Origin of the sequence: Streptomyces sp. CA-251247 (assembly GCF_050952975.1) — a bacterium.
In the GTDB taxonomy this organism is placed as follows: domain Bacteria; phylum Actinomycetota; class Actinomycetes; order Streptomycetales; family Streptomycetaceae; genus Streptomyces; species Streptomyces achmelvichensis.
The window spans coordinates 228,714-284,298 of record NZ_CP191861.1 but is presented as its reverse complement, the minus strand read 5'-3'; the positions used below and the strand labels follow the sequence as shown (position 1 = coordinate 284,298).

Annotated in this window: 50 protein-coding genes and 4 pseudogenes (2 of these 54 only partly in view); 19 read left to right on the top strand and 35 right to left on the bottom strand. The window is 67.9% G+C overall.

Annotation, left to right across the window (positions count from 1 at the left end; all coding sequences use genetic code 11):
• Positions 1-12 carry the 3' portion of a putative leader peptide gene (locus ACQPWZ_RS01250; protein ID WP_433570328.1) on the top strand. Its footprint begins 189 nt before the window's first position, so the window shows 12 of its 201 coding nt (coding positions 190-201); its start codon lies off the left edge, out of view; the stop codon is at positions 10-12.
• 202 nt (positions 13-214) lie between these two features.
• Positions 215-1,342, top strand: a complete 1,128-nt coding sequence (locus tag ACQPWZ_RS01245) for an LLM class flavin-dependent oxidoreductase (RefSeq protein ID WP_433570327.1) — start codon at positions 215-217, stop codon at positions 1,340-1,342.
• A 141-nt stretch (positions 1,343-1,483) separates the two neighbouring features.
• Here ACQPWZ_RS01245 and ACQPWZ_RS01240 read toward each other — a convergent pair whose 3' ends face one another.
• From ACQPWZ_RS01240 to ACQPWZ_RS01215, 6 genes and pseudogenes are all read right to left on the bottom strand, one after another.
• Entirely contained in the window at positions 1,484-2,470 is a 987-nt protein-coding gene (locus ACQPWZ_RS01240) for an ABC transporter substrate-binding protein (protein WP_433570326.1), read from the bottom strand.
• 41 nt (positions 2,471-2,511) lie between these two features.
• A complete protein-coding gene (locus tag ACQPWZ_RS01235; protein WP_433570325.1) occupies positions 2,512-3,276 on the bottom strand; it encodes an amino acid ABC transporter ATP-binding protein in 765 nt (254 codons plus the stop codon).
• Positions 3,273-4,322 (bottom strand): amino acid ABC transporter permease, encoded by a 1,050-nt coding sequence (locus ACQPWZ_RS01230; RefSeq protein WP_433570324.1) that lies wholly within the window; start codon positions 4,320-4,322, stop codon positions 3,273-3,275. The genes ACQPWZ_RS01235 and ACQPWZ_RS01230 overlap by 4 nt, the downstream gene beginning before the upstream one ends.
• Before the next feature lie 20 nt (positions 4,323-4,342).
• Positions 4,343-4,684: pseudogene (locus tag ACQPWZ_RS01225) on the bottom strand (transporter substrate-binding domain-containing protein); the annotation flags it as partial.
• Between the two features lie 35 nt (positions 4,685-4,719).
• Positions 4,720-5,334 carry a GNAT family N-acetyltransferase gene (locus tag ACQPWZ_RS01220; RefSeq protein ID WP_433570323.1) on the bottom strand — a complete coding sequence of 205 codons (615 nt, stop codon included), beginning with the start codon at positions 5,332-5,334 and terminating at the stop codon, positions 4,720-4,722.
• Positions 5,331-6,458, bottom strand: coding sequence for an LLM class flavin-dependent oxidoreductase (locus tag ACQPWZ_RS01215; RefSeq protein ID WP_433570322.1), 1,128 nt, complete (start codon positions 6,456-6,458; stop codon positions 5,331-5,333). The genes ACQPWZ_RS01220 and ACQPWZ_RS01215 overlap by 4 nt, the downstream gene beginning before the upstream one ends.
• Before the next feature lie 684 nt (positions 6,459-7,142).
• On the opposite strand from ACQPWZ_RS01215, the pseudogene ACQPWZ_RS01210 reads away from it, so the two are divergent.
• Positions 7,143-7,700 (top strand): annotated as a pseudogene (locus ACQPWZ_RS01210) (ABC transporter permease subunit); the annotation flags it as partial.
• 74 nt (positions 7,701-7,774) lie between these two features.
• On the opposite strand, the gene ACQPWZ_RS01205 reads toward ACQPWZ_RS01210, so the two are convergent.
• Positions 7,775-7,987, bottom strand: coding sequence for a helix-turn-helix transcriptional regulator (locus tag ACQPWZ_RS01205; RefSeq protein ID WP_313948443.1), 213 nt, complete (start codon positions 7,985-7,987; stop codon positions 7,775-7,777).
• On the bottom strand, positions 7,984-8,433 hold the full coding sequence (locus tag ACQPWZ_RS01200; protein ID WP_433570321.1) for a hypothetical protein: 450 nt from the start codon (positions 8,431-8,433) through the stop codon (positions 7,984-7,986). The genes ACQPWZ_RS01205 and ACQPWZ_RS01200 overlap by 4 nt, the downstream gene beginning before the upstream one ends.
• Positions 8,434-8,889: 456 nt before the next feature.
• Here ACQPWZ_RS01200 and ACQPWZ_RS01195 point away from each other — a divergent pair, with 456 nt between their 5' ends.
• Positions 8,890-10,092 (top strand): epoxide hydrolase family protein, encoded by a 1,203-nt coding sequence (locus ACQPWZ_RS01195; protein WP_433570320.1) that lies wholly within the window; start codon positions 8,890-8,892, stop codon positions 10,090-10,092.
• Between the two features lie 58 nt (positions 10,093-10,150).
• Here ACQPWZ_RS01195 and ACQPWZ_RS01190 read toward each other — a convergent pair whose 3' ends face one another.
• On the bottom strand, positions 10,151-12,934 hold the full coding sequence (locus ACQPWZ_RS01190; RefSeq protein WP_433570319.1) for a helix-turn-helix transcriptional regulator: 2,784 nt from the start codon (positions 12,932-12,934) through the stop codon (positions 10,151-10,153).
• A 339-nt stretch (positions 12,935-13,273) separates the two neighbouring features.
• Here ACQPWZ_RS01190 and ACQPWZ_RS01185 point away from each other — a divergent pair, with 339 nt between their 5' ends.
• From ACQPWZ_RS01185 to ACQPWZ_RS01175, 3 genes are all read left to right on the top strand, one after another.
• Positions 13,274-14,476: an epoxide hydrolase family protein gene (locus ACQPWZ_RS01185; RefSeq protein ID WP_340471212.1), complete on the top strand. Its 1,203-nt coding sequence runs from the start codon at positions 13,274-13,276 to the stop codon at positions 14,474-14,476.
• Positions 14,477-14,672: 196 nt separating this feature from the next.
• Positions 14,673-15,119, top strand: coding sequence for a peptide-methionine (R)-S-oxide reductase MsrB (msrB, locus tag ACQPWZ_RS01180; protein ID WP_340471211.1), 447 nt, complete (start codon positions 14,673-14,675; stop codon positions 15,117-15,119).
• 565 nt (positions 15,120-15,684) lie between these two features.
• Positions 15,685-16,344 carry a DUF5701 family protein gene (locus ACQPWZ_RS01175; RefSeq protein WP_433570318.1) on the top strand — a complete coding sequence of 220 codons (660 nt, stop codon included), beginning with the start codon at positions 15,685-15,687 and terminating at the stop codon, positions 16,342-16,344.
• Between the two features lie 57 nt (positions 16,345-16,401).
• Here the strand turns inward: ACQPWZ_RS01175 and ACQPWZ_RS01170 are convergent, their stop codons facing one another.
• From ACQPWZ_RS01170 to ACQPWZ_RS01125, 10 genes are all read right to left on the bottom strand, one after another.
• A complete protein-coding gene (locus ACQPWZ_RS01170) occupies positions 16,402-16,785 on the bottom strand; it encodes an SRPBCC family protein (RefSeq protein WP_433570317.1) in 384 nt (127 codons plus the stop codon).
• A gap of 133 nt (positions 16,786-16,918) precedes the next feature.
• Positions 16,919-17,317, bottom strand: coding sequence for a VOC family protein (locus ACQPWZ_RS01165; RefSeq protein ID WP_340471208.1), 399 nt, complete (start codon positions 17,315-17,317; stop codon positions 16,919-16,921).
• A gap of 91 nt (positions 17,318-17,408) precedes the next feature.
• Complete coding sequence (locus ACQPWZ_RS01160; RefSeq protein ID WP_340471207.1) at positions 17,409-17,924, bottom strand: molybdenum cofactor biosysynthesis protein; 516 nt, start codon at positions 17,922-17,924, stop codon at positions 17,409-17,411.
• A gap of 180 nt (positions 17,925-18,104) precedes the next feature.
• Positions 18,105-19,274, bottom strand: a complete 1,170-nt coding sequence (locus ACQPWZ_RS01155) for an aldose epimerase family protein (RefSeq protein ID WP_433570316.1) — start codon at positions 19,272-19,274, stop codon at positions 18,105-18,107.
• A gap of 38 nt (positions 19,275-19,312) precedes the next feature.
• Positions 19,313-20,572, bottom strand: coding sequence for a multiple monosaccharide ABC transporter permease (gene mmsB / locus ACQPWZ_RS01150; RefSeq protein WP_433570315.1), 1,260 nt, complete (start codon positions 20,570-20,572; stop codon positions 19,313-19,315).
• A 4-nt stretch (positions 20,573-20,576) separates the two neighbouring features.
• On the bottom strand, positions 20,577-22,118 hold the full coding sequence (gene mmsA, locus ACQPWZ_RS01145) for a multiple monosaccharide ABC transporter ATP-binding protein (RefSeq protein WP_433570314.1): 1,542 nt from the start codon (positions 22,116-22,118) through the stop codon (positions 20,577-20,579).
• Positions 22,119-22,217: 99 nt separating this feature from the next.
• Complete coding sequence (chvE, locus tag ACQPWZ_RS01140; RefSeq protein ID WP_433570313.1) at positions 22,218-23,321, bottom strand: multiple monosaccharide ABC transporter substrate-binding protein; 1,104 nt, start codon at positions 23,319-23,321, stop codon at positions 22,218-22,220.
• 2 nt (positions 23,322-23,323) lie between these two features.
• Positions 23,324-24,328 (bottom strand): hypothetical protein, encoded by a 1,005-nt coding sequence (locus ACQPWZ_RS01135; RefSeq protein WP_433570312.1) that lies wholly within the window; start codon positions 24,326-24,328, stop codon positions 23,324-23,326.
• A 137-nt stretch (positions 24,329-24,465) separates the two neighbouring features.
• Positions 24,466-25,542, bottom strand: a complete 1,077-nt coding sequence (locus ACQPWZ_RS01130) for a zinc-dependent alcohol dehydrogenase (protein ID WP_433570311.1) — start codon at positions 25,540-25,542, stop codon at positions 24,466-24,468.
• 8 nt (positions 25,543-25,550) lie between these two features.
• Positions 25,551-26,705, bottom strand: a complete 1,155-nt coding sequence (locus tag ACQPWZ_RS01125) for a mandelate racemase/muconate lactonizing enzyme family protein (RefSeq protein WP_383237956.1) — start codon at positions 26,703-26,705, stop codon at positions 25,551-25,553.
• Between the two features lie 241 nt (positions 26,706-26,946).
• On the opposite strand from ACQPWZ_RS01125, the gene ACQPWZ_RS01120 reads away from it, so the two are divergent.
• From ACQPWZ_RS01120 to ACQPWZ_RS01110, 3 genes are all read left to right on the top strand, one after another.
• Positions 26,947-27,723 carry an IclR family transcriptional regulator gene (locus tag ACQPWZ_RS01120; protein WP_433570310.1) on the top strand — a complete coding sequence of 259 codons (777 nt, stop codon included), beginning with the start codon at positions 26,947-26,949 and terminating at the stop codon, positions 27,721-27,723.
• A complete protein-coding gene (locus tag ACQPWZ_RS01115; protein ID WP_433570309.1) occupies positions 27,720-28,565 on the top strand; it encodes an SMP-30/gluconolactonase/LRE family protein in 846 nt (281 codons plus the stop codon). Before ACQPWZ_RS01120 ends, ACQPWZ_RS01115 begins: the two co-directional genes overlap by 4 nt.
• Before the next feature lie 172 nt (positions 28,566-28,737).
• A complete protein-coding gene (locus ACQPWZ_RS01110) occupies positions 28,738-29,439 on the top strand; it encodes a 2-phosphosulfolactate phosphatase (RefSeq protein WP_433570308.1) in 702 nt (233 codons plus the stop codon).
• Between the two features lie 269 nt (positions 29,440-29,708).
• On the opposite strand, the pseudogene ACQPWZ_RS01105 reads toward ACQPWZ_RS01110, so the two are convergent.
• Both ACQPWZ_RS01105 and ACQPWZ_RS01100 read right to left on the bottom strand, forming a co-directional pair.
• A pseudogene (locus ACQPWZ_RS01105) lies at positions 29,709-30,086 on the bottom strand (GntR family transcriptional regulator); the annotation flags it as partial.
• Complete coding sequence (locus ACQPWZ_RS01100; RefSeq protein WP_340471197.1) at positions 30,079-30,873, bottom strand: hypothetical protein; 795 nt, start codon at positions 30,871-30,873, stop codon at positions 30,079-30,081. The pseudogene ACQPWZ_RS01105 and the gene ACQPWZ_RS01100, both read right to left, overlap by 8 nt.
• A gap of 654 nt (positions 30,874-31,527) precedes the next feature.
• On the opposite strand from ACQPWZ_RS01100, the gene ACQPWZ_RS01095 reads away from it, so the two are divergent.
• Both ACQPWZ_RS01095 and ACQPWZ_RS01090 read left to right on the top strand, forming a co-directional pair.
• Positions 31,528-31,848 (top strand): GYD domain-containing protein, encoded by a 321-nt coding sequence (locus tag ACQPWZ_RS01095; RefSeq protein ID WP_383239806.1) that lies wholly within the window; start codon positions 31,528-31,530, stop codon positions 31,846-31,848.
• Between the two features lie 1,081 nt (positions 31,849-32,929).
• Entirely contained in the window at positions 32,930-33,418 is a 489-nt protein-coding gene (locus tag ACQPWZ_RS01090; protein ID WP_433570307.1) for a peroxiredoxin family protein, read from the top strand.
• Positions 33,419-33,517: 99 nt separating this feature from the next.
• Here ACQPWZ_RS01090 and ACQPWZ_RS01085 read toward each other — a convergent pair whose 3' ends face one another.
• On the bottom strand, positions 33,518-34,750 hold the full coding sequence (locus ACQPWZ_RS01085; protein WP_433570306.1) for a PP2C family protein-serine/threonine phosphatase: 1,233 nt from the start codon (positions 34,748-34,750) through the stop codon (positions 33,518-33,520).
• Between the two features lie 253 nt (positions 34,751-35,003).
• Between ACQPWZ_RS01085 and ACQPWZ_RS01080 the strand changes: the two genes are divergently transcribed.
• Positions 35,004-35,549 carry a pyridoxamine 5'-phosphate oxidase family protein gene (locus ACQPWZ_RS01080; protein WP_433570305.1) on the top strand — a complete coding sequence of 182 codons (546 nt, stop codon included), beginning with the start codon at positions 35,004-35,006 and terminating at the stop codon, positions 35,547-35,549.
• A 189-nt stretch (positions 35,550-35,738) separates the two neighbouring features.
• On the opposite strand, the gene ACQPWZ_RS01075 is transcribed toward ACQPWZ_RS01080, so the two are convergent.
• The 4 genes from ACQPWZ_RS01075 to ACQPWZ_RS01060 all read right to left on the bottom strand — a co-directional run bounded on the left by ACQPWZ_RS01075 (position 35,739) and on the right by ACQPWZ_RS01060 (position 39,001).
• Positions 35,739-36,434: a type 1 glutamine amidotransferase domain-containing protein gene (locus tag ACQPWZ_RS01075; protein WP_433570304.1), complete on the bottom strand. Its 696-nt coding sequence runs from the start codon at positions 36,432-36,434 to the stop codon at positions 35,739-35,741.
• Between the two features lie 123 nt (positions 36,435-36,557).
• Positions 36,558-37,040, bottom strand: a complete 483-nt coding sequence (locus ACQPWZ_RS01070) for a hypothetical protein (RefSeq protein WP_433570303.1) — start codon at positions 37,038-37,040, stop codon at positions 36,558-36,560.
• A 172-nt stretch (positions 37,041-37,212) separates the two neighbouring features.
• Positions 37,213-37,695 (bottom strand): VOC family protein, encoded by a 483-nt coding sequence (locus tag ACQPWZ_RS01065; RefSeq protein ID WP_433570302.1) that lies wholly within the window; start codon positions 37,693-37,695, stop codon positions 37,213-37,215.
• A gap of 307 nt (positions 37,696-38,002) precedes the next feature.
• Complete coding sequence (locus ACQPWZ_RS01060; protein ID WP_433573748.1) at positions 38,003-39,001, bottom strand: NADP-dependent oxidoreductase; 999 nt, start codon at positions 38,999-39,001, stop codon at positions 38,003-38,005.
• 126 nt (positions 39,002-39,127) lie between these two features.
• Here ACQPWZ_RS01060 and ACQPWZ_RS01055 point away from each other — a divergent pair, with 126 nt between their 5' ends.
• The gene (locus tag ACQPWZ_RS01055; RefSeq protein WP_433570301.1) at positions 39,128-39,685 is read left to right on the top strand and encodes a TetR/AcrR family transcriptional regulator; all 558 of its coding nucleotides are present in this window, start codon (positions 39,128-39,130) and stop codon (positions 39,683-39,685) included.
• A gap of 229 nt (positions 39,686-39,914) precedes the next feature.
• Here the strand turns inward: ACQPWZ_RS01055 and ACQPWZ_RS01050 are convergent, their stop codons facing one another.
• Entirely contained in the window at positions 39,915-40,598 is a 684-nt protein-coding gene (locus ACQPWZ_RS01050) for a TetR/AcrR family transcriptional regulator (RefSeq protein ID WP_433570300.1), read from the bottom strand.
• 186 nt (positions 40,599-40,784) lie between these two features.
• Here ACQPWZ_RS01050 and ACQPWZ_RS01045 point away from each other — a divergent pair, with 186 nt between their 5' ends.
• Both ACQPWZ_RS01045 and ACQPWZ_RS01040 read left to right on the top strand, forming a co-directional pair.
• Complete coding sequence (locus ACQPWZ_RS01045; RefSeq protein ID WP_433570299.1) at positions 40,785-41,903, top strand: serine hydrolase domain-containing protein; 1,119 nt, start codon at positions 40,785-40,787, stop codon at positions 41,901-41,903.
• Between the two features lie 107 nt (positions 41,904-42,010).
• Positions 42,011-42,561, top strand: a pseudogene (locus tag ACQPWZ_RS01040) (GNAT family N-acetyltransferase).
• 186 nt (positions 42,562-42,747) lie between these two features.
• Here ACQPWZ_RS01040 and ACQPWZ_RS01035 read toward each other — a convergent pair.
• The 4 genes from ACQPWZ_RS01035 to ACQPWZ_RS01020 all read right to left on the bottom strand — a co-directional run bounded on the left by ACQPWZ_RS01035 (position 42,748) and on the right by ACQPWZ_RS01020 (position 47,611).
• Positions 42,748-44,205 (bottom strand): GH1 family beta-glucosidase, encoded by a 1,458-nt coding sequence (locus tag ACQPWZ_RS01035; RefSeq protein ID WP_433570298.1) that lies wholly within the window; start codon positions 44,203-44,205, stop codon positions 42,748-42,750.
• 62 nt (positions 44,206-44,267) lie between these two features.
• Positions 44,268-45,185, bottom strand: coding sequence for a carbohydrate ABC transporter permease (locus ACQPWZ_RS01030; RefSeq protein WP_340471181.1), 918 nt, complete (start codon positions 45,183-45,185; stop codon positions 44,268-44,270).
• Positions 45,186-45,201: 16 nt separating this feature from the next.
• Positions 45,202-46,221, bottom strand: a complete 1,020-nt coding sequence (locus tag ACQPWZ_RS01025) for a carbohydrate ABC transporter permease (protein ID WP_433570297.1) — start codon at positions 46,219-46,221, stop codon at positions 45,202-45,204.
• 76 nt (positions 46,222-46,297) lie between these two features.
• On the bottom strand, positions 46,298-47,611 hold the full coding sequence (locus tag ACQPWZ_RS01020) for an ABC transporter substrate-binding protein (RefSeq protein WP_433570296.1): 1,314 nt from the start codon (positions 47,609-47,611) through the stop codon (positions 46,298-46,300).
• Between the two features lie 281 nt (positions 47,612-47,892).
• Between ACQPWZ_RS01020 and ACQPWZ_RS01015 the strand changes: the two genes are divergently transcribed.
• The gene (locus tag ACQPWZ_RS01015) at positions 47,893-48,909 is read left to right on the top strand and encodes a LacI family DNA-binding transcriptional regulator (protein WP_405567175.1); all 1,017 of its coding nucleotides are present in this window, start codon (positions 47,893-47,895) and stop codon (positions 48,907-48,909) included.
• A gap of 350 nt (positions 48,910-49,259) precedes the next feature.
• On the opposite strand, the gene ACQPWZ_RS01010 is transcribed toward ACQPWZ_RS01015, so the two are convergent.
• From ACQPWZ_RS01010 to ACQPWZ_RS01000, 3 genes are all read right to left on the bottom strand, one after another.
• Positions 49,260-49,955: a hypothetical protein gene (locus ACQPWZ_RS01010; protein WP_340471177.1), complete on the bottom strand. Its 696-nt coding sequence runs from the start codon at positions 49,953-49,955 to the stop codon at positions 49,260-49,262.
• 379 nt (positions 49,956-50,334) lie between these two features.
• The gene (locus tag ACQPWZ_RS01005; protein ID WP_433570295.1) at positions 50,335-50,937 is read right to left on the bottom strand and encodes an HD domain-containing protein; all 603 of its coding nucleotides are present in this window, start codon (positions 50,935-50,937) and stop codon (positions 50,335-50,337) included.
• 5 nt (positions 50,938-50,942) lie between these two features.
• Complete coding sequence (locus tag ACQPWZ_RS01000; RefSeq protein ID WP_433570294.1) at positions 50,943-51,887, bottom strand: NADP-dependent oxidoreductase; 945 nt, start codon at positions 51,885-51,887, stop codon at positions 50,943-50,945.
• A 229-nt stretch (positions 51,888-52,116) separates the two neighbouring features.
• Here ACQPWZ_RS01000 and ACQPWZ_RS00995 point away from each other — a divergent pair, with 229 nt between their 5' ends.
• Positions 52,117-52,866 (top strand): hypothetical protein, encoded by a 750-nt coding sequence (locus ACQPWZ_RS00995; RefSeq protein ID WP_433570293.1) that lies wholly within the window; start codon positions 52,117-52,119, stop codon positions 52,864-52,866.
• A 161-nt stretch (positions 52,867-53,027) separates the two neighbouring features.
• A complete protein-coding gene (locus ACQPWZ_RS00990; RefSeq protein WP_433570292.1) occupies positions 53,028-54,140 on the top strand; it encodes a serine hydrolase domain-containing protein in 1,113 nt (370 codons plus the stop codon).
• Between the two features lie 245 nt (positions 54,141-54,385).
• On the opposite strand, the gene ACQPWZ_RS00985 is transcribed toward ACQPWZ_RS00990, so the two are convergent.
• On the bottom strand, positions 54,386-55,585 hold the 3' portion of the coding sequence (locus ACQPWZ_RS00985) for a serine hydrolase (RefSeq protein WP_433570291.1). It continues 252 nt past the right edge of the window; the window shows 1,200 of its 1,452 coding nt (coding positions 253-1,452); its start codon lies off the right edge, out of view — the gene reads right to left on this strand; its stop codon occupies positions 54,386-54,388.

The window sequence follows — 55,585 nt, the reverse complement described above, 5'->3', positions numbered from 1 at the left end:
TGTTGTTGCTGACCTGTTCCCGCCCTTGAGCCGGACGGGCGCACCGACCAGGTGCGGGGCCGGCTGGACGCCGTGCTCGTCTCTCGACGGGACTTCCCCGACCCGCCGTTTCCCTGGGGTCCGGTCGTCGCCGGGCCCGAACTCGGCCCTGGGCCGGTATCCGTGTCCGCATCGGCACTCGCGCCCACCGACCGCTGAGGAGCAACACCCGACCATGGCCGGCATCCCTCTCGCAGTTCTCGACCTCGTCCCGATCTCGTCCGGCTCCACCGCCGCGGCAGCACTGCGCAACACCATCGATCTCGCCCAGCAGGCCGAGCGGTTCGGCTACGCCCGCTACTGGTTTGCCGAGCACCACCTCAACCCGGGCGTCGCCGGGACCTCGCCCGCCGTCGTCCTGGCCCTGACCGCTTCCGCGACCTCCACGATCAGGATCGGCTCCGGCGCCGTACAGCTCGGTCACCGCACCGCTCTTTCCACCGTCGAGGAGTTCGGACTGATCGACGCCCTTCACCCCGGGCGACTCGACCTGGGCCTCGGCCGCTCAGGCGGACGTCCCTCCGGGCAGACGGCAGGTCCTCGTACGACCACGATCCCCGTCCTCGACGGCCGCGCTCCCAACGGGCTGAAGATCCCGCCACGCTTCTCCTTCGAGCACCTGATCGGCTCACCCCGTTTCCTGCTTCAGCAGCAGCTCCTGCACCAGCCCGGCGCCCGCCCCCAGGACTACGGTGAGCAGGTCGACGACATACTCGCGCTCCTGCGCGGCGAGTACCGTTCCGCGGACGGGATCGAAGCACACGCGATCCCCGGCGAGGGCGCTGATGTGCAGGTGTGGATCCTCGGCAGCAGCGGCGGAGAGAGTGCCGACGTCGCAGGGCGCAACGGCTTGCGTTTCGCGGCCAATTACCACGTCAGCCCGGCCACTGTGCTGGAGGCGGCGGACGGCTACCGTGCCGCATTCCAGCCGTCGGACCACCTCGACAAACCCTTTGTCAGCGTCTCCGCCGACGTTGTCGTCGCCGAGGACGAGCAAACCGCTCGCGAACTGGCCACCGGCTATGGGCCGTGGGTTCGCAGCATCCGCACGGCCGAGGGTGCCATTCCCTATCCGACCCCGGAGCAGGCCCGTGCTCAGGCTTGGAGCGAAGCGGACCGGGCACTCGTCGCCGACCGTGTCGACACCCAGTTCGTCGGCTCCCCGGGACGCGTCGCCGACCGACTCGAACAGCTCCAGGAAGCCACCGGCGCCGACGAGCTGATCATCACCACCATCACCCACGACCACGCCGACCGGGTGCGTTCCTACCGACTCCTCGCGGAGGAGTGGCAACGCCGTTGAGCCGTACGGGGCTCGACGTGGCCGCTCTCGAGATCAGGAGGACCCAGAGAGCCTGAGCGGTGGCCCGAGCCGGTCGACGTCGTCGCGGCCGCCCTACCGGGCCAGAGTGCGGAGGCCCGCATGGCCTCCGCACCAACGGTCCTACTGGCCGGTCCTGGGCAGGCCGGGCGGGTTGATCTCCGACGTCGTCACGCCCTCGCTCGACAGGCCCCAGCGCTTCAGCACCGCGGCGTATGTGCCGTTGCCGATGACCTTGTTGAGTGCGGCGGCCAGTGGCTCGGCCAGGCCCCGGTCCTTCTTGGCCGTGGCCGCGATCAGGCCCTGGAGCGTGGCGCCGGCGCCGGAGTAGGTGCCGGCGATCTCGGTCTTGCCGGCCGACGAGACATGGTATGCGGCGGTCGGGTTGGGCCCGAGGAACAGCTCGATGCGCCCGGACTCGAGGGCGAGGTAGGTATCGGACGGCGCCTTGTAGTACTTGATGTCCACCGGCTCGAGGCCCGCCCGCTCCGCCTGCTTGCTCCAATCCACCAGAATCTTCTCCTGGTTGGTGCCGCTGTCCACGGCGACCGTCTTCCCCGCGACGTCCTTGTAGTCGGCGATCTTGAGTCCGCTGCCCTTCTTCGCCTCGAAGGCGAGATCGTCCTTGCGGTACGTGGCGAAGTCGTACTTCTCCTTGCGCTCCTCGGTGACCGTGACGTTGCTGAAGGCCACGTCGTACTTGGCGCTGTCCAGGCCGACGAAGATGTTCTCCCAGGAGACCGGGGTGTAGTCGGGCTTGAGACCGAGGACGTTCGAGACCAGATGGGCGATGTCGATCTCCACGCCGATACGGGTCTTGTCGTCGGTCGCGTAGAAGCCAAGTGGTGGCGAACTGTCGGCGGATCCGACGATCCTCAGCGTGCCTCTCTTGCGGATCTCCCCGGGCACCTGTGCCGCTATGGCGTCGACCTTGTCCGTGGTGACGCGCTTCTGGTCCGGGCTGTTGTTGATCTTCGTGGTGGTACTGCCCGACGCGTCGCCAGGGTTCGCGACGTCGGTCGTACCGCCGTCGGTGGGGTTGGCGCAGGCGCTGAGGACGAGTGCGGCGGCGAGTCCGATGACGGCCGCGGCGGAACGGCGAGTGGGCACGGGGTTCTCCTTGAGGGAAAGCGGGACGGGGTGGAGGTCGGTCAGAGGACCTTGGAGAGGAAGGTGCGGGTGCGCGCGTGCTGCGGGTCGTCCAGGACGGCCGCGGGCGGCCCCTGTTCCACAACGACTCCGCCGTCCATGAACACCACGGTGTCGGCGACCTCGCGGGCGAAGCCGATCTCATGGGACACGACGATCATGGTGGTGCCGGTGCGGGCCAGGTCCTTGATGACGTCGAGGACTTCGCCGACCAGCTCCGGGTCGAGCGCCGATGTGGGCTCGTCGAAGAGCAGCACCTTGGGTTCGAGGGCGAGCGCACGGGCGATGGCCACCCGCTGTTGCTGCCCTCCGGACAACTGCCGCGGGTAGGTCTCGGCCTTGTCGGACAGCCCGACCCGCTCCAGCAGACGGCCGGCGGTCTTCTCCGCTTCCCTGCGCGGGCGGCGCAGTGCGGAGACCGGGGCCTCCACGATGTTGTCCAGCACGGTGAGGTGGGGGAAGAGATGGAAGTTCTGGAAGACGAACCCGATGTGGGTGCGCTGCTGCAGAACGTCCTTCTCCTTGAGCTCGTGCAGCTTGCCGCCCGAGCGGCGGTAGCCGATGAGCTCACCGTCGATGCTGATCCAGCCGCGGTTGACCTTCTCCAGGTGGTTGATGGTGCGCAGCAGGGTGGACTTGCCCGAGCCGGAGGGCCCGAGGATCACGGTGACCTCGCCCGTGCGGACCAGCAGGTCGACGCCGCGCAGCACTTCCAGCGGTCCGAAGCTCTTGTGGACGCCGCGGACGTCGACCATCACGTCGCTCATGGGTTCTCCTTCGTGGTACGGAGCCCGGCGAGACCCGCCCGGCCCACGGGCACGCGTCCGTCACGCTGTGCGGCAGCCGCGCGCAGGTTCCGTACGAAGCGCCGGGCGCGCTGCAACGGGGTCGGCGGCGGGGTGCGGTTGGCACCGCGGGCGTAGCGGCGCTCCACGTAGTACTGGGCGACGGAGAGCACCGAGGTGAGGACCACGTACCAGGCCGTGGCGACCATCAGCAGGGGAATCACCCGTCCGTTGCGGCCGTAGACCACCTGCACCTGGTAGAAGAGCTCGCCGATGGCCATGACGTACACCACCGAGGTGCCCTTGAGCAGGCCGATGATCTCGTTGCCCGCCGTGGGCAGGATGGCGCGCATGGCCTGCGGCAGGACGATCCGCCGGATCTGACGCAGCCGGGGAATACCGAGCGAGGCGGCGGCCTCCAGCTGTCCGTGATCGACCGAGATGACGCCTCCGCGGACTATCTCGGCCGCGTACGCGGCCTGATGGAGCGACAGTCCGATCAGGGCGGCGCCGATCGTCCCGATCAGGCTGTTGCTGTCCACGGACCAGAAGACCGGGCCGAAGGGGATGCCGACGCCCAACTCCTCGTACAGGGCGCCCAGGTTGAACCAGAACACCAGCTGGACGATCATCGGGATGGACCGGAAGATCCAGACGTAGGTCCAGGCCACGGTCTGCAGTACCGGGCTGCGCGACAGCCGCATGAAGGCCAGCACGGTGCCGAGGACGAAGCCGAGCACCGTGGCGTAGGCGGTGAGCTGGAGGGTCACCAGCACTGCCTGGACGATGGTCTCGGACAGGACGTAGTCGCTGAAGACGCCCCACTCCCAGACCGGGTTGGTGACCAGGCCGTGCACGAACTGGGCGGTCAGTACGGTCACGGCGGCGGCCGCGGCCCACCGGGCGTAGTGGCGGGCGGATACGACCTTCAGCGAGGCCGGGTCGTCGGAGGCGGGCGGGGCTTGGTGGCCGGCGCCTGCGCCGGTGATGGCCGCGCCGGGGGGCGCGGGGTCGGTGGTGAGTCCCATCGTCGTTTCCTGCTCAACTCTCAGCGGTGCTCGGGCGGGTTGATCCGCGACGCATCGATCGCGGAGGCAGTGGTACCCCACTTCTGCAGGATCCGGGTGTAGGTGCCGTCCTTGATCAACTGGTTGACCGCGGCCTGGAAGGCGGGGGTGAGCGGGGAACCCTTCTTGAAGGCGAAGCCGACGTCGAGGCGGTGGTACTCGCCGAGGAAGGTGGTCCGCGCCTCGGGCTGCGCGGCCTGGTGGCGCAGGCCGTTGATGGTGGACATGACGACGTCGATCCGGCCCTGCTGGAGGGCGGTGGTGACGGCTCCGTTCTCGGAGAAGACCTTGACGTCGTAGGGCTTCTCGCCGGCCTTCGCGAGGGCCGTACGTCGCGCACGGGTGGTCCGGGGGAGGCTCACAGCTCGGAGGCCTTTCCGGTGCGCCGCTCGGCGGTGAGGGACTTCCCGGCGGCGGTGGGGGAGCTCCGGACAGCTGTGACCGGCTGCTCGCCCGCGCCGAGGCGCGTCGGGGCGACGGCGAGGTGCTTTTCGAAGGGGAGCGGGCCGATGGTCTCCGGGTCGGCCTGCGTGTCGAACAGCGGTGTGTAGCCGGCGGCCAGGTAGAGGCCGCGGGCCTCGGGCTGGCGTGGCCCGGTGGTCAGATGGATCCTCCGGTAGCCGCGGTCGCCCGCCTCGCGCTCCAACTCGGCGACGACTCTGCGGGCCAGGCCCCGTCGGCGGTGGGCCGAGTGTGTCCACACTCGCTTCAGCTCGGCCGTCGTCCCGTCGTAACGGCGGAAGGCGCCGCCCGCGACGGGCTCCCCCTGTTCCACGAGCAGGAGAAGGACGCCACCGTGCGCAGAGGTGAACTCCTCATCGGGGTAGCGGGCGAGTTCGGCGTGCGCATCACGGCCGTAGCGAGCCGTGTACTCGTCGCCGAGCTCGCGCAGCAGGGGTCTGACACGCGGGTCGGAGACCGGGACGCGGATGACCGTGAGCCCGGGGAGGGGCGTGTGGGCGGTGGAGCTCATTCACCCACCGCCGCGAGGGTCTGCGGGCCGCGTGCCGCACGCTCGGCGTCGCGTTTGGCGACCTCCTCGCGGACGAGGGGGATCACGTGTCGGCCGAAGTCGACGGCATCGCCCAGCAGGTCGTAGCCGCGGGCGGAGAGAATGTCGACGCCGAGGTCGTAGTAGTCGAGGAGCGCCTGGGCGACGGTTTCCGGGGTGCCGACCAGAGCGTTGGAGTTGCCCGCGCCGCCGGTCGCCGCGGCGGTCGGGGTCCACAGCGCACGGTCGTAGCGTTCACCCGCCTCGGCGATGGCGATCAGCCGCTGAGAGCCGGCGTTCTCCGGGGCTCGGCTGTGGTGGTGGCGTACGAGGCCGCTCTCGCGTCGCTGCCTGATCGCCTCGACGGTGCGATGGGCCTTCTCCCAGGCCAACTCCTCGGTCGGGGCGATGATCGGGCGGAACGCGACCTGGATGCGCGGCACTTCGGTGCGGCCCGCTGCCTTCGCGGCCGCCTTCACCGCCTCGATCTGCTCGGCGGTCTTCTCCAGCGGCTCACCCCACAGGCAGTAGATGTCGGCCTCGGCGCCTCCGGCCGCGTACGCGGCAGGTGAGGATCCGCCGAAGGAGACGTTCGGGTGCGGCTGCTGGACGGGGAAGACGTCGCTGACGAAGTCGTGGAAGCGGTAGTGCTCGCCCTCGTGGTCGAAGGGTTCGTGTGTGGTCCAGATCTTCTTGACGATGCGGATGTACTCGCGGGTGCGGGCGTAGCGCTCGTCCTTGGTGAGTGTGTCGCCCTCGCGGCCCTGCTCGTGGTCGTTGCCGCCGGTGATGAAATGGACCGCCAGCCTGCCCTCGCTGATCCGGTCGAGAGTGGCGAAGGTCTTGGCGGCGAAGGTGGGGTACGAGACGTTGGGCCGGTGGGCGAGCAGGATCTGGAGGCGGTCCAGTCTGCTCGCTATGTACGCGGCCGCGGGGGAGGGGTCCGGGGACCCGGAGCCGTAGGCGAACAGCACCCGGTCCCAGCCGTGGTCCTCGTGAGCGCGGGCCAGCCGGAGCGTGTACTCCTTGTCGAAGGCGGCGCCGGAGCGCGCGGTGGTTTCGGAGCCGTCGTTGGTGGCGGCTATGCCGAGGAATTCCACGGGCATGGAAGTGGCCTTTCGAAGGGGCGGCGATCGCGCGGGGGCGCACCCGAAGCCGAACGGTGCCGGGTGGCACCGCGCATGAGGGGTCGTCAGAGATGCGCGTGAGAGGTGTCTGGGGAACTGCCGCCGACAGCTACGGGCGTGACGATGCCGGCGTCGGCAGATGCAGGAGAGAAGGCAGCGCGTGTCCGGGCTCGCGGCACCATGTCCGGAAGCGGACCGACGTCCGCGCGGAGCAGTGAGGCGATGGAGCAACTCGGCCCGCGACGGGGGTCACCGAGGGAGGGAAGGGCCGGTCAGACAGCCCGCTGCCGAGTCAGCCGCAACACGCTGCGGACCACACCCGACCGAAGTCGATGTGGTCGCGCGAGACCAAGCGCTGCTGGGCGTTCATGCGACCAATTGAGCAGTACGGGATGCTCCCCGTCAAGGAGCGGACCGGATGCCGGACGCCCTCGGCCTCTGGTTTCACACGTGGTTGACACAGCAGCACCACCGGCACATACGATCGAAGGCGGATCGGCCCCGCCGTGTGCGGAAGCCGCTCCGGCCGCGTTGAGGGACGCGGCGAGCGTGACGACACCGGTCCCGGCCGCACCGAGCCAGGGCAGCGTCTGGGGCGCTGCTTTGCGTGTGCCGCCGGGTGGACACATCCACGCCCGCGATCCCTTCCAGGAGAGCCTCCTGATGGTCACGTCTTTCGATGTCACCGACCCCGCCACGGCACCCGATGCCGGTTCCGACTCTGGCGAGAAGAATCGGGAGGCGCCCGGCCCACCCGGGCCGGACCCGGGCACGGACGCCGGTCCGGACCTGCCGCCGATCGTGCCGCGCCGGCACGTAGGCCGCCTGCTCGCCGCCGCCGCGGCGCTGCTGGCCTTCCTTACGGTGCCGAGTTCCGTCATCCGCAACGACGCCTTCCAATGGGACGTCGTCCTGCGGTACTTCACCACGTCCGCCGTACTCGACGGCCTGCTGCTGACACTGTGGCTGACCGCCGCGGTGATGGTGCTCGGCTTTGCGCTCGGCACCGCACTGGCCGTGATGCGGCTCTCGGCCAACCCGGTGCTGCGTACGCCGAGTTGGGGGTATGTGTGGATCTTCCGGTCCACGCCTCTGCTGGTGCAGTTGCTGTTCTGGTTCAACGTCGGCGCTCTGTATCCGACGCTCGGGCTCGGCGTCCCGTACGGGCCGCAACTCGTCACCGAGCCCCGCGTCGGCCACGGCCGTTCGGCCGTCGTCGGTGCGGGACGTCGTGGGACCACGCGTAGCCGTCGCCGAAGTGGAGAGTCAGAGCCGCCCTCTGCCGTAACCGGCGGTCACGATGCGGCGTCCGTGGTTTCGTCGGGGAGGAAGAGATCCTCGATCGGTTCGCCGAATACGGCGGCGATCTTGAATGCGAGTGGCAAGCTCGGGTCGTAGCGGCCGGTTTCGATGGCGTAGATCGTTTGCCGGGAGACGTCGAGGCGGTCGGCGAGGTCGGTCTGGCTCCAACGGCGCGCCGCCCGCAGTTCCCTGAGTCGGTTCCTCATCGGGTCCGCGGGGTCTTGAACAGCAGGGCCGCGATCCAGATCAGGATGCTTCCGATGAAGCTGATCTGGATCAACTGCCGCAGGTCGCCCACCCCGACGGCCTGGAGCAGTCCGACGGCGTAGATTGCCATGGTCAGCACGCCGAACCCGATGGCCAGGGCTTCCAGTTGGCAGCGACGCTGGTACTCGTCGGCGCGGCGCAGGCCCCTGACCACGGCCCGGACGATCCACAGCCCCGGGGCGAGGTTCAGCAGCGACCAGAACACTTCCCATGAGCCCGCCGCACCGAAGAGCCCGAGCTCTGAGATCAGGCTGAGCAGCACAAGGGCGACGACCGCCGGCAACCAGTCGACGAACAGGGCGCGGGCGCGGACCGTGTCGCTTCGGCTATCGCGGTTCTCCGGCGATTTCTCCATGGGAAGAACGTAAAGGTAGCTTGTCGTCATGTCAACCTTCCTTGTCAAAAGGACAAGGTTGGTTGACGTTCTAGCGCCATCCCAGCCAAGACGTCACAAGGCGCGGTGCCACGTTCGCCCAGCGTTGCGGTGGTACTGAGGGGGAGCGGCCGGGAGCTGATCACCGAGGACGCGTCCACCGATCCCGGGATCACGGATGTGCCTGACAGGGGTGGGCACAGGTCCGACATGACGGGTGTCGAGAGGGGAACTAGTCTGTTGTCGTGGGGTGGTGTGGAGAATTCTGCCGAGTTCCTGCCCTCGGATCCTGGCCGCCCCCGAGCCTCGAATCCGCCCCTGAGGTGTGGCTGCATCGGGCGGTTTGGCCACGCTCCGGGGAAGAGGCGTTGTCCGGCGATCGTGAGACGCACCTCAGTGATCCCCGACGGGTTGGAACCACGAGGATGAACGAGTGCACCGCGTCGCACCACGGCAAGGAGCCCTCCCATGCCCGCAGGAATTGAACCGTTCACATTCGACTTCCCGGATGCGGAGCTGGAGGACCTCCGTGCACGTATCCAGGCGGCGCGCTGGCCGGACAGGGAGACGGTGGGCGATCAGTCGCAGGGCACACAACTCGCCACGATTCAGCAACTCGCGCGCTACTGGGCAGCCGACTACGACTGGCGCAACGTCGAGGCGAAGCTGAAGGCTCAGCCGCACTTCACGACCGAGATCGACGGGCTGGACATTCGCTTCATCCATGTCCGCTCGAAGCATGAGAATGCTCTGCCGCTCATCCTCACCCACGGATGGCCCGGCTCGATCATCCAGACACTGAACATCATCGGGCCTCTCACCGATCCCACGGCCCATGGCGGGGACGCGTCGGATGCCTTCCACCTGGTGCTTCCGTCGATACCCGGCTACGGGTTCTCGGGGAAGCCGACATCGACCGGTTGGGGGCCCGAGCGCATTGCGCGCGCCTGGGCAGTACTGATGGAACGCCTGGGGTACGCCCACTACACGGCGCAGGGAGGCGACTGGGGCGCGATCATCACGGACCTGATGGGTGCGCAGGCCCCTCCGGGACTGGCCGGCATACACACCAACTTGGCGGGCGCAGTCCCTTCCGACATCGACCGGGCTCTCGCGGCCGGCAAGCCGCTTCCGACCGGTATCCCGGATCCCTCAGCGGACGAGCAGCGAGCAATCGATCAGCTGATCTTCCTGTACTCGCATGCCTACTACGCCTACACCATGGCGACGCTCCCGCAGTCGCTGACCGCACTGGCAGACTCGCCCGTGGGGCTGGCGGCCTTCATGCTCGACCCCGGCGTGGAGCTGATCACCCGGGCCTACGGCGGAGAGTCCGACATCCTGACGCGGGACGATGTGCTGGACAACATCACGTTCTATTGGCTGACGAACACGGCCATCTCCGCAGCTCGTCTCTACGCGGAAAACACATCCCCTTTCCTCGCGGTCAAGGGCGTTGACCTCCCGGCTGCGGTGAGTGTCTTTCCCAACGAGCTCTACACGCCTCCGAAGAGCTGGGCGCAGCAGGCCTACCCCAACCTCGTCCACTACAACAAGCTCCCGAAAGGCGGGCACTTTCCGGCCTGGGAACAACCGGAACTCTTCGTCGGCGAGGTACGCACCGGCCTTCGTCCGCTTCGCGCGACGGCCGCAGGAACTGCTCGATCTTGAGGCTTTCGTCATGGCGAACAATGTGGGTCGAAGGTGACCGTGTTCTTCGTGCGGTAGCTCACATTCGCATGCCCTGGTTGAGAGGTGATGACGCTGAGAAGAGTTGGGCGCGTGAGGTGACGCCCAGCTTGGTGAAGAGGTTACCGATATGCCATTCGACCGTGCGTGGGCTGATGAACAGTTTACCGGCGATCTCGCTGTTGGTGTGCCCGGCTTTGACGAGTCGAGCGATTTGTGTCTCCTGACCGGTCAACGTGACCTCAGTGCCAACCGCCCGCTTGCGTGCGTGTTCTCCGGTCGACTTGAGTTCTCTGTGGGCGCGGTCGGCGAAACCGGCTGCTCCCATTCGACTGAAATTCTCGTAGGCGAAGCGGAGGTGTGTGCGACTTTCCTGGCGACGGTTTTCGCGACGCAACCACTCGCCGTAGAGCAAGTGAGCACGATCCAGGTGCACGGCGATCCGGCAGCGTCCGAGACGCTCGATCGCCTCCTGGTAGAGATCATCCGCAGCCTGGCCAGTGCTCAGCAGGGCGCGGGAACAGGCCTGCGCGCCCAGTGCCCACTCGGTGCCGCTGGCGTTCGTGCGGGCGGTGAGCTTTTCCAGCGCCTCTGCGGCGACCCCCGGCTGCCCGCTGCGGGCGGCAGCCTCGATCAGTTCGATCAGAGCCCACCCGAAGAATCCGAGGTCTTCGTACTGGCATGCGCTTGTCGCGGCTTCCAGCGCGGTGTCATATTGGCCAGTGCCGTTGTACAGCAAAGCTGTCGAGTATTTTGCCAGACCGAGAATGCGGCCCTCGCCTCGGTCATGCGCCTCTCGGATGCTGGAGTTGATGAGCTCCAGCATGGTGGACTCCTGTGCCCTCCAGGCGCCGAGCACAAGCAACGTGTACAACATGGGTGGGCTGTTCGTCGCCTCCGAGATTGTTTTCGCCTCGTCGATCTCGGATTCCGCAAGACCGAATTCTCCGGCATGCACATGGAAGCAAGCCTGGTAGTTCAGAGCCATGGGGAGAACGGAAAGAGCTCCCGCATCGCGGGCGATTTCGACGGAGCTGTCCGCCATCTCGCACCACGCGCCGTCGTCCCACAGTTCCGGGGCGAAAGGCTCGGGCGTCAAAGGGCAACCCAGCCACAGCCAGCGACTACCCTCCAGCACGCCCTCCTTCTGCTCCTGCTGGACGATGCGCAGCGCATGCCAGAGAGCGTCGACGCTGGCGGAGAAGCCATCAATGATCAGAGAGGCAATGCTGTCCAGGAGGACATCAACTGTCCGCACCTTCTGCGGCGTCAGTTCAGCGCGGGCCGCCGCGGCAACTTCATGATGCGTGGGCTGCTCGGTGAGCCGGCCGGCGAAGACCGCTGCGCCGGCGGCTTCCAGCAGAGTGTCACGAGCAAGGTCGGGGTCGAGGGGCGCCAGGCGGTGTGCGGCGTCGAGAAGCAGACGGGGGGCGTCGCTGCCCCGGATCTGGGAGAACACCAGGCTCGCTCGCAACCGCTCGAGGCGAGCGCGCTGCAGGGCGTCCAGAGGACCGGCCTCGGCGATCGCCAGCATGTCGTACGCCTGGTTGGGCCCGCCCGCGTCGATCCCGGCCTGTGCGGCGGCCAGCGCGCGAGTGACGCGCCGTCCGGGGTCGGATGTCATTTCGGTTGATCGCCGAAGGAACGAGGCTGCTGCCGCAGCACCTCCCCTGCCTTGAGCCCGGCCGGCCGACTCTTCCAAGTCGGTGGCAATGCTTTCGTCCGGCCACGCGGCGGCGCGCGCTCGATGCCACGCCCTGCGGTCCGGGTCATGGGCGTCCGTGGCCTGTGCCAGAGCCCGATGGGCCGTCCTGCGATCCTGTGCGGACATCCTTTGGTAAATGGCCGAGCGGACCAAGGGATGGCGGAAACGCACCCTGGTCCGGAAGTCGACCAGCTCGGCGGCGTCCGCCGGCGCTGCGGCGTCGACCGGTATGTTCTGCAAGCCGATCGCGCGAAACAACAGGCACACGTCTCCGGTGGGCTCCGCGGCGGCGGTCTGCAGAAGGCGCTGGCTGTCCTCTGGAAGTGATCGGAACTGCTGGTGAAACGCGTTCTCGAGGTAGCTTGTCAGCGGGCGGCTGCCGGGAAGCCAGAAGCCTCCCGCCAGCTCAGCGGGCGCCAGAGCGTGCGGGAGGTACAGCAAGGCCATGGGGTTGCCGCGAGCCTCGGCAACGATCCGGTCCCGTACCAGGGGGTCGAGGCGCACGCTCACGGCAGCGGCGAGCAAGGCGCGAGCATCGGGTTCGCTCAGCCCCTTGACCACCATCTCCGGCAGACCGGCCAGATCGCGGTCGGAAGGCGCTCGAAGAGCGAAGATCAAAGCTACGGGCTCTGCTTTCAAGCGCCTGGCGACGAAGGACAGCACTTCTATGGAACCCTCGTCGATCCATTGAGCATCATCGATGAGACACACCAGCGGGTGGTCCTCAGTGATGCTGGCGAGGAGACCGAGCACGGCCAGTCCGACCAGGAACCGACTAGGGGCCTTGCCCTCCCGCAGTCCGAAGGCGACAGACAGGGCCTCGCTCTGTGGGTCAGGCAGCTCGTGCAGTCTCCCCAGCATGGGCGCACACACCAGCTGGAGGGTGGCGAACGGAAGTTCCATCTCTGATTCGATGCCGGCGACGTCGATCGTCCGGAACCCCACGGCCCGGCCGGCCGCGTACTCCAGCAGGGCGGTCTTGCCGATGCCGGCCTCACCGCGAAGAACCAGCACTGCACTGTTTCCGGCCCGAGCTGTATCCAGTACCTGATCCAGCGCGGTGAGCTGGTCGATCCGACCCCACAGCCCGCCCTGTGATCGGGCGGCGAACTTGGTCATAGGAAGCGATCTTCCCGATCGGTTGGCGCGTTCCTGAGCGCTGCTCGCCTGAGGCTTTGCGGCGCCTTCAGTCGCGATAACGCAACGCAAGACCACCAAATTTACCATGTTTGTTCGGTTTTGCTCATGCCGGGGCGGCCCGGAGCCCGGACCGCGTTCCGTGATGAGCGGCTCTCTGCCAAGGGTCGATGCGGTGTGCACGGCAGCCCGCGTAGAGCCCGTACTCACCCCGGGCAAACCCCGGGGTGATGCCCGTGCGTCCCCGGGGGCGATGAGCACACGCCCCGGGTGAGACTCGGGACCTCATCGAGTAAGTACCTCTGACGGGAGGAATTCCCCATGTCTGTCACTTCTGAAAGGACGGCGGTCCGGCCGTTCACGGTGGATTTTCCGGAGGCGGACGTCGCTGACCTGCGCAAGCGCATCGCAGCCACACGCTGGCCCGAGAAGGAGACTGTCACCGATCAGTCGCAGGGCCCTCAGCTCGCGACTGTTCAGGAAATCGTCCGCTACTGGGGCGAGGACTACGACTTCGGCAGGGTCAAGGCGAAGGTGGGTGCCTATCCGAATTTCGTCACCGAGATCGACGGCCTGGACATTCACTTCATTCATGTGCGTTCGTCGCATGAGGGTGCTCTGCCGATCCTCATTACGCACGGGTGGCCCGGATCGGTCGTCGAACAGCTGAAGATCATCGAGCCGCTCACGGACCCGACAGCGCACGGTGGCAGTGCGTCGGATGCCTTCGACGTGGTGATTCCGTCGATGCCGGGATACGGCTTCTCCGGCAAGCCGACCGCCAAGGGCTGGGGGCCGGACCGTATCGCACGCGCCTGGGCCGAGCTGATGAAGCGGCTCGGCTACACACGGTATGTGGCGCAGGGCGGCGACTGGGGTGCCGTCGTCACCGACGTCATGGCTCTGCAGGCGCCTGAGGGATTGGTCGGCATCCACACCAACATGCCGGGCGTAGTCCCCCCTGCGATCGACCAGGCGCTCGCCACCAGCCAGCCGCTGCCGCCCGACCTCCCGGAGCTCACGGAGGAGGAGCAGCGCGCAGTCGGCCAGCTGACCTTTGTGTATGCGCACGTCTTCTACGCGTACATCATGGCTTCACGTCCCCAGGTTCTGACCGGCCTCGCGGATTCTCCCTCGTTCCTGGCTGCCTTCATGGCCGACCACGACCGAGACAGCCTGGCGATGATCACCCGCTCATTCGCCGGTGAGCCTGAAGGCCTGACGCGAGACGACTTCCTCGACAACGTCACGCTCTTCTGGCTGACGAACACCGGGGTCTCGTCGGGCCGTCTCTACGCGGAGAACACGTTCCCCTTCTTCGGCGCGAAGGGAATCACCCTTCCGGTCGCCGTGAGCGTCTTCCCCGAGGAGCTGTACCAGTCCCCTCGCACCTGGGCAGAGCAGGCCTACCCGAACCTCATCCACTACAACCGGCTTCCCAAGGGCGGACACTTCGCGGCCTGGGAACAGCCGGAGCTGTTCGTGAACGAGCTGCGCACCGGGCTCCGGTCACTTCGCAGCTGACGGCCTACGCGCTCAAGGCGGGCACTGCGGCCGAGTAGATCGCATCCGATCCACTCGGCCGCACACGTCACGGGAATCAACTGCCGGGCATTGGCCGAAGGCCCGACGAACAGCGGCGCGTTGCCGAATACGCCATCGCAAGCGCCCGACCGGAGCCTCGAACGTCGACTCCGGTCTTTGTGAGGGATGGAGATTCATGTCGTACGACATCCAGAAGACGGACGAGCAGTGGCGCGCGGAGTTGAAGCCTGAGGAGTACAGGGTCCTGCGCCGCGCGCACACCGAGACGCCCTTCACGGGCGAGTACACCGACACCAAGACGGAGGGCGTCTACTCGTGCCGCGCCTGCGGTGCCGAACTCTTCACCTCCAAGGAGAAGTTCGACTCCCGGTGCGGCTGGCCCTCCTTCTTCGACCCGAAGGATTCCGACGCCGTCGAGCTGGCCGAGGACCGGTCGTACGGCATGGTGCAGACCGAGGTCCGGTGCGCCCGCTGCGGATCTCACCTTGGGCATGTGTTCGAGGGGGAGGGGTTTCCGACCCCGACCGACCAGCGGTACTGCATCAACAGCATCTCTCTGCGCCTGAAGCCCGATGGTGCTGATGTGGGGCCCCTCGCGGACCCCGCCGAACGGAGCGGCTGACGACCTTTCACCCACCTGAGGCGTCAGAACCTGGCCCAACTCTGCACTCATTGAGCTCGAAGATCGCGGGAGTATGACTGGCTTCGGCTGACACGATGAGGCAGCCTCTGACAGGCGAATGACCGGCAAACGCTCAATCGGGCACCACGGCCCGACGGTAGCCAACCCGCGAGTAGACCCGGAGACCGATCGTCGAGTCAGATGTTCTCAACGGCGATGCCGCAGCTCGGCGGCGGCGGCGGAGCCGCACGCAGAACTCTGCACAACAGGTACGCGACGCGAGCCATTTGGGATTCAGGGTCAGCACGACGGCGCCAGGCCGAGGGTGCGTCGTGGAGCACCTGGCTGACTCGGTGCCCCCGGGAGGGCACCGAGGCTGACGACGAGGGAGAACCGTCGGTGAACCAGCGGCATGTCCCCCATGAGGCGACGGCCATCCACGCTTACGGGCACACGGCGTCGGGTGAGGACTTCATCGTGGCACCGGCACCGCGGCGGGAACACTCCGGAGGGCCCCCTCGTTTACGTCAGGCCACTGCTGCGAACCGTGAACCGAGGGACTGTCTTGCCCGATACCTCGTCCGTCATCACCGTGCCTCCTCTCCCGTCGCTTGCCGCCCAGGCGGAACGGCTGATCGAGCTTGGGGTGCACGAGCTCGCGGGGATACCCGCCGACGAGATGCGCACGTTCGCCGAGGACGCCGGCAGCCGAGACGGCGATGCACTGCTCGCCGTCCACCCGGACCACGCGCCCACCTCCGCCCTTGCACCGCTGCTCCGCCGCGACGGCAAGCCCGGCTTCGTCGTCACCGACATGCCCGACGTCGACCGCTTCACCCCCTGCACCGTCGAGCTGCCCGGCGCTTCTCTCTACCTCGTCACGGGCCTCGACCGCGGCGACCACATGGCCAACTGGAGCCCCGAGGAGGCACTGCCCGCCCTCACCAAGGACGACCGCACCCCGCTGCTGCTCACCGAAGGCATCCACTGGGTGCTCCAGCAACCGGCGGTGCTCGAGCGCAACCGCTGCTTCATGACCATCGGCTCCCGGCTGCGCAAGCCCAACGGCGCCCTGGATGCCCGCACTCCGGCGATCTGGATCAGCAACGGCACGGGGCGAGACGGCCGCGAGCGGCGCAACGCCCCGAAGGTCGGCTGGTGCTGGTGGGGCAACCGTCACACCTGGCTGGGCTTCGCCTCCGCTACGGGCCGCAGGGTCCAGTAGTACGTGCTGACGCAGCTGTGCGCCTGCCTTGCAGCCCGGACCGCGCTGCATTGCGGATCAAGGCCGGACCAGATGGCGCAGCGCACGCTTGGCCAACGGCGCGTAGACCGCGACGACGAAGAGGGGGCCTTCGATGTGCAGCTCTGTTGTGGTCGCCGAGCCCTCGCACGGGCGCACCGCGTGCCACAACTGCATGCGGACCGGCCCAGTCTGTACCCGCCAGCTCCACGTGCGATCTTCGTGGTCGACGGCCGTTACCACGAACCGCACTGCCGGCCCCGCCCAGGGAAGCAACCGGCCCCGCATTCCGGCGCGCAGTTCTGGTTCTGTGTCAACGGACCGGATCTGCGGCGCCCAGGTCGGCCACAGAGCCGGCTGGACGTAGCGCTGCCATACGGTGTCCGGTGGTGCGGCCCCCCGCGCCCGCAAAGTGAGCTTCACCCGTCCAAGGTGCCTGTGAGCCGGAGCGTGCGCCACTGGAGCAGCCGCAACCTCACAGAGCCCGAGCCCGCAGCGGGATCGCGGGAAGCTCGGCTCCTGTGGTGATAGCCCGCCAGGAAAGGCTCACGGTCCGTTACGAGGCCGCTGTGCTCGTGGCCAATGCCGCCCGCTCGGATTCGGCCAGCAGGATGCAGAACTCATTGCCTTCCGGGTCGGCGAGAACGACCCAGCCCCAGCCGTCGGGCTTGCGGCGATCGGCGACCAGCGAGGCGCCCAGCTTCAACAGCCGTTCAACCTCTGCGTCCCGTGAGGTGTCCGGGCGCAGGCACAGATGGAGTCTGTTCTTGGCCGACTTCGGCTCCGGAACCTCGTTGAAGTGCAAGGCGGGACCCCCGGGCAGCATGATCTCCGTCTCGTCGTGACCCGGTTCGTCCTCGGGGTCCAAGGGGTGTCCGGTCACATCGCTCCAGAACCGCGCCAGCCGGTAGGCGTTCGCACAGTCGATCGCTACGTTCGTCACCATGGAAGGCATGCGCGCGATCATGTCGGATCGGTGCCCCGTCCGCCATCGGATTTCGTGGCGCCTCGATGCCGGACGCCGCCGCCCTCGCATCTTCTGAGGATCAGCCAGGACTTTCCTGCGAGTCCATGACCTGTGTCGTGAATGCTGCGGCTCCCAGCGTGAGAACGCCATCGGACAGCGGTGTGCAGCGCACGCCGCCCTTACCTCTCAGTGCCCGCTGGGCGCCGTCTCCGATGGTGGCATTCATCCAGGCACACGGCCGCGCCGCGCTGTTGACTGCCAGCAGGACCGGGCCGCTGCCGCTGTCCAATGAGACCGTCGAACCCACATAGGCGTCGATGTCCACCCCTCGGAGGAGCACGTTCCGACGCGTCTGCCGAAGGTCGACCGTCGCATTGATATCTGTCGGAAGATTCTCCACTGCCATGAGGGTGACAGCGGCGCGGCGGTGCGCCGGATGACCGAAGTACCGGTCGCCGACGATCCCCAGATTCCGTCGTACGGTGACAGCCTCGACCAGATCGTCTTCGTGTGCCGCAGCCGGGCCGTCGGCCGGCCGTCCCATATAGCGATGGGTCGGTGACAACAGAAGCTGAACCACTTCCACCATGGTCATGCGGTTCACTTTACGGTGGGTCGAAGACCCCGGCACGAACTGCCGCTTCTACGTGACACTCTCCGCGGCCGGGTCCTGATCGGCCGGAACAACTGTCGGGGAGAGCCCCCGCCCGGGGAGAGCCCTCGCCCGGTGGCGGGCGAGGGCGGCGACCGCGGAACCGACAGCGGTGGCTGACGGTCAGCGCGCAGAGAATCTGTGCACCGTCGTGGAGCGGTAGGTGTCGCCGGGCCGCAGGACCGTGGACGGGAAGGACGGCTGGTTGGGGGAGTCCGGGAAGTGCTGGGTCTCCAGACACAGGGCGTCGCCCTGGCGGTGGATGGTGCCGCCCGAGCCGACCAGTGTTCCGTCCAGGAAGTTGCCGGAGTAGAACTGCAGGCCGGGCTCGGTCGTCGCGATGTCCAGGACACGGCCCGAGGCCGGGTCGCGCAGCGTGGCGATCTGCTGGGGCGCGTTCGTGCTGCCCTTGTCCAGAACCCAGTTGTGGTCGTAGCCCTGGCCGTACAGCAGCTGCTGGTGCGCTGCCCGGATGTCCTCACCGACGGTCTTGGGCCGGCGGTAGTCGAAGGGCGTGCCCGCGACCCTCGCCAGTTCGCCGGTGGGGATGAGCCCGGAGTCGACCGGCGTGTACCGGGAGGCGCCGATGCTCAGCTCGTGGTCGTAGACCGATCCGCCGTCCTCTCCCGCCAGGTTCCAGTAGACGTGGCTGGTGAGGTTGACGACCGTGGTCTTGTCGGTGGTGGCCGCGTAGTCGACGCGCCAATCGCCCCGCCGGGTCAGGGTGTACGTCGCCTTGACCCTGAGGGTTCCGGGGTAGCCCATCTCTCCGTCGACGCTGGTGTAGTGGAGAATTAGGCCGATGTCGGAGCCGGAGGTGAAGCTCTCGACGTCCCATACGCGCTTGTCGAAGCCCTTGGACCCGCCGTGCAGGCTGTTCTCGCCGTCGTTGACGGACACCTGGTACGCCTTGCCGTCCAGGGTGAACTTTCCCCTGGCGATGCGGTTGCCGTAACGGCCGATGAGTGCGCCGAAGTACGGGCTGGAGGCGACGTACTCCTCGAGGGAATCGAAGCCCAGCGAGACGTTCTTGTACCGGCCGTGCCGGTCGGGTATCTCCAGGGACTGCACGATGCCGCCGTACGACAGCACTTTCAGCCGGGTGCCGCCGTTGGCCAGTGACCAGCGGTAGACCTTTGTACCGTCGGCGAGCTTGCCGAACAGCTCCCTCTCGGGCTGTCCGCCCTCCGAACCGTGGGGGTGGGCGTGTGCGGTTGTGGTTGTGGTGCCGATCGTGGTCGCGGCGAGTCCCGCGGCGGCCGCTGCCATCACCGTGCGTCTACTCGTCTTCATCTGCGGCTCCGGTAAGGGTTGGATACTTCCTGGGAGTTCTACGAACCGACCTTGCGCTTGTTCCACACGTCGAAGCCGACCGCCGCGAGCAGGACCAGGCCCTTGATGACCTGCTGCCAGTCCGTGCCGACGCCGACGAGGTTCATGCCGTTGTTGAGCACACCGAGGACCAGGCCGCCGATGATCGCGCCCAGGACGGTGCCGACGCCGCCGCTCATGGAGGCGCCGCCGATGAACGCGGCGGCGATCGCCTCGAGCTCGAAGTTGGTGCCGGCCTTGGGGGAGGCGGCATTGAAGCGGGCCGCGAAGATCAGGCCGGCGAGGGCGGCCAGCATGCCCATGTTCAGGAAGACCAGGAAGGTGACCTTCTTGTCCCTGACGCCGGAGAGCTTGGCCGCGGGCAGGTTTCCGCCGATCGCGTAGACATGGCGTCCGACGACGGCGTTGCGCATCACGTAGCCGAAGCCGACGACCAGGACGGCCAGGATCAGCAGCACCACGGGCGCGCCCTTGTAGCTGGCGAGCATCAGGGTCACCGTCAGCGCGGCGGCGACCAGGGCGATCAGCTTGAGCGCGAACAGTTTCGCGGGCGGCACATCCAGCGCGAACTCCTGCTGCCGCCTTCGGTCGCGCACTTCTTGAATGATGACGAACGTGATCAGGACGAAGCCGAGCAGCAGGGTGAGATTGTGGTAGTTGCTGTCCGGGCCGACCTCCGGCAGGAAGCCGTTGGCGATGGTCTGCAGTCCCTTGGGGAAGGGGCCGAGGGTCTGGCCCTTGAGGACGATCTCGGTGACGCCGCGGAAAAGCAGCATCCCTGCCAACGTGACGATGAAGGAGGGTATCCCCAGATACGCGATGAAGAAGCCCTGCATCGCGCCCGCGGCCGCCCCGAGGACCAGGCACAGGACGACCGCGATCGGCCAGGCGACGTGGTGCTGCACCATCAGTACGGCCGCGACCGCGCCCACGCAGGCGGTGAGCGAGCCGACCGACAGGTCGATGTGGCCCGAGATGATGACGAGCATCATGCCGATCGCGAGGATCAGGATGTAGCTGTTCTGCAGCACCAGGTTGGAGACATTGCGCGGCAGCAGCAGGTCGCCGCCCGTCCACACCGTGAACAGCGCCACGATCAGGCCGAGCGCGATCAGCATGCCGTACTGCCGCATATTGCGGCGCAGCCCTTCGAGGACCAGACCGAGCAGGCCGCCGCCTGCCGTATTGCCGCGATTCTTGCCGTCACCGGACGGGAGCGGGGCGTCCGCCGGCGACTCGGCCGTCAGATTCGTACTCATCCTGCTACCTCTTGTCCTTCGTCATCCGACGCATCAGCAATTCCTGCGTGGCCTCCGCCCGCGGCAGCTCACCGGTCAGCCGGCCGGCGGACATCGTGTAGATGCGGTCGCACATGCCGAGCAGTTCGGGGAGTTCCGAGGAGATGAAGACGACGGCTTTGCCCTGGGCGGCGAGCTTGTCGATCACCGTGTAGATCTCGTATTTGGCGCCCACGTCGATGCCGCGGGTGGGCTCATCGAGGATCAGTACGTCCGGACCCGCGAAGATCCATTTGCTGAGGACGACCTTTTGCTGATTGCCGCCCGACAGCTTTCCGACCGACTCGGCGACCGTCGGCGCCTTGATGTTCATGCTCTTGCGGTAGCCCTCGGCGACCTGCCGCTCCGCGTGCTCGTCGACGATGCCGCGGCGCGCGACCTTGCCGAGCGCGCTGAGCGAGATGTTGCGGGCGATCGTGTCGATGAGGTTGAGCCCGTAGTGCTTGCGGTCCTCGGTGACATAGGCGATCCCGTGCCGGACCGCCTCGGAGACGGTCTTGGTGCGGATCTCTCTGCCGTCCTTGAGGACCGTGCCGCCCGCGTAGCGCCCGTACGTGCGGCCGAAGACGCTCATCGCGAGTTCGGTGCGGCCCGCCCCCATGAGGCCGGCGATTCCTACGATCTCGCCGCGGCGCACATTCAGCGTGACGTTGTCGACGACCTTGCGGTGCCGGTCGATCGGGTGATGCACCGTCCAGCCTCGGATCTCCAGGGCCGGTGACGCGCCCTGCTCGGGCTGGTGCGGGGTACGTTCGGGGAAGCGGTGGTCGAGGTCGCGGCCGACCATGCCGCTGATGATCCGCTCCTCGGTGGTCTCCGTCGCCTTCACGTCCAGCGTCTCGATGGAGCGTCCGTCGCGGATGATGGTCACGGAGTCGGCGACCCGTGCGATCTCGTTCAGCTTGTGCGAGATGATGATCGAGGCGATGCCGTGGTTCTTCAACTCCAGGATGAGATCGAGGAGTTTGCCGCTGTCCTCGTCGTTCAGCGCCGCCGTCGGCTCATCGAGGATCAGCAGTTTCACCCTCTTGGAGAGCGCCTTCGCGATCTCCACGAGCTGCTGCTTGCCCACGCCGATGTCGGCGACCCGGGTCTGTGGGTTCTCGTCGAGGCCGACCCGGCGCAGCAGTTCGGAGGCGTGCCGCAGTGTCTCCTCCCAGCTGATCACGCCGTGGGTGGCGTGCTCGTTGCCGAGGAAGATGTTCTCCGCGATGGAGAGATAGGGCACCAGTGCGAGTTCCTGGTGGATGATGACGATGCCGCGTTGCTCGCTCGCCCTGATGTCCTTGAACCGGCACGGCTCGCCCTGAAAGAGGATGTCTCCTTCGTAGGTGCCGTGCGGATGGACGCCGGAGAGGACTTTCACGAGGGTCGACTTGCCGGCGCCGTTCTCCCCGCAGATGGCATGGACCTCGCCCGGGCGGACGGTCAGGGTGACGTCCGAGAGCGCCCTGACTCCGGGAAAGGTCTTGATGATCGAGCGCATTTCCAGGACGGGTCCCGCCATGGTCGTGCCTTTCGCTGTCGCTGATGGGGGTGTCGCTGATGGGGGCTCTCCCCGGCTCGGGCACGAAGTCCGGAGCGCGGGGAAGGCCGGCTGCGGCGGCTACTTGAGGTCGCTCTCCTTGTAGTAGCCGGTGTCGATCAGCTCCTTGGTGTAGTTCTTCTTGTCGACGCTGACCGGGTTGAGCAGATAGGCGGGGACGACCTTCGCGCCGTTGTTGTACGACGTGGTGTCGTTGGTCTCGGGCTTGTCGCCCTTGAGTGCGGCGTCGACCATGCCGGTGGCGACCTTGGCGAGCTGGCGCAGGTCCTTGTAGACGGTCTGCCGCTGCTCGCCCGCGATGATCGACTTCACGGAGGCGACCTCGGCGTCCTGGCCGGTGACGACCGGCCACGGCTTGGTCTTGGTGCCGTAGCTGTCGCCGCGGAGCGCGGAGAGAATACCGATGGAGATGCCGTCGTACGGCGAGAGCACCGCGTCCACGCGCTGGGAGCCGCCGTACGAGGAGGTCAGCAGGTCGTCCATGCGCCGCTGGGCCGTGCCGCCGTCCCAGCGCAGAGTGGTGACCTGGTTGAGCTTGGTCTGCCGGGACTGGACGACGAGCTGCTTCTTGTCGATGTAGGGCTGCAGTACCTTCATCGCGCCGCTGAAGAAGTACCGTGTGTTGTTGTCGTCGTTGGAGCCGGCGAACAACTCGATGTTGAACGGGCCCTTTTCGCCCTTGTCCAGGCCGAGTTGCTCGATGATGTACGTGCCCTGCAGCCTGCCGACCTTCTCGTTGTCGAAGGACGCGTAGTAGTCGACGTGCTCCGAGTTGAGAATCAGGCGGTCGTAGGAGATCACGGGGATCTTGGCGTCGGCGGCCTGCTGGAGCACGTTGTCCAGGGACTTGTTGTCGATGGCCGCGATGACCAGGGCGTCCACGCCCTGCGTGATCATGTTCTCGATCTGTGAGACCTGCTGGTCCGGGTCGTCCTCGCCGAAGACCAGCTTCGTCTTGTATCCCTTGGCCTTGAGGTCCTTGATGACGTTGTTGCCGTCGGAGATCCAGCGCTCGGACGACTTGGTCGGCATCGCGATGCCGATCGTGGCGTCCTTGGGGTCCTTCTTCTCCTCGCTGCCGCCCGAGCTGTCCTGGCCGCAGGCGGTGAGCGAGAGGCTGAGGGCGAAGCAGGCTGCGGTGGTTGCCGCGGTACGTATACGCATGATCAGGAGTCCTTCTCGGTCGCGTCGCCTGGAACGTTGTCAACGGGGGTGGTCGTGCTGAAGCGGTTCAGCGTGCCGTGCAGGCGGGAGCCGAGCGGTGACATGCCACCGTCCGCTCCGTGCCGGGCCAGCAGATCGAGGGCAAGGCGGCCACGGCGGACGCGCTCGCGGGCGGTGTCGAGCGTGAGGTCGCGCAGATGTGCCCCGTAGGGGTAGATCCCGGACGTCTTCGACAGACCGAACTTCAGATACAGCGGTGCGCCGCGCCGGATCAGCTCGGCGATCTCGTACATCCGCACATAGCCGCCCAGGTCGTCCGGCGCCTCGACGTACAGGTCCATGGGTGCGGCGGAAACTCGGCGGATCTCGGTGAGGTGGGCGAGCGTGAGGTCGGAGGGGACGTTGAGCGAGTCCGCGCCGAGCCGCTCGTACACGGCGTACGAGGCGGGGTTGACGGGTCCGATCAGTGCGGAGACCTTGAGCGTGGTGTCGCGCGGAATGACGCCCGCAAGGCGTGCCCGGTGCAGCGTCCAGAGCACGCCCTCGTCCGCCACGAGCAGGCAGGTGACGCCCAACTCCGTTGCGCGTACGGCGTCTTCGACACAGCCGGCGAGGGCGTCGTGCCCGCGGGCGCGCAGCCCGGCGCCGCGTGAGTCGGTGCGGACGGAGGCGCCGGTGTCCCAAGTGCCGCGGGGGCCGGTGAACAGGCAGAGCTCGATGTTGCGCTCGCCGGTCCCCTCGACCATCTCGGTGATCTCACTGTCGGACAGCATCCAGACGCCGCTGCCCTGGCTGATCCGGTGGATCGGGACGTCGAGGCGTGAACTTTCCTTGAGGACGACGGACAGTGCCTCGGGGCCTTCCACCGAGGGGATCTCGGTACGCCAGGTGCCGCCGTCGGGGAAGGAGTGGGCAGAGGTGTCGGCCGGGTCCAGGGCGGGCACGGCGTGGCCGATGTCGGCCAGGGCGTCGGCGCCTGGGCGACGGGGTGAGGACGGGGCGTTCACGGGGCTCCCATGTTCGAGATATCGGACGACGTTCGAGTTGATGGGCGTGCGGCGGCAAGGGGCGAGTCAGGCGGCTGCGTACCGCCGTACGGTCCGGGGTCGGTTCTTCGAGGGGCACCCGTTCGGGTGGCGCGAACTCAGGGGCGGAGCAGCACCTTCCCGGTCTTCGGGTCGGAGCCGCCGACCAGTGCGATGGCCTCGTCGAACCGCTCCAGCGGGAACTCGTGGGTGATCAGTGGTGCGGGATCGAGCAGTCCGAGGCCGAAGGCCCGTACCGCGTCGGACCAGGCGGACGAGGAGGCCCCGAAGACGCTGCGGATCTCCAGTTGGCTCAGCGAGAGATGTACCGGGTCGATACCGGTGGCTCCCGGAGCGAACATCCCGGTGAGCACCACCCGGCCGCCCCGGCGTGCGAGGAGGCAGGACGAAGCGGCCGTGGTGGGCGCCCCCGCGGTCTCGACCACCAGGTCGAAGCGGCCCTGCGCCGCGGCCTCGGCAGCACCCGGCGGCAGGCTCTCGGTCGCCCCGAACTGCCGTGCCTGCTCGCCGCGTTCGGTCCGTGGATCGATCACCGTCAACTCGGCGGGCGAGCAGGCGGCAAGGAGCTGGACCGCGAGCAGCCCGAGGGTACCCGCGCCGACGACGGCGATCCGCTCGCCAGGGGCCGGGCGCCCGGCCCGCACCGCCGCGGCGATCACCGCTGCGGGCTCGAGGAGGGCTGCGGCCCGTAGATCGGCGTCGTCGTCGAGCAGGTGCAGCAGGCGGGCGGGCACGGTGCACCAGTCGGCGAACGCGCCCGGTTCGGTGAATCCGGTCTCGGCGTACCCGCCGGTGCACAGGCTCGTTTCTCCGCACCGGCAGCGCGCGCAGACCCCACATGCCCGGAACCCTTCGGCCACCGTCTTGCGGCCGACGAGTGTGGGGTTGACGCCCTCGCCGACCGCCTCGACGGTCCCGGACCACTCGTGCCCGGGGATCACGGGATAGCTGACATAGGCGGCGTCACGGTGCCCGTCGTAGACCTCGCGGTCGCTCATACAGACGCCCGCGGCGGCGACCCGAACCAGGACCTCGCCGGGTCCGGGCACCGGCAACTCGCCCTGTATCAGACAGTGTTCACCTGGCCGCTCAATGACCAGGGAACGGTTGACCCCGTCAGGGGAGCGGTCGGTCCCGCGGTCGCCCCCGGCGGGCAGGGGGCTCGTTTCGCTCATGGCGCGGCTCACCGGGGCGCCCTCTGCTCCCAGCCTTCGGCCCACAGGTCGAAGCGGGCCTTCTGCTGCGGGAACTCGGCCGCCGCGTCCACATCCAGCTCGACACCGAGCCCAGGCGCGTGCGAGACCTCGAAGCTGCCGGTCGCCGGGTCGACCTGGGGTGCCCCCTTGACCACCTTCTTGATCTCCGCGTCCGCGAAGTCGTTGAAGTGTTCCAGGATCTTGAAGTTCGGTGTGCAGGCCGCCAGTTGGAGCGAGGCCGCGGTGAGTACCGAGCCGCCGACGTTGTGCGGGGCGACCAGCATGTAGTGCGTCTCGGCGGTCGCCGCCAGCTTGCGAGTCTCCAGGATGCCGCCGATGTGCCCGAGGTCCGGCTGGATGATGTCGGCGGCCTGGGATTCGAAGAGCTCCCGGAACTCGATCCGGTCATGGATCCGTTCACCGGTCGCGACCGGGATGTCCACCTTCGCGGCGACCTTCTCCAGGGCCTTCAGGTTCTCCGGCGGGACCGGCTCCTCGAGCCAGGCCGGCTTGAACGGCGCCAGCTCGCGGGCGAGCCGCACCGCCGTCGAGGGGCTGAACCGCCCGTGCATCTCCAGCATCAGCTCGGCGTCGGGCCCGATGGCGTCGCGTACCGCCTCGATCAGCGACACGGCGTACAGGCTCTGCTCGTGGTCCAGCTCGAAGTGCCCGGTCCCGAACGGGTCGATCTTCAGCGCACGGTAGCCGCGCGCCACGACCTCCTGGGCCGCCTTGTGGTAGGCCTCCGGGGTGCGCTCGGTCGTGTACCAGCCGTTGGCGTACGCCTTGACCCTGTCGGTCACCTGACCGCCGAGCAGCTGCCAGACCGGTACGCCGAGGGCCTTGCCCTTGATGTCCCAGCACGCCATCTCGACAACCGCGATCCCGGACATGACGATCTCGCCGGCGCGGCCGTAGTCGCCGTACTTCATGCGACGCACGAGATCTTCCACGGCGAACGGGTCCGAACCGGCGATGTGGTTCGCCTCCGCCTCGCGGAGATAGCCGATCAGTGCGTCCGTCCGGCCGAGCATGCGGGTCTCGCCGACCCCGGTGAGGCCCTCGTCGGTGTGCACGAGAACGTAGGTGAGATTGCGCCAGGGCGTCCCGACGACATGAGTACTGATTCCCGTGATGCGCACGGCAGTTGCCCCTCGAGTCCGGATCTCGGTTGTTCGAAATTTCGTCACACGTTCGAAATGTTGGCGTGACCGTAGACAAGCCCTCGCGGCAGTGTCAATGGACTGCGCAAGGGACATGCCCGCAGGATCATCGGCGAGCGAACAGGCATGACCATTGCCCGGCGAACGGAGCTGTGCCTAACCTGTGTTCGGAATACCGAGCAGTGGCCGAAGTTTCGAACAGCAGGGATGGGTGAGGGACATGGGACGTCTTGTCCCCGCGGTGACCAGGGCGCTGGACGTACTCGAACTGTTCCTGGACGGCGACGGAACGCTCACCTCGCCCGACATCACCCGCAAGCTCCAGCTGCCCCGCACCACGGTGCACGAGCTGGTCACGACGTTGGTGGCCCGCTCCTATCTGGTTGTCGTGCCCGGGCAGCCGGGCCGTTACCGCCTCGGGGTGCGCAGCTACCAGCTGGGCAGCCGGTACGCGGAACAGCTCGACCTCGCCGCCGAAGGCCGGCGGGTGGCCAGTGAGGTCGCGGGGACCTGCGACGAGACGGTCCATGTGGCGATCCTCGAGAATCTGGACGTCATCTACATCGCCAAGGTCGACTCGACCCACGCCGTCCGCATGGTCTCGGCCGCGGGACGCAGGCTCCCGGCACACTGCACCTCCGTCGGCAAGATGCTCCTCGCCGCGCTCCCGACCGACGAGCTGAATCTCCGGATCGATGAAGCGGGCGAACTGGCCGCGATGACCCACAACAGCATCACCGATCCCGATGAACTGCGCGCCGTCCTCGCCGAGACCCGCCGTCGCGGCATCGCCGTCGAACACCGGGAGTCGAATCCGGACGTGAGCTGCGTGGCCGCCCCCGTGCGCGACAGCTCTGGCCGCACTGTCGCCGCCCTCTCCATCTCGGTCCCCATGATCCGCTGGTCTCAGGAGCGTGAAGCCGACCTTGCCGAGCTGGCGGTCAAGGGAGCGGAGGACCTGTCCACGAGCCTCGGCTATCGGGTCGGCCCCCGGTGACGACTGTCGAGGTCGCGGTCAGGGAATCGGCAGCACTGGGCGAGGGCCCCACCTGGGACCCGGCGACCGGGCGGCTGATCTGGGTGGACATCCTGGGCTCGCGCATCCACACGTACGAGCCGGGCAGCAACTGCCGCACGGTGCTGGCCACCGAACAGCACGTGGGCGCGGCCAAGCCGTGCAAGGACGATGGCCTCGTGGTCAACCTCCGCGACGGTGTGGCGCTGTACGGCGCCGACGGCGCGTTCTCCTGGCTCGTGCGCGACCCCGTACCCGGTCGCCGCGGCAACGATGCGGCCGTCGCACCGGACGGCTCCCTGTGGGCCGGCACCATGCGCTATGACGAGCGGACCGGCGGTGGCAACCTCTGCCGCGTCACCCCCGACGGCACCACCACCGAGCTCTTCTCCGCCGTGTCTGTCAGCAACGGCACCGGCTGGAGTCCCGACGGGAGCCTCGTCTACTACATCGACAGCCCCACTCGTCGCATCGACGTCTGCCGGTTGGACGGGCAACTCCCCGTCGACCGACGCCCCTTGGCCACCATCGAGGAAGGCGCCGGTTTCCCGGACGGCCTGACCGTCGACGCCGACGGCTGCGTGTGGGTCGCCCTGTGGGACGGCGCCCAACTGCGCCGCTACACCCCGGCCGGCGACCTCGACCGCACCCTCGACCTCCCCGTCCGCCGCCCCACGGCCTGCACCTTCGGCGGCCCGAGCCTGCGCGACCTCTACATCACCACGGCTCGCACCGGCCTGGCCCGGCCGCACCCACTGTCGGGCTCGCTCCTGGTGCTGCCGGACGCCGGCGAGGGGCTGCCCGGAGTCGCCTTCGGGAGCTGACCGGCCGCGCCGCGCCATCCTGCCGTCCGACCTGAGTAGCTGGAGGCTGAGGCTGGGGCGCTCCTGCTCCGTCACTCGGTGTTGTCGGTCCGTCTCTTCGGCCTTTGTGCGTCGATATGGCGTGCATCATTCTCCTGGTGTTCCAGGTCGGTCATGCGCGATCATGATCGGAATGGACGCTCGTTTCCTTGGCATCGCTGATCTGGTTGAAGTCCCGTCCGTGGCGGTCGTGGTCGACGTCATGCGTGCTTTCACCGTGGCTGCCTGGGCTTTTGGCCAGGGGGCGGAAAGGATCGTTCTCGCAGAGTCGCTGGACGAGGCCCTGGCGCTGAAGGCTCATCACCCGGATTGGGCTGCGCTCAAAGACGGTCCGTCCGAGCCGGGGTTCGACATGGTCAACTCACCGGGGCTGCTGCAGTCCGTTGACCTTGGTGGACGGACTGTTGTGCAGAAGACCACGGCGGGGACGGTCGGTGCCCTCGCGGTCAAGGAGGCGTCGCTGGTGTTGTGTGCCAGTTTCGTGGTGGCGGAGGCAACGGCTCGGGTCTTGCGAGCGCGAGGGAGTGACGGTGTCACGTTCGTGGTCACCGGCGAGGATGGGCAGGCCGACGAGGATCTGGCGTGTGCTCAATACATCGCTGGGAGGGCCACCGAGGCCGGGACGGATGCTGCTGCGTTCCTCCGCCGCGCCGGCGCGTCGCGCGCCGCTGCTGAGCTGGCGGAGGGTGTGCGTCAAGGAGTCCACCCTGATGACGTCGCGCTCTGCCTTGAGCTCGATCGGTTCCCCTTTGCCATGAGGGCGGCCCTGGAGGACTCGCTCATGGTTCTCCGTCCGTGCGCCGTGCCTTCGCTGACCGACGAGGTTTCGATCTGATCGCCGGCGGGAGGGACTCTCGCCATGCGAGCGCCGGCAACCGGCCGGGGGTTCGGCCGGGGGCGCGTCACTCGCTGATCAGGACGATCTTCGCCGGATCGTGCTGCGCGAGCGGGACCGTCCTGGCGCGCATCGACCGATCGGCCTCACGCAGTGTCATTTCTGACTGTTACGTCTGCTGCTCTGCGTATGCCTGTGAGGTGTGCCGACGCCTTGGCCGTCTTGGGGCCGCCCCCTTCGTTGTCGGCGGTGGCTGAAGAGGAGGCGGGCTCGGGGTCCAGGGCGTCGCGGACGGCGGTCAGGATGTCCTCGGTGTCGGCACCGAGCGCTCGGGCGGCGGAGCTGAAGTCCCGGGCAAGGGTGACGAGTTGGTCGGCATCGTGTGCGTGCGGCCCGGACGGGAGCGCTGCGACCCGGGTGCCCGCGCCACGGCGGGTGCGGATCAGCCTGGCGGCTTCCAGCTCTCGGTAGGCGCGGGCCACGGTGCCCGGTGCCAGGCCGAGGTCGGTGGCGAGCTGACGCACGGTCGGCAGGCGTTCGCCCTCGGCCAGCCGGCCGGTGCGGATCAGCGCGGCCAGTTGGGCGCGGACCTGCTCGTAGGGCGGTACCTGGCTGGTGGTGTCGACGCGGACGGCGGGGTCACTCATCCTCGAAAGTCCCATCGTCGGCTGTGTTGTCTTCGACCGCCCGGGGTGCCACGACGGTGACGAGGGACCAGTAGAAGGTGAACAGGCCCAGCATGCCCAGGGGACAGATCACTGCGATGGTGGCGACGCCCAGCGGGCCGGCGCAAGCCTTCTCCGTGAGTGCGACGAAGATCATCAGCACGACGAGCAGCACCTGGCTCGACACCAGCAGTCCCCAGGCTCCGGTGATCGCCCACGCGCGGTCGCGGCGCTGCTGGTCGTCGCCCGGGCCGTGGGCGATACGGCGCAAGGCCCAGACGCAGACGGGGGTTCCGACCGCGAGGGCGGCGATCATCGGGCCGCTGTAGTACAAGCCGGGCCAGGGACCGAGGGATGCGGGCATCCCTTCGCAGGTGACGGTGAGGACACGCCCCGCTCTGCCAATGCGGTCGGGGCCGGAGGAGGCCGTGACCGCACCGATGACCAGCAGGGTGACGAGGGTTGCCGCCTGGAGAAGAAGCAAGGGCGCCATGCGGGGCGGCACTTGGTGCCGGACCAGGCGCGGGGCGAGACTCGCGGTACGTACCGCTTCCTGGGGACGCAGGGTCAGGGCGTCGCCGAGCAGGACACCGCCCACCGCGCACAGGCCGAAAGCGGTGACGGCGAACACGAGAGGCATCGTGATGTCGCCGCTCTCCATCGTGACCAACTGCTGTGCGATCACGATACCGATGGCCAGACCGGACCAGCGGGCGTAGTGCTCGGCGTGGTCGAGGAGTTGGGACTGGAGCGGGACAGTGTCGAGCATATGGAGATCCCCCCAGATCGTTTTGTATCAAGCGGTGGGTACAAGATGCCCTGGTCGCCATCTTGTGTCAAACCATCGATACAAAGCGACGCGTAGGGAAACGGCCCCTGGCGCAAGGGAGTTCCTCCGCAGCGGCCCGCAGCAGTACCAGCTCGACAGCATCCCCATGCGTAGCAGCGCCAGGATCCGCCTGATCGCGGCCGACGCTGCTCCCATCGCCGTGCATCGGGTGCGGGACGTCGAGGCTTTCCGGCCGTGGGGACCGGCCCAGCCGGCCGACTTCTTCACGCAACGGGTTCAGCCCGTACGGCGTCGCGTACTCCTCGATCTTCCTCGACGGGAGCCGGCGGGACGGGCTGCTGTGGGAGCGGATGCTCGGCGACTGGGACTGTGGGGGGTGGTGAGTGCACCGGCGAGCGTGGCAGTGCCCAGGGCGCACGAGGGAATCCGGCCGCTTCGGTCTCCCTGACCTGGACCGTGACTCGCGGACGTTGCCCTCGATGACGGCGATATCGCGAAGCGCTCGGTCGACCACCTTGGCCATGCGAGGAGCTCGGGTTCCAACGAGTGAATCCACCCGTACTGCGATAGCGGCAGACGTCATGGCGGGAAGGCCATTGCACACCTCACAAGCGACGGGCAGGAAGCATCCCCATGCCGAAGTTTCTCATCCAGGCCACGTACACGCCCGAAGGCGCCCAGGGGGTGCTCGATGAGGGCGCGAGCGGCCGGCGCGCCGCCGTCGACCAGGTCGTCACCGAACTCGGCGGGCAGGTCGAAGCCATGTACTTCGCCTTCGGGGACGACGACATCGTGCTCATCGTCGACTTCCCGGACCCGGTCTCCATGGCCGCAGTCAGCCTCACCGTCAAGGCCAGCGGAGCCCTCCATACCCGGGCCATCCCTCTGCTCACCCTCGACGAGATCGATGAGGCCGCCCGGCGGCAGGTCGCCTTTCGCGCCCCTGGTGCGTGAACCCTGGGGATTGCCGATCGGGATGGGTAGCCCAGCACCCCGAGGTCTCCACCACGCCGGTCGGGGCTGCGGTTTGATCGATCCGGCGACGTCGAAGCCTTCGCACCTGAGGGGGCAGACGCCGTCGGCACATCGACGTCGGACGGGTGGGGCAGGGAAGTCGTGGCACGCGAGGGCGATCCAGCGGGCCGTCGGCTCCGAATAACCTATGTGGAGGAATCCCGAACGTCGTCTTCCGCCCCGGTGGGATGCGGTCACCGTGCCTTCTCGCTGCGGCCGACGCGATGAGGGGAATCTCTGACCGGTGGCCGGCCGGCAAACGCTCACTCGGGCATCACGGCCCGACGGTATCCAACCCGCGAGTAGACCCGGGCTCAGTCCTCGACTCAGACTTCCCCCAGGAGAACCGCAGCTTCGTGGCGTGAGCCGTGCCTCAGCCGTGCGGGACTGTGTACCAGGTACGCGCTGAACGCTGTACGACACCGGTTCGGACACCCTGTTCAACCAGGCAACAGGGTGTCCGAACCGGTGTTCTGCTGATCATCAGCAGGCCGCTGATGGGGAGTGGGGACCGCAGAAAGCGCCCTGGGAGCCGGCTGCTTCCTGCGGTCCCTTGCCCGGGCACCTTTCCCGTTGAGATACCCGGCACCGTGGCGGGGGGCTGCCTCCACCGTCACGGCCCGGCCGCAGGACGTGCCGCTCGCACATCCCGCCACCACACAAGGTTCGGAGCAGCGGCGTTCAAGGATTGCCATCCGACCGAACATCACCCCGTCGGCGTAGCCGCAAGCCGTACGGCTTGCCGGCACCTCCCTGGGCGGCCTGCGGCTACCGCGCCGCATCGGCGGGCCCACCGCTGATGATCTCCAGTCGGCCGAGCGACGCACCCATCCGCTCGCCGTCCGGCTCCGAATGGTCCCTGTGAGGACGACCAGGACGACCATCGACCGAGGTGGACCCGCCACCTTGCACGCCCTGCTGTCCGGTCGCGCGGATCCTGCGTCATCCCAAGCCCCCCACGAACAGAACCCCGAGGGGTGGTTGCAGCAATGGCTACCGATATGCGAGGGAGTGGACCATCGTGTCTCCCGCAATAGGCGATCCTGTCGAGACCTTCACCCTGCCGGGCGGCGTCCTCGTAGGAGACGCATTCCTGCGGCAGGACTTTTCCCTGTCGTGTCAGCGAGAGCAGCCGCTCGTCCTGGCCTTCTACCCCGCGGACGACAGCGGTGTGTCCGCGAGGCAGCTGTGTTCCTACTCCAGCGGACTCGAGGAATTCATCGACTGCGGGGCGCAGGTGTGGGCGCTCAGTCCACAGAGCGTCGACAGCCACGAGGAGTTCGCCAGGAAACACGGCCTGAGGATGCCACTGCTGTCCGACAGCGACCGCACTGTGGCCCGGACGTTCGGCATCGCTGCCCCGTGGATCGGACTTCGACGGTCTGTCTTCCTCATCGAGCCCGACGCCACCCTCGGCTGGAAACACGTCTCCTTGCTCGGAACGTCTTTTCAGGAGAGGCGCACGATCACACGGCACCTCACGGAACTGAACGATGCCTGGGCGGCGTGATCATGTGCTCGACCACGCTCAATGCCGGTCCTGGCCGCGGCCGCGCGTACAACTGCAGAGGCGAGCCGGCCGAGCATCCGAGGGTCCGCTGGATCCCGGTCACAGGCGGACGACGATCAAGGCGGTGTCGTCGGTGAGGCCGGCCGGAGGGATCAGGTCGGTCAAGAGGGCGTCGCTGAGCCTCTCGGGGTCGGCGATGCGGTGACGGGCGAGGGAGTCGGCAAGGCGCTGGAGGCCGGTGCCGATGTCTTCTCGGCGGCGTTCGATGAGGCCGTCGGTGTAGAGGACGAGGACGGAGCCGTCGGCGAACGTGGTCTGGGCCTGGGGTCTGGGGACGTGCTCGGGGCGGGCACCGAGAGGGGGGTCGGTGGCTTGGTCGAGGAAGGTGACGGTGCCCTGGGGGTCGCATACTGCTGGTGGGGGATGGCCGGCGCTGCTGTACGTGAGGGTGCGGCGGGTCCAGTCGATGTAGACGGACGCGGCGGTCGTGGATTCCGCGCCGTCGACGTACCGGGCGTACAGGCCGAGGACCTCCAGGGCTTCGGCCGGTCCACCGGCGACGCGGGAAGCGGCGGACAGGGCGCTGCGTAGCTGGCCCATGACTCCGGCGGCTCGAAGGCCGTGGCCGACGACGTCTCCGACGGCGACGGCCGTGCGGCTTCTCTCGGGCAGGTCGACGAGGTCGTACCAGTCGCCGCACACATTGAGGGCCCCTGTGGCCGGCTGGTAGCGCACGGCCGCTCGGTGGTGGCCGAGGGGGCGCGGCGCGGGCAGCATCGCCTGCTGGAGGTGGAGGGCGACCTCGCGTTCGCGGGCGTGGGCCTGGCGCAGGCGTTTGTTGAGTTCCTGCAGCTCCCGGGCGCGGGTGTAGAGCTCGGCCTCGAGGACTTGGGTGTGGCCCCCGCCCTCGCGGTTGCCACGGGCTTTGATGAGTTCGGTGACCTCCTCGACGCGGTGCACGATCAGTGTCACGGTGCCGTCCGGCGCGAGGACGGGGACGTTGACGGGACTCCAGTACCGCTCCTGCCACACGCCGGGCTGTTCGGAGTCCGCCACGTCGTAGCGCTGCAGGGCCATGGTGTCGCGCTCCCCGGTGGCAGCTACGCTTCGCAGCGAGGCATGCAGGTTGCGCACACCTGTTGCGCCGGGGTCGCCGGGGTTGTCGGGGAAGACATCGAATACGTAGCGGCCGATGAGCTGGTCACGGGTGCGGCCGGACATGGAGAGGTACGCCTCGTTGACGTCTGCGTACACCAGCTCCGGCGTCAGCAGTGCGACCGCGCCCGGCAGGGCCTGGAAAACGGCCTGGAAGTCGATGACGGGTCCGTTCACGATCCACCTGCCCGCACGCCCGGCCAACCTGTCAGATCTTGGCTTTCCACGATGCCACGCCCTGCGTGCTGCGGAGCGCTGGGATGCGCCGGCGTGGTCCGTTTGGCCCCTTGCCGGACCTGGTCGGACCGGCCCGGACAGCGGCGCCGCTCAACAGGGTCCTCGCGCCCAGTGATCTCTGCCGGAAGCCGGGCCGAGCGCCGCGCGGCAGGGCTGCGTACCTTCGTAAGCAGGACGAGGGAAGGAGTTCCGCATGACGCAGAAGCAGCCGAAGACCGAGCTCGACGCCCGCTACAGCTCCGCGCTCAACCCGCGCCCCGGTACGGAGAACGTCACGGCGACCGATTGGGGCGAGGCCCAGCGCCGGCTGCAGGATGCCGAAGTCTTCTGGATCACCACGGTCCGGCCGGACGGCCGGTTGCACGTCACGCCGCTGATCGCCGCCTGGCACGACGGTGCGCTGTATTTCAGCGTCGGGCCGGGCGAGCAGAAGGCGAAGAACCTGGCCGGCAATGACCACTGCGCACTCACCACAGGGCACAACTCATTCTCCGAAGGCCTCGACGTCGTGATCGAGGGCCCGGCGGAGCGGGTGACGGAGCCGGCGCGGCGAGACGAGGTCATCGCCGCGTTCGAGGCGCAGTACGGGGACCGCATCACCTCGCCGGAGGGGATCTTCTACGGCTTCGGCGACAGCATCCGCACGGGCCACGACCTGCTGTTTGCGGTGACGCCCGGCACGGCGTACAGCTTCGGGCACGACGGTCAGGTGTTCAGCCACACCCGCTACACGTTCTAGGCGGGCCCGCACACAAGGCCGCCGCCGCGCGGTGGTGTCACCCGGGCGTGCGACTGTCGCGGCTGCCTCGCATCCGCTGCCAACTGCGGGGCAAGCCCTGGAGTTTGCTACAAGCGGCGGGGGCGCCACGCGTCATGGGGCCGATCGCCCGTCGGGGAGGTGCTCGACGTGCAGATCCAGCCGGTGTCTTCAGGCGAGGATCTTCAGCATTCGCTCCGCCAGAACTCCTGCGGAGTGGGGGTTCTGCCCGGTGACCAGGTTGCGGTCCTCCACCATGTACGGCTCCCAGATCGGTCCACGGCTGTACTCGACGCCGACCTTTTCCTTCAGCTCCGTCTCCAGCAGCCAAGGCGCCCTGGAAGCCAGTCCGACGGCCTCTTCCTCTTCATTGGTGAAGCCCGTGACCTTGTAGCCCTTGAAGGGCGACACACCGTGGATCCTGGTGGACAGCAGTGCGGCGGGAGCGTGGCACACGATGAAGAGCGGATTGCCCGAGGCGAGCTGCGCTGTCAGCAGCCGTCCGGCGTCCGCGTCGAAGGCGAGGTCCGACATCGGGCCATGACCGCCCGGCAGATAGACCGCGTCGTAGTCCTCGAGGCGTACGTCCGACAGCTTGATCGGCCGACGCATCACCTCGGCGTCGCGAATGATGGCCTCCAGGTCCAGGGCTCCCTGCTCACCGCCTGCCATCGACGGGCGCAGGCTCATCATGTCGACGTTCGGCGTCGTTCCGCCCGGTGTCGCAACCACGACCTCGTGGCCGGCATCCGTGACGGCCTTGTAAGGGTTGGCGAACTCCTCGGCCCAGTAACCGGTTGCGTACCGCGTGCCGTCCTTGAGCACCCAGTACGTCGCTCCACTCACTATGAACAAGATCTTCGCCATCACGCACGCGCCTCCACTCGATCAGGTTTGTCGCACATGCATCCTTTTAGCCTAGGTGCCTGCTCGACCAGACGCATGTGGCCCTCCGGCGGCCACGGCATGGCTGGGCGAGGCGCCCGAGCACTACCTGAGGCTCGCTGCTTCCATCTTTTCCAGGACGCGGACGGTGACTACCGCAAAGAGAACGTGCGGGATGATGTCTGAGACCCAGTCCGAGGGTGCCCAGGTCCGTGGATCCGAGATCCCCAGCAGCATGATCGGCGCATTGGTGACAGTCAGGGCAAAGAGAGACGCAAAGGCATAGCGAGAAGCCTGTGTCGGGGGCCAACCAGCAGCCTGTGCCACTGACAGGGCAACCCCCATACCCAGCCCCACGGTGTATCCGGTCAACGGGGCGAGGCCCGCGATCCGGTTCTCCCGGACCTGATCGTCCCCGGGGATTCGGACACGGAGCTTCTCGGCAAGGGTGCGCACGGTGATCTCGGGTGTCTCACTGACGGGCCGACCTCGAAGCGCGATGTCGGCATAACCCGCAATATTGAGTGCGGTCGTACCGGCGAGTCCCGCAACAGCGCCGTGAAAGAGCGGCCGTAGAACTCTGATCATGTGCTGGCCTCCTGCTGAGCAATCAATCTCGAGTCGGTGACCTGTACCCCGAGGCTGCCCTTCAAGAGTCCCCTTTTCGTGGGGGTCCCCGCAGGGCAGATCGAGTCAGTGAAGGACGGCAGGTTCACCGGTAGGCGCGGCGACTGAGCCATGATTCTTTCGGTTGCGGCCGTCATCGTCCGGGCTGTCGCTCGCGGACCTCTTGAAGCAGCCACCCATTGCCGTCCGGGTCGCTGAACGTTGCGTACGACTGGTAGCTGAGGCCATGCGGGTGTGGGCCGTTCACCTGCTCTTGGGTGCCGGTCTCGTAGACGCGGTGAAAGACCTCGCTGACCTTGGCGCCCTGGCTGATCAGTCGGGCGCGGGCCTGGTCGAGGTCTTGCACCACGAGGTATGTGCCCTGGGAAGAGCCTGCTGCCGCAGAAGTGACTCCGCGGCCGAACTGGATCGAGCATCCCGACCCCGGAGGCGTCAGCTGTACGATCCGGAATTCCGGGCCCGCCTCGAAGTCCGCATCGAGCCTCCACCCCAAGCCCTGGTAGAAGCTCAGGGCACGATCGACGTCAGCCACCGGCATCACGACGGCCTCAATATTCATGGCCATGGTCGGCTCTACTTCGACTTTCGTTGCACCGTCCTGCTTTGCGGTGCCCATAACGACCTCCTATGCCGCCTTCCGGCTGGGAGCATGGCCGCTGAACGCCCGCAACGGGCGGAACATCGTCAGACCAGGGGATGCGCAGGTAGTTGATCACGCCTGCCGGCGCCCGCTCCTCCGGCTACCTGGACGCGAGTGCAAGCCTCGGCGCCATGCTCGCGGAACGTGATCTCCAGCCTACGCTTGCGGACCGTGAGCTGCTCGCTCACCAGCTGACGTAGGCGGGAGTCGCTCTCTCACCCCGACGGGAAACCCGTGCGGGGCGGTCGGCTTCTACCGTGCTCCGATTCAGACGGCGCGTTTCCTAAGCGACCGTGAGCACGATCTTGCCCTGGATATGCCCCTGGGCGGCTCGCTCGTGCGCCGCTCGGGCTTCCGCGAGCGGGAAGGTGCTGTCGATCGCGACGCGGATCTTTCCCGCGTCGGCCAGGCTCCCCAGTTCGGTGAGTTGCGCGCCGCTCGAGCGGACCGTCACGGCCGTGACCGTGACACCCAGCTTCGCGTTCTCCTCGTCGTCGAACTGGCCGAAGTACACCGGGTAGAGGGACCCGCCGCGTTTGAGGGTGCGCAGGAAGCGCCTGCTGTGGGGACCCCCGACGGCGTCCAGGACCAGGTCGATGTCGCGGACGACCTCCTCGGGCCGCTCCTTGGTGTAGTCGATGAACTCGTCGGCGCCGAGCTCGCGCAGGAACGTCTCGTGGGCGCCGGAGGCCACGGCGATGACGCGGGCCCCCTTCCACTTGGCCAGCTGGAGAGCAAGGTGCCCCACGCCTCCGGCTGCGCCGTTGATCAGCACCGTGCTCTCGCTGTCGAGTGCCACTGGGCGGTGCTGGGCCTCCTGGAACGGCGAGGGGTGATCGTGCCCGAGTTCGATCAAGAACTGCCAGGCCGTCAAGCCGGACATGACCAGGCCGGCGGCCTGCACGTGGTCGATTCCGGCCGGCTTGCGGGCGAGGTCGGACGCCGGCGCGGTGACGTACTCGGCGTACGCGCTGCTCTGGAGAACGGTGGGGAAGCGCAGCAGGCCGATTACCTCATCCCCGACCGCGAAACCGCTGACATCCGCGGCGACGGATTCCACGACGCCTGAGACGTCGGTCCCGGGAATCAGGGGGAGCTGGAACGAGGGCCTGAGCTCGGGAGGGATGTCGGGCATTCCCTCACGTGCGTACCAGTCAGGAGGGTTGATGCCCACCGCGTGCACGCGCACGAGCACCTCACCCGGCCCCGGCTCGGGAACCGGCACCTCCTCGAGACGCAGCACCTCAGGGCCGCCGAACTCGTGCAGCCGGATCGCTTCCATGGTCCGCTTCGGCACCGGTCTCTCTCCTGTTTCTCTCGCGGGGTAAACTAAGTGAATCAATGGTCCGTTTTACCGGACCACTGATCCGAATATATGGACCACTGATCCGGAAGTCAAGGGGGGCAGATGCGTGCCGACGCGAGGAAGAACCGCGACCACCTGCTCGCAGTAGCGGGCACCGCCATCACCGAGCAGGGCGTCGACGTGGCAATGCGCGACATCGCGCGCAGGGCCGATGTCGGGCTCGCGACGCTCCTGCGTCACTTCCCGACGCGCGAGGCGCTGCTCGACGCCCTGCTCCGCACGAGCTTCGACGAACTGTCGGCGAAGGCAGGTGCGCTCGAGACGTCGAGCTCGCCCGAGGACGCTCTCGTTTCCTGGCTGCGCGACTGCGTCGCGTGGACAACCGAGTACCGGGGCGTGACCGTGCTGATGGCAGCCGCCATCGAGGACACAGAATCCGCACTCCACGCTTCGTGCGTCACCCTGCGCGCAGCCGGTGCGCGGCTCCTCACCCGCGCCCAGGCCGCGGGCTCGGCGCGGAACGATATCGATGGCACGGACTTGTTCGCGCTGGTGGCCATGCTCGCGTGGCTCGGCGATCAACCCTCGCTCAAGCCGCGCGCCGATCGACTCTTCGATGTCGTCGCGGGCGCGATTCTGACCAGCGCGGGGAGTAAGTAGCCGAGGAGACGCCCCCGGGCTCGGGGATCCGTCTCGTCTGCGGAACAGCGAATCTCTGTCGCGGCGCTCCCGGGCGCAAGGAGTGTGCGGGCGCCCGCGCCGGCGGCAAGGATGCTGCGCGGATCGCGGCCGAGCCCCAGCGGCCGGCTGTCGTGTTTACGTGGTCGGGGGCGCCGCATGCCGGTGGAGCATGCTCTTGCCTCGTACGTCCCTCAGTGCGCGGTGACGGTCAATCACTCCCCGAGCCGGACGGCCGGCTCGGGGGGATTGCCGCCTCGATGTGGGCGAGTTGAGCGGCGAGGATCTCTTCGAAGGCGGCCTGGCGGTCTGCCCCGAGGGGGCGGACGTCGCGGGCGAAGTGGGCGAGAGCGGGGAAGCGTTCGGGGTCGGCGCCGAGTACGGCGACGCGGAACAGCTCCTGGCCCTGTTCGTACTCTTCCGGGGTGATCGTGCTGACCCCGGCCTCGGAGGCGATCAGCGCGGCGATGAGGACAGCGATCCGGTGGTAGCGGGCGGGAATTTCCTCGTCGGGCAGTCCGGATGCTCGCAGGGCCTGCAGCACTTCTTCCATGACCAGTCGGGAACCGGTGCCGCTCGACGCGTAGCGACCCCAGACCGCGGCGAGCTGGGGCTGTTGACCGAAGGCCTCTCTCACGCGCAGGGCCAGGGCCGTGATGCGCTGCTTCCAGTCGCCCTCGGGGTGGTAGCCGTCCATGGCGGCCAGGAGGATCCGGTCGGCCACCGCGCGCAGCAGTTCGGTCTTGCTGCGGAAGTGTCGATAGAGGCTGGAGGAATCAGTCCCGAGCACGGCGCCGAGCTTGCGCACGCTGAACGACTCGGCGTCGCTCGTGCGCAGCAACTCCGTTGCCGCTTCCAGGATCTCCTCGGTCGACCAGCGCCTTCGACCTGCCATGTCGCTCCTCTCGCAGGGGTTCAGCCTAGTCCATGCACTTGGTGTTGCACGCACCGCGTGCATAATGGGCGCATGGGCGTGCCGAGTGGCCCGGCAGCAGGCGGGCCGGCATGCCGATCGCGCTCCGGCACCGGGTCGGACGGTCGTCGGGGAGCTCGCTCCGGGCATACGAAAGGAACTCATGTCGTGAGGAACACGCTGGATTCCGCACAGCTGAACGCCGCTGTGGAAAACGTCCACCGCGCCGGGATGCACGGCTTGTTCGCCGAGGTACGCGATGGCGACAAGACCTGGCGCGGCGCCGCGGGGGTCGCCGATGTCGACACCCGTCGCCCCGTCACCGCCGACATGCGACACCGTGTCGGCAGCATCACCAAGACCTTCACCGCCGCTGCCGTACTGCAGCAGGTCGAGAGCGGTCGGGTCGGTCTCGATACGCCGATCGGCCGGTACCTTCCGAAGCTGGTTCCCGGAGAACGCGGTGACGCGATCACGGTCCGGATGTTGATCAACCACACCAGCGGCCTCGCGGAGTACCTCCCGTATGCCTATCCCTCCCTCAAGGCGTTCCCCGTCCTCGCGGACACCGGACCGCAGAGCATGGACGACAACCGGCTCACGCGGTTTCACCCCACGGAACTGATCGAGATGGGGGTATCCGCACCTGCCGTTGGTGCTCCGGGTGGCACTCCGGGCGTGTACTCCAACACCAACTACCTGCTGCTCGGCGAACTCCTGGAACAGGTGACCGGCACCACGGCCGAGCGGTACATCACCCGGAACGTCATCGGGCGCGCCGGGCTCGATGACACCGGACTTCCCGCCGATCCGTACGTCAACGGGCCGCACTCGCTGATGTACGAGGCGTGGTTCGGCATGATCGACCCGCCGCGCGACTACAGCGTCTACGACATGTCCTGGGTGGGGCCGGCGGGCTCGCTGATATCGACCGTCGCGGACCTCAACCGCTTCTTCGGCTTGCTGCTCGCCGGCGAGATAGTCAGCCGGTCGTCGCTGGAGCAGATGCAACGCACCGTCCCGGTCGTGTCCCAGGAGGGAGAGGTGATCGACTACGGCCTCGGCCTGCACCCGATGGAGGCTCCCGGTCAGGGCACCTTCTGGGGCCATGGCGGCACGGTCTGGGGTGCTGGAGCGCTGTCGATGGCCAGTGCCGACGGCAAGCGGCAGATGTCCGTCGCGGTGAACCTGCAGAGGTGGAACAGGCTCGACTCCGCGGGCAAGCCGCAGCCCCATCCCATCGATGAGGCGCTTGCGGCCCTCCACCGCGTGGCAATGTACGGCTGATCGGGCGGAGTTGCCCTGGCGCGTGGCGTGTACCGTTCCAGACGCCGGGCTTCATGCTGACGGTCCGTCACGGGTCACTCCTCTGGGCGTGCGATAGGTTGCCCGCCATGACTGGACTCGGACCCGTCGCCTGGCCGCCTGCCTCGATCAGGACCGAACGCCTCGTGCTCCGCGAGTCCGAGGCTCGCGATCGTGCGGCGTTCATCGACTTGTTCGCATCGCCAGAGGTCGGCATCCACATCGGTGGACCCCGACCGCGCCATGAGCTGGAACGCGCAGTGCCCGAGGTGCCCGGACGGCGCTCCGGCCATTTCGTGATCGATCTCGACGGAGCCATGATCGGCATGGTCACGCTCGATCGACGCGATGCAGAGCGGCCGGGTCACGTCCGCCCGGATGCCGCGGAGGCCGAGCTCGGGTACATGTTCCTGCCGGAAGCGTGGGGATGCGGATACGCCGCCGAGGCGTGCGCAGCGGCGCTCGACTGGTGTGCCGACGTACTCCCCGGCGAACCGGTGGTGCTCTGCACCCAGAGCGTCAACGACCGTTCGATGCGCCTCGCGGCGAAACTGGGGTTCACCGAGGTGGAGCGGTTCGAGGAGTACGGCGCCGAGCAGTGGTTCGGCGTGTGTGGTCCCCGGCCACGCCGTCCGGATGAGCGGGCCCGCTGCTTCGGCTCGTGACGGCCATCACGACCCCGCCCGACCGCCGTCGGGCGGGGCCGTGATGGGCGCCACGAAACAAGGCGACGCGACAGGAACGTCGACGGACCGTCATCACCGGACCGTCCGATGACCTGTCGGCCGGCCCGGCGAGCCGGAAGGGCCACCGGACCGGCCGCGCCTCACGCGTCCGTCGTGATACCCGGGAGCGTCCCGGTCCTCGCGACATCGGCATACCACCGGGCGCTCGCCTTCGGAATGCGCCTGCCCGTCGCGTAGTCGACGTAGACCGCGCCGAAGCGCTTGCTGTAGCCGTAGCCCCATTCGAAGTTGTCGAGCAGGGACCACAGGAAGTAGCCGCGGACGTCCACACCCGACTCGATCGCGCTGTGCACGGCGGCCAAGTGCCCGTGCAGATATGCGATCCGGTCAGGGTCGAGGACTTGTCCGGCGGGGTCGACGTAGTCGTCGAAGGCCGCGCCGTTCTCGGTGATCACCAGGGGAAGCCGCGGGAACTCCGCTCCGACGCGAAGCAGCAGATCGGTCAGGCCACTCGGGTCGACCGCCCATCCCATGGCGGTGGTGGGACCGGGTGGGAGGTGGAAGGACACATCATCGGCCCCGGGCCAGGGGCTGTGCGCGCTCTTGCCGTGCCCGTCGGAGCGATGGCTCCCGTCGGCGGCGCCGCCGGAAACCAGCGTGGGCGTGTAGTAGTTGACGCCCAGGAAGTCGAGCGGCTGGTGGATCTCCGCCGTGTCGCCCTCGCGGACGAACGACCAGTCGGTCAGTCGGGCCGTGTCCCGGAACAGCTCGGTGGGGTAGCTGCCTTCGAGCATGGGGCCGGTGAACACGCCGTTGGCCAGTGTGTCGATGCGGCGGGCGGCATCGACGTCCTCGGCACTCTCGGTGAGAGGGCGTACATGGTGGAGGTTGAGGGTGACGGCGATGCGGGCATCTCCGGGGAGGTTCGCGCGCAGCGCCTGAACCGCTCTGCCGTGGCCGAAGTTGAGGTGATGGGCCGCTCGCAACGCGGCAACGGGATCGGTACGGCCGGGCGCGTGCACCCCCGAGGCGTACCCGAGGAAGGCGCTGCACCAGGGCTCGTTGAGCGTGGTCCAGGTGCGCACCTTGTCACCCAGAGCCTCGGCGGCGAGAGCCGCGTACTCGCCGAAGCGCTCGGCGGTGGCGCGTTCCGGCCAGCCTCCGGCGTCCTCGAGTTCCTGGGGCAGGTCCCAGTGGTAGAGGGTGGCGAGGGGCTCGATGCCGTGCTTCAGCAGTTCGTCCGTGAGCCGCCGGTAGAAGTCCAGGCCCTTCTGGACGGCCGGACCCCGTCCGGTGGGCTGGATGCGGGGCCAGGCCAGCGAGAACCGGTAGGCGTTCACCCCGAGGTCGGCCATGATCGCGACGTCCTCACGCCAGCGGTGGTAGTGGTCGGTGGCGATGTCACCGGTGTCGCCGTTGCGGACCCTGCCCGGGGTACGGGAGTAGGTGTCCCAGATGGAGGGGGTGCGGCCGTCCAGGCCGGCGGCGCCTTCGATCTGGTACGCGGCGGTCGCCGTACCCCAGGTGAATCCCTGGGGGAAGATGCGGTCCTCGTCACTTCGGGACGTGGGCGCGAGGTGTCGGGCAGCGGTGTCCACAAGGGTCCTTCCAGGAGAGCGGTCGTTCAGGTGCGGGGGATCGGTGAAAGGGGCGGGCGCACTCAGCCCTTGACCGCTCCCTGCATGATGCCGCCGACGATCTGGCGGCCGAAGACGATGAACATCGCCAGCAGTGGGAGCGTGCCGAGCAGGGCGCCGGCCATGATGAGTGACTGGTCGCGGACGTAACCCGCGCTGAGCTGGGTGAGCGCGACGGGAACCGTCGGATTGCTCATGTCGAGCACGATGAACGGCCAGAAGAAGTCGTTCCACGCGTGCACGAACGTGATCATGAAGAGCACCGCCATCGCCGGCCTGGCGACGGGCAGGACGATGCTCCAGAAGATGCGGAGTGAGTGTGCGCCGTCCACCCGGCCCGCCTCGACGAGTTCGTCCGGCAGCGCTTCGGCGAGGTACTGGCGCATGAAGAAAACGCCGACGGCACTGACGAGCGTGGGGAAGATGACCGCGGGCAGCCGCTGCCCCCAGCCGAGATCCGTCATCATCATGAACAGGGGAACGACACCGAGTTGGGGCGGCACCATCATCGTCCCGATGACGAGCATGAGCAGGATGTTGCGCCCCTTGAAACGCAGTTTGGCGAAGGCGAAGCCGGCCAGTGTCGCGAACAGAACCGTCGACAGTGCGATGACGCCCGCCACGATGAAACTGTTCAGCATGGCTTTGCCGAGCGCGGCGTCCTGCCACGCCTTGCCGAGGTTCTCCAGGAGGTGCGGACCTGGCAGGAACGGTGGCGGGGACTGGGTGACCCGAGTGTTGTCGCTCGAAGCCGCCACCATCGTCCAGTAGAGGGGAAAGAGCGACACGAGGGCGGCAATGCCGAGCAGGATGTAGGTGACAGGCCCCGCGTGGTGCTGCCGGCCCGCCTTCGGTGAGAGCAGACGCCGTCGCGGCCGGGAAGCGGCGGGGACGGATTGCGGGCGGACGTCCGGGTGGGCCCGGAGGCTCTGGGTGGTCATGGCTGGGAGCTCCTGATCAGGGCCTGCGGGATGCGATGCGCTTGACGACGCGCTGGATGACGAAGACGAGGATCAGCACCAGGAACATCGCCCAGGCGACGGTCGCCGCACGCCCCATCTGGTAGTTCTTCCACCCCTCCTCGTAGAGGAGCAGGCCGAGGGTCTGGTACTGGTTGTCCGCTCCGCCGGTGATGCCGTTCGGGCCCTGACCGAAGATGAGGGGCTCACCGAAGAGCTGGGTGGCGCCGATCGTGGAGAGCACGATGGTGAAGATGACGGTGGAGCGGATCCCGGGAATGGTCACCTTGAGGAACTGCTGCCAGCGGGAGGCTCCGTCGATGGCCGCCGCCTCGTAACGCTCGCGCGGCACGGCCTGCATCGCTGCGAGGTACAGGAGTGCGTTGTAGCCCGTCCAGCGCCAGATCACGATGGTGGAGATGGCCGTCTGGGCGGCCCACTTGTTGTTCTCCCAGTCGATGTTGTCGATCCCCACCACGCTGAGCAGCCAGTTGATCATGCCGAAGTCGCGTTCGAAGAGCATGGTGAAGACAAGCGCCGCGGCGCCCACCGAGGTGGCGTAGGGCGTCAGGGCCGCCACACGGAAGAACGTGGAGCCACGCAGCCGGTAGTTGAGCAGATGGGCCAGCCCCAGGGCCATCAGGAGCTGGGGCACGGTGGAGATGACGCCGATGGTGAAGGTGTTGAACAGCGCGTTCCAGAAGCGCTCGTCCTCCCACAGCGCGACGTAGTTGTCGAACGCCACCCACTCCATCAGGTCCAGCGTGGCCAGTTCGACCCGGTGGAGGGAGATCCAGCCCGTGTAGACGAGGGGGTAGAAACTGAAGGCCGCGAACACGGCGAAGAAGGGTGCGATGAAGGCGTAGGGCGCGCCACGCAGGTCGAGCCGGTGGAGCAGCATGCTGCGGCGGGGCCGGTCACGGTCGTTGCGAGTACGGAGGTCGGGGGAGAGGCCGTTCGAACTCTGAGGACTGTGAGCGGGTTCGTCGGCCGGCGCGGTCGGGGTGGAAGTGGCCACCGGGGATCCTTACGTGGGACGGGGATGGACCGGGGCCCGGCGACCACATGGGCGTGGTCGCCGGGGCGGGGTCAGGTCATCCGGCGGCCTTCTTGATGCGCTCGTCGGTGGTCTTCCACGCCGTGTCGGGGCTCTGGTTCTGTGCCTCGATCAGGGTCAGGCCCTGCGAGAAGATGTCCTTGATCGTGCCGTCCTTGCGGCCGAGGATCTGCTCGTCGGGGATCTCCTCGGCGGCGGCACCGAAGATCTTGCCGATCGGCGCCTCGCTGAAGTACGCGGACGTGGCGTTCGCGACCTGTGGTGCGGCGAGCGCCTGCTGCGAGGAGGGGAAGTTGCCGATCTTCTCGAAGACATGGGCCTGCTGTTCCGGTGCCGTGAGCCAGGCGACGAGCTTCTTCGCCTCCTCCTTCACCGGGCTCTTGTCCATGACACCGAGGAACGAGCCGCCCCAGTTGGCTCCCTTCGGGGCCTTCGCGACGTCCCACTTGCCCTTGTTCTTCGGACCCGCCTTCTCACTGATGTGGCCGAGCATCCAGGCAGGGCACACGGTGGTGGCGAAGGTGCTGTTGGCCAGGGCCGGGTCCCAACCGGGCTGGAACTGCCGGAGTTTGGCGGTGAGTCCCGAGGTGGCCGCCTGCGAGGCCAGTGCCCACGCATCGGTGACGACGGGGTTGTCCTGGTAGACGAGCTTGCCGTCCTTGTCGTAGAACTGCTGGGAGTTGCCGTAGATCATGGCGTTGAACAGGCCGCTGGAGCTGTCCATGAAGGCGACCTTGCCGCCCTTGAATCCAGCCTTGAAGGTCTTGCCGGCCGCCACGTACTTCGACCAGTCGCCCTCCCACAGCGCGGCGACCTTCTCGCGATCGGTGGGCAGGCCCGCCTGCTGGAAGAGATCCTTGCGGTAGCAGACCGCCATCGGGCCGATGTCCGTGCCGAGCCCGATGACCTTGTCGTCCTTGGTGGTGACCTGGCTCAGCTTCCAGGGCAGGAAGTGGTCGACACCGGCGACGTCCCCCAGGTCGACGAACTTGGCGGCCTGGGTGTCGACGAGCTCCTTGGCCCGGCCGATCTCTATGCCCTGGATGTCCTTCAGGCTGCTGCCCGCCGCGAGATGGGTCTGCAACGCGGTGTAGTACGTCTGCTCGTCGCCGGCCACCTCGGCCTTGATGGTGACGTTCGGGTGCTCCTTCATGTACCGGTCGAGGAGCCCGGTCTCCTTGTAGCCCATGACGCCGAACAGGCCCATGGTGATGGTGACCTTGCCGTCCTTGACGCCTCCGCCGGTCCCGCCGGTGTCGCTGCCTCCGCAGGCAGCGACCAGTCCGAGTGCGGCCACGGCCGCGACAGCGGCTATGCCTCTTGTACGCAGCAGTTTCTGAGCCCTGCTCATTTCGCCCTCCCAGCGGCGGCACCGACGTCGGAGCACCAGCGCGTCGGTCCTGCCTGTGCGGCTCGATCATCGAGTGGGAACGTTCCCAATGGACGGTGGGAACGTTCCCACCGGGTTGCGCGAAGCCTGACCGCCCTGCGGTCGCTGTGTCAAGAACTTGAATCGACTCTGTTGCCGGCAGGTGTCGCGGTCCACTGTTCGTGGAAGCGTCGGGGCCGCTGATCCTTCTGGCACAATGCGCTGGTGAACGGCGTGCCGATGCCGACCCACGAGGAGGGGCCATGGGGGAAAGACGGCGACCGACCATCAAGACCGTGGCCGCGCGTGCCGGGGTCGGGCGTACTACCGTCTCGCGGGTCATCAACGGCTCGACCCTCGTCAGCGACGAGGCCAAGGCCGCCGTTCTGGCAGCCATCGCCGAACTCGGCTACGTACCCAACTCGGTGGCACGTGGGCTGGTGACCAGCAGGACCAACTCGATCGCGCTGGTGATTCCCGAGTCGGAGAGCCGGCTCGGCTCGGAGCCGTACTTCGCCGCCGTCATCCGAGGTGTGAGCACCGGCCTCGCCGACACGCGAACGCAGCTCCAACTGGTGCTCGTACGCGACAAAGGCGAGCGTGACCAGCTCACGGACTCCGTCGCGGAGCGGCGCGTGGACGGTGTGCTGCTGGTGTCGGTGCACGAGCACGACCCGCTGCCGAGTCTGCTCGAAGGCCTCGGGTTGCCCACGGTCCTCGCCGGCCGGCGCTCGGCTGCCGAGTCCCTGAGCCATGCCTACTCCGACAACCTCGGCGGCGCCGCGGTGGCGGTGCGGCATCTGCTGGCGCGCGGCCGGACCGCGATCGCGACCATCGCGGGTCCGCTGGACATGGATGTCGGCCGCGCGCGGCTACAGGGCTGGCGGGATGCGCTGGCGGAAGTGGGCCGCGGCGTGGACGAACGCCTGGTCGCCGCAGCCGACTTCACGGAAGAGGGCGGACGACGGGCCATGCGTTCGCTTCTTGAACGGGCACCCGAACTCGATGCCGTCTTCGTCGCCTCGGACGTGATGGCTGCGGGGGCGATGCTGGAACTGCACAGCCAAGGGCGACGCATCCCGGACGACGTGGCCGTGGTCGGCTTCGACGACTCCTTCATCGCCCGCCACACCGATCCTCCGCTGACCAGTGTGCGTCAGCCGGTCGAGGAGATCGGGTCCACCATCGCCCGCATCCTGCTCGCCGAGATCGCCGACGCCGACGCGCCCCGAGAGCAGGTCATGCTCCCGACCGAACTCATCGTCCGCAGTTCGTCCTGACGGAGAGTGAGAAGCGCGGGGTCGGGGGCAGGCTTTCGCGAGCGCGAAGGGTTGCCCGCCCGGCTCAGTCCGTGCGTCTCTTCGGCGTGGCCCCGAGCGCACTGTCGCTGCCGGGCTTGTCCGACCGCCTGCTGTTCCCGGACGCCGATGCCGCTCCCACGGCCTTCGCTTCAGGTGAGCTCGGACCTACGCGACCGTGCCGGGTCGGCCGGCACCGTAGTCACCGACGGCGAACCGGCTTGCCCTGATACTGAACCCCCGCTCTCGGAGCGGAGGTTCAGGTACAGCAGCAGCGGGACGGGCGGCGGCCAGGAGCCGCACGTCCAGCTGCCGAGCTCCGCCGAGACGGCTCAGCGAAGCAGCGCTCCACGCAATGTGAGGCCGTGCCGTGTGCGCAGCCGTCGCAGCTCCCACATCGCCACGGCGGTGACGGACAGCGGGGCCCCCAGGGTGAATGCCAACCACACTCCGAACGGCACCCCGTCGTACGCGCCACGGAATGCGTCGAAGAGGGAGACCTCCCATACGAGCAGCGTCGCGAGAAGCGGCGGAACCGTCTCGTGGAGGTCTGCCGTGCGAAAGACGTGCACGAGTGACTGCGCGATGCCGTAGAGACCGAAGGGGGCGAGCCACAGCATGAAGGCGCCCAGGGCGAACAGCAGCACCACGCGCCCTGCCGACGCCGTCCAGTTCGTCTCCTCGTCCACGTAGCCCAGCCCTGTGATGAGTCTCGGTACGGCGAGCGTGACGAACAGCGCGAGCAGCGCCCCGGCGGGTTTGGCGACGCGGCGCAGGAACAGGCCCCGGTTGGGTGGGCGGGCCGCAGCGATGAAGACGGCGACGGCGACCGGGAACGTCACCGCAAGCACGATGAGGGTCGTACGGATCTGGCCGAAGCGGTCGTCCACCACGGCGTCGGCGTCCGACGCCAGCCCGTAGGACAGGAGCATCCACGTGATGGCGACCAGACCGATGATCGTCCGCAGGACCTGCACCCTCTTCACCGCCGGGTCGTGCACACGGTCGGGCCGGGACGGCGTGAACACCGCACGCCCCACAGCGATCGGGTTGAAGAGACGTCCGAAGGTCAGCCGGCGCGCCGGCAACGGCGGCCGCGGACCCGGCGGAGGCACGGGCGGCACTGGTTGCGGCGGTCGTCCTCCTCCGTAGGGATTCCACGGCGCCCCGGCCCCGCCCCCGCTTCCACTCATCCCCGTGTCCTTCCTGTCGCCGCGCCCAGAGGTCTCCAGGAGAATACGCAGATCTCAGCGTGCGAGGGCAGTGCGGCCCGCGCGGTCGCGCAGTTCGACGGCCGGCGGTCTCGCCGTTGGCATCGGAGACGACGAACTCGCCGTCGGTCATGAAGCGATGGTGCCGGTCACAGCCCTCAACGAGGGGCCGTGACCAGCACTGTTGCCATGGACCCTAGACGGGGGCATCGAGTGGGTTGGCGGCCATTCTCTCGGCGAGTCCCGATCGCACTGCTCCGGCTGCGGAGCTGTCGGGTTTGCGTGCGGCCTGGGCCTGGAAGCACGCCAGGAACTGCTCCGAGAGGTCCAGTCTGGGGTGGCGTTCCAGCACCTCGGCCCGGAAGGCGGCCGGGTAGTCGTCCGCCTCCTTGCCGATGACCTCGGTGGCGGTGGCGCGGGCCAGCAGGTGTCCCTCGGGGTCCGTGGACACCTCCACCTGCGGCCACATATGGCGGACGATCACGTCCGACAGGTGTTCGCGGCGCTGTGCGGGCCATCCGGCGCCGGCCGCGAATACCTGGGCTACGTGGCTGCCCGCCTCCTCGAACGCGACGGTGTGGCTGTCGAAGGCCGGCACCAGTCCGATGTCGTGGAAGAGCGCCGCCACGTAGAGGAGTTCCGGGTCGAAGGCGATACCCTCCGCCGCGCCGCGGGCGGCCGCCCACACGTACGCACGCAGTGAGTGGTTGAGCAGTGCGGGGGAGTGGTAGGCGGTCGCCACCTCCAGGGCAGCGGCCGAGGTCACGCTGTCGGGCATGGGGAGCGCGTCGAGCGACATACGGGTCACTGTGGGCCTGCCTCTGTGGAGCTGTCCGACACGATGCGGATGATGGTCTTGCCGGACCTGCCGCGGCCGGGCTCGAAAACCGAAGGCGTTTCCGCGAGCGAACGTACCTCCCCGACGATCGGCTTGATTCGCCCGTCTCTCAGCCGCTGAGCGAGATCGCTGAGCCGAGCCCGGTCGGGTTCGACGACGAAGAAGACGGCCCGTCCGTCCTCGGGCTTGACGGTGGGCGGGGCGGCAACGGTGACGAGGGTGCCACCGGCCCGGACGAGGGCGGCCGAGCGGTCGAGGATCTCACCGCCGATGACGTCGAAGAGAACATCGACGCTTCCGGCGTCCTCCAGCCGGTCCGCGTCGAGGTCCACAAAGACGTCGGCGCCCAAACCGAGAGCGATGCCCCGGTCGGCGGACCGGCCGGTGGCGATGACGCGCGCCCCCACCTCGCGGGCGAGTTGGACCGCGATCGACCCGACGCTGCCGGCGGCGCCGTGGATCAGGACCGTCTGCCCCGCCGTCAGTCGCCCGTGGTCGAACAGGCCTTGCCATGCGGTCAGCCCCGACACCGGCAGCGCGGCGGCCACGGTGTGGTCGATGTCCGAGGGAAGCGGGGCCAGGTTGCGAGCCTCTACCGCGGTGTACTCGGCCAGCGATCCGTCACGGGTCCAGTCGGCCAGTCCGAAGACGCGCTGGCCGACAGTGAGACCCGTGGTGCCGAACCCCAGCTCGGCGACCACTCCCGAGAGCTCGTGACCGGGCACACTCGGAGTCCGGTCGCGGCCGGCGCGGTCGGTCCAGGTCCCGGGCCAGGCGAGTTCCCCGCGGGTGAAGCCGGCGGCGTGCACGCGCACGACGACGTCGTTCCCGGCAGCGTGGGGATGGGGCAGTTCCGTCAGGGCGAGTCCACGGGCACCGGCTTCACGGTCGCGGACGGTGATGGCTTGCATAAGTCCTCTGAAGAGCGAGCAGGGCGATCATGTACACGGTGCCCGCTCGGGTCGGCAGGGCACGCGGTGCGTCGTGATCTCGACCGTATGCTCCAGTGGCTCCATCGGGGTGGGCCACTTCCGAGGCAATGGGATGAGCCACTTTCGCGTCCTGACGGTGGTTCCGGCCCTGTGTTGCCCCCGTAGATACTGACGGTCATGGAAAGCACTGCGGCGAGGGGGGAACGGGATGATTTCTGAGCCGGAGGTGGCGGGGGAGTTCAGTGGGGCTGAGCCCCGTGAGGTGATCGGCGACTTCGACCAGGAGCCGGCGGGAAGACGTGGGCCGCGGTCCCCGTGGGTGTGGGGGCTGGGAGGGGTGGTCGTGGCATCCGCTCTGTGGGCGGCGGCGTTGCCCCTGCTCGGGGTGTTCGACCGGAAGCCGGACATGCGCGGGTACGAGCTGGACCGAGACCTCTGTCGCTCCCTGCAACTGCGGTCGATCGGCGGGGCGATCGCTCCGCGAGAGCCCACCCCCATGGCCGACTCAGGGCTGTTGAAGCATCCTGCACTCGACCAGATCCAGTGCCTCATTTCTCTTGGATCACCGACGAACGGGAAGGAGGGGGGAGATGGGTGGGCCATCCACTACAGCGTCGGACTCGAAGTAGCACTGCACAAGAAGGCTGACCCTGCCGTGGAGTTCGAAGCGCGGCGACGAGTGACTGATCTGGGCGTTGTTCCTGAAGAACTGGTAGAGACGATTCCGGACCTCGGCGACGAGGCGTACCTGGTGACTGCGGATGCCGGAAGTTCAGAGCTGAGGGTGATGGAGGGCGGAGCGATCCTCTCGCTGCACCTCTCTGCCTCCACGCAATACCAGAGTGCCGACGACGCCAATGAGGTTGTCGGTGAGGGGCCGGACATCCCCGATGTGTCGCAGTACAGGTCGGCCTTGATCGGCGACATGCGTGACCTGATGTCGAGGCTCAAGAAATGAGGTCGAGGTACAACCGCTGCGAGCATGTACCGGTGTCTGCTCTCGCAGCTCCCGCTCGGCCGAAGCCGGAATGTCAGGGGCGGATCCCCTGACGAGGCCGGGGCGTACGGCATCCCGATACTCGATTGACCGCGCCCGGCCGAGCTGGCTGAATGCGGGGCATGGCTGACATTCGTGGCACCTACGACGATCTGTTGTCTGCGGTACCCGGCAAACTTGCCGCACTGCTCGATGCCGGTGACGTGGGTGGCTCTGTGGCCGTCTTCGTCGACGGTGAACCCGTCGTCGACGTCTGGGGCGGATACGCGGACGCCGAGCAGACGGTGCCGTGGGGGCGGGACACGATCACGAATGTCTGGTCCGTGACGAAGACGATGACAGCGCTGTGTGCACTGATCCTGGCCGACCGGGGCGAACTCGACCTGGACGCACCGATCGCCCGGTACTGGCCCGAGTTCGCTGCTGCGGGCAAGGACGGGGTGCTGGTCCGCCACGTGCTCTCGCACACCGCGGGCCTGCCCGAATGGGACGTGCCGGTGACGCTCGACGACTTCTGCGACTGGCCCTCCGCCACTGCGTTGCTCGCTGCGCAGGCCCCGCGGTGGGTTCCGGGGACCGATGGCGGATATCACTCGCTCACGCAGGGATTCATCCTCGGCGAGGTGCTGCGCCGGATCACCGGCCGCACTGTCGGGGAGTTCTTTGCCCTGGAGGTGAGCGGGCCGTTGGGCGCGGACTTCCACATCGGCCTGTCCGCCGAGCACGACGACCGGGTTGCCCGCGTGGTCCCGCCGCCCGGTAAGGGTGAGGACTATGCCGCGAGCGCGCCGGGGCCTGATGCCGAGCCCGCCTCCGGCACGGGGGTCCGCGTCAAGGATGGCAACAGCGTGGCGTGGCGCCGCGCGCAGATTCCCGCGGCGAGCGGATTCGGCAACGCCCGCTCGGTCGCTCTCATCCAGTCGGTGATGGCGTGCGCGGGGGCGGTGAAGGGCGTGCGCCTTCTGTCGGAGGCAGGTGCCGGGCGCGCCCGGGAGGAGCAGTTCGAGGGTGAGGACCGCGTCCTGGGCATGCCGATGCGCTGGGGCCTCGGCTACGGCCTTTTCGGCACGACCTACGGCTGGGGTGGCTGGGGCGGCTCCCTGCTCATGATCGACCCCGACTCCCGCATGGTGGTGGCCTATGTGACGAACCAGGTGCGCGAACCCGCGGATGAGACCCGAGGTCTCGATCTCGTCATATCTGCGTACGAGGGCCTTCAGGGCCTGCGCCGCTGACGGGCGAGTGGGGGCGCCGGTCCCGCTGGGCCGCTGAAGAGCAGTGGTCGACGCCGACTGCGACGCCGCGCCGGGGTCCACCGTGTCCAGCAGGTGGGTTGGCTGGGCCGCCGGCCCGCGGCGTCGGCGGCCTCATCGGCACGTTTGAGCCCGCCGGGGCCCTGACGTCGTCGGGTACGCGGGGCTTCACCCGTGGGCATGCGATACCGCCATCAGTGCTGCGTGGAGCGGGGCCGGCGGCGGCGTCAGCGGCTGAAGGTGCCCAGCCCGTTGGCGTCCAGATGTTCGATGGTGACGCTCTCGGCCTTGCCGGAGCGCAGATGGAAAGTGACGCCGGACAGTCCGACGGCGTTCTCGCCCTGCGTCTGATAGCTGAAGGTGTCACCCGTGTAGTGCCGCAGGCTGAACGACATCTCTTGCGGGCCCAGTGTCATGGTCAGATTGCCGCTGTTGTCCCCGGTGACGGTGACCGGCCCGTAGTAGTCGTTCGCATAGGTGCCGGTGTAGGCGTCCTTGGCCTTGGCGGGTGTGGCGTTGGGCGGCGGCTCGGCGTAGTTCGTGGGGGAGGCGCCCGTGTAGGCGGCGGCCTGCACCACTTTCCTGTAGAAGGGGAGCCAGTCGACCGTCTGCCGCCCATTGCGGGCGATGTCGAGGAATGCTGCGGCTACCGCCTCGGGCACGCCGATGGGTTGTCCGTTCGTCAGTACCACGATGCCGAGCTGTTCGCTGGGCAGCAGGGTGACCTCCGTGGCGGCGCCCAGGTCGAAGGCGCCTGAATGGCTCAGTCGCAGCCCTCCGGCGCCTTCGTAACCGACATTCCAGCCCAGCCCGTAAAGGCCCGGTGCACCTGCCGGGGCAAGGGGGGCCATGGAGACCGCGTGCGGGATGCGGGTCTGATCCAGTGCTGCCGAGTCGACCAGTTGCTTCCCGTCGAACTGACCGTTGGCCAGTTGCAGACGCATCCACGTGGCGAGGTCGTCGACGGTCGAACTCGCACCTCCCGCAGGCGCCTGCCGGTCGGCGTTCTCCGTGGTGGAGGGCTTCCAGCGGCCGTTGACCTCGACGTGGGCCGACGCCTTGTCGGCGGCCTTGTCGTAGTCGGCGCGCTGGTAGCTGGAGTTCTGCATTCCCAAGGGCTTGAACAGTGTGTCGGCTGCCAGCTGCGGCCAGCTGGTCTTCGCTGCGGCGGCCACCGCTTCCCCCGCCTCGGTCAGGCCGTAGTTGGTGTAGGCGTAGCTTGCGCGGAACGGGGTCAGCGGCTCCAGCCGCAGATGCCGCAGGATGTAGTCGCGCTGGTAGCCAAGATCTTCCAGAAGGTCGCCGGCATGGTCGGGCAGTCCGCTGCGGTGCGAGAACAGGTCCGCGACCGTCACGTTCGCGCTCACGTACGGGTTTTTGAGCGCGAAGCCCGGATCATGGGTGACCACCGGGTCGTCCCAGCCGAC

What these genes read in the sequence shown, in the direction of transcription:
- ACQPWZ_RS01235 (WP_433570325.1), bottom strand. Translation starts at nt 3,276, where the DNA reads ATGAGCGACGTGATGGTCGACGTCCGCGGCGTCCACAAGAGCTTCGGA.
- ACQPWZ_RS01190 (WP_433570319.1), bottom strand. Translation starts at nt 12,934, where the DNA reads ATGACCAAGTTCGCCGCCCGATCACAGGGCGGGCTGTGGGGTCGGATC.
- mmsB (WP_433570315.1), bottom strand. Translation starts at nt 20,572, where the DNA reads ATGAGTACGAATCTGACGGCCGAGTCGCCGGCGGACGCCCCGCTCCCG.
- ACQPWZ_RS01095 (WP_383239806.1), top strand. Translation starts at nt 31,528, where the DNA reads ATGCCGAAGTTTCTCATCCAGGCCACGTACACGCCCGAAGGCGCCCAG.
- ACQPWZ_RS01065 (WP_433570302.1), bottom strand. Translation starts at nt 37,695, where the DNA reads ATGGGCACCGCAAAGCAGGACGGTGCAACGAAAGTCGAAGTAGAGCCG.
- ACQPWZ_RS00995 (WP_433570293.1), top strand. Translation starts at nt 52,117, where the DNA reads ATGATTTCTGAGCCGGAGGTGGCGGGGGAGTTCAGTGGGGCTGAGCCC.
- ACQPWZ_RS01055 (WP_433570301.1), top strand. Translation starts at nt 39,128, where the DNA reads ATGCGTGCCGACGCGAGGAAGAACCGCGACCACCTGCTCGCAGTAGCG.
- ACQPWZ_RS01000 (WP_433570294.1), bottom strand. Translation starts at nt 51,887, where the DNA reads ATGCAAGCCATCACCGTCCGCGACCGTGAAGCCGGTGCCCGTGGACTC.
- ACQPWZ_RS00990 (WP_433570292.1), top strand. Translation starts at nt 53,028, where the DNA reads ATGGCTGACATTCGTGGCACCTACGACGATCTGTTGTCTGCGGTACCC.
- ACQPWZ_RS01195 (WP_433570320.1), top strand. Translation starts at nt 8,890, where the DNA reads ATGCCCGCAGGAATTGAACCGTTCACATTCGACTTCCCGGATGCGGAG.
- chvE (WP_433570313.1), bottom strand. Translation starts at nt 23,321, where the DNA reads ATGCGTATACGTACCGCGGCAACCACCGCAGCCTGCTTCGCCCTCAGC.
- ACQPWZ_RS01165 (WP_340471208.1), bottom strand. Translation starts at nt 17,317, where the DNA reads ATGCCTTCCATGGTGACGAACGTAGCGATCGACTGTGCGAACGCCTAC.
- ACQPWZ_RS01080 (WP_433570305.1), top strand. Translation starts at nt 35,004, where the DNA reads ATGACGCAGAAGCAGCCGAAGACCGAGCTCGACGCCCGCTACAGCTCC.
- ACQPWZ_RS01015 (WP_405567175.1), top strand. Translation starts at nt 47,893, where the DNA reads ATGGGGGAAAGACGGCGACCGACCATCAAGACCGTGGCCGCGCGTGCC.
- ACQPWZ_RS01030 (WP_340471181.1), bottom strand. Translation starts at nt 45,185, where the DNA reads ATGACCACCCAGAGCCTCCGGGCCCACCCGGACGTCCGCCCGCAATCC.
- mmsA (WP_433570314.1), bottom strand. Translation starts at nt 22,118, where the DNA reads ATGGCGGGACCCGTCCTGGAAATGCGCTCGATCATCAAGACCTTTCCC.
- ACQPWZ_RS01160 (WP_340471207.1), bottom strand. Translation starts at nt 17,924, where the DNA reads ATGACCATGGTGGAAGTGGTTCAGCTTCTGTTGTCACCGACCCATCGC.
- ACQPWZ_RS01230 (WP_433570324.1), bottom strand. Translation starts at nt 4,322, where the DNA reads ATGGGACTCACCACCGACCCCGCGCCCCCCGGCGCGGCCATCACCGGC.
- ACQPWZ_RS01050 (WP_433570300.1), bottom strand. Translation starts at nt 40,598, where the DNA reads ATGGCAGGTCGAAGGCGCTGGTCGACCGAGGAGATCCTGGAAGCGGCA.
- ACQPWZ_RS01155 (WP_433570316.1), bottom strand. Translation starts at nt 19,274, where the DNA reads ATGAAGACGAGTAGACGCACGGTGATGGCAGCGGCCGCCGCGGGACTC.
- ACQPWZ_RS01130 (WP_433570311.1), bottom strand. Translation starts at nt 25,542, where the DNA reads ATGAGCGAAACGAGCCCCCTGCCCGCCGGGGGCGACCGCGGGACCGAC.
- ACQPWZ_RS01220 (WP_433570323.1), bottom strand. Translation starts at nt 5,334, where the DNA reads ATGAGCTCCACCGCCCACACGCCCCTCCCCGGGCTCACGGTCATCCGC.
- msrB (WP_340471211.1), top strand. Translation starts at nt 14,673, where the DNA reads ATGTCGTACGACATCCAGAAGACGGACGAGCAGTGGCGCGCGGAGTTG.
- ACQPWZ_RS01185 (WP_340471212.1), top strand. Translation starts at nt 13,274, where the DNA reads ATGTCTGTCACTTCTGAAAGGACGGCGGTCCGGCCGTTCACGGTGGAT.
- ACQPWZ_RS01245 (WP_433570327.1), top strand. Translation starts at nt 215, where the DNA reads ATGGCCGGCATCCCTCTCGCAGTTCTCGACCTCGTCCCGATCTCGTCC.
- ACQPWZ_RS01100 (WP_340471197.1), bottom strand. Translation starts at nt 30,873, where the DNA reads ATGCTCGACACTGTCCCGCTCCAGTCCCAACTCCTCGACCACGCCGAG.
- ACQPWZ_RS01205 (WP_313948443.1), bottom strand. Translation starts at nt 7,987, where the DNA reads ATGAGGAACCGACTCAGGGAACTGCGGGCGGCGCGCCGTTGGAGCCAG.
- ACQPWZ_RS01020 (WP_433570296.1), bottom strand. Translation starts at nt 47,611, where the DNA reads ATGAGCAGGGCTCAGAAACTGCTGCGTACAAGAGGCATAGCCGCTGTC.
- ACQPWZ_RS01005 (WP_433570295.1), bottom strand. Translation starts at nt 50,937, where the DNA reads ATGTCGCTCGACGCGCTCCCCATGCCCGACAGCGTGACCTCGGCCGCT.
- ACQPWZ_RS01215 (WP_433570322.1), bottom strand. Translation starts at nt 6,458, where the DNA reads ATGCCCGTGGAATTCCTCGGCATAGCCGCCACCAACGACGGCTCCGAA.
- ACQPWZ_RS01110 (WP_433570308.1), top strand. Translation starts at nt 28,738, where the DNA reads ATGGACGCTCGTTTCCTTGGCATCGCTGATCTGGTTGAAGTCCCGTCC.
- ACQPWZ_RS01120 (WP_433570310.1), top strand. Translation starts at nt 26,947, where the DNA reads ATGGGACGTCTTGTCCCCGCGGTGACCAGGGCGCTGGACGTACTCGAA.
- ACQPWZ_RS01070 (WP_433570303.1), bottom strand. Translation starts at nt 37,040, where the DNA reads ATGATCAGAGTTCTACGGCCGCTCTTTCACGGCGCTGTTGCGGGACTC.
- ACQPWZ_RS01075 (WP_433570304.1), bottom strand. Translation starts at nt 36,434, where the DNA reads ATGGCGAAGATCTTGTTCATAGTGAGTGGAGCGACGTACTGGGTGCTC.
- ACQPWZ_RS01060 (WP_433573748.1), bottom strand. Translation starts at nt 39,001, where the DNA reads ATGGAAGCGATCCGGCTGCACGAGTTCGGCGGCCCTGAGGTGCTGCGT.
- ACQPWZ_RS01200 (WP_433570321.1), bottom strand. Translation starts at nt 8,433, where the DNA reads ATGACGACAAGCTACCTTTACGTTCTTCCCATGGAGAAATCGCCGGAG.